We start from the raw sequence: 55,924 nt of genomic DNA, 5'->3' as shown, positions 1-55,924 counted from the left end.
CGTAACCGTGTGTGATCCGCGAGAAGAATACCGCGGTTCTTGGAGTGTGCCAGGTGCGACGATTGTCTCCGATATGCCCGACGACGTCGTTGTGGAGTTTCGTCCCGACCGCCGCAGTTGCGTCGTGGCGCTTACCCACGATCCCAAATTGGACGATCTTGCGTTGCTGGAAGCGGTGAAGTCTGAGGCCTTCTACGTGGGCGCCATTGGCAGCCGTCGCAACAACGAAGCTCGGCGGCGCCGCTTCATCGAACACTTCGGGGAGACCGAAGAATCTCTGGCAGGACTGCGTGGGCCGATTGGAATCTACATCGGCAGCAAGACACCTCCCGAGATCGCTGTGAGCGTGATGGCAGAGATTCTGGCGTTCAAGAACGGAGTGAAGCTTGCTCAGGACATGGACATAGCAAGCGCGAAGAACGGGCTGGCGCGCGAAAAAGGTCAAGATCGTATTGTCACGCGAATTGATCACGCGTTGCGAAATGCTCGCGGTGAACGTTTTCTTTCAAACTAGTTGATCCCTTGAAGCAGGGGGAGCGCGTCAACGAGGCCTAATCCGTTATTGAGTTGCTTACTGCCAACGTTGTCGGCATCGGCGCGATGGTTCGGGTAAGTGCGCTCGCGCTCGATGATTAGGAAGACGAGCGCCAAGAAGAAAAAGCAATTTGCAGTACCCACCCACAAAAGAACGAGGAGAGAGCTTCATGAGACCGAAGGCGATGGCCACAGCCGCACTGCTGGCCAGTATGGGGAGCGCAGTCGCGCAGTCTAGCGTCACGCTATACGGCGTGGTGGATATGAACATCGAATACGCCAATCATGTCGGCAGCATACCGACCGCAACGAATGGCTTTAACCCGGGTCCGTCGAACAATGTCGTCCGCATGAATTCGGGCGGTTGGGCTGGCTCGCGCTGGGGTCTGCGCGGCACCGAGGACCTTGGTGGGGGTCTTAAAAGTTTGTTTGTACTGGAGAACGGCTTTAACCTCGATACCGGCACTCTGCAGCAGAGCGGCCGCCTATTTGGTCGTCAGGCTTTTGTCGGGCTGTCGAAAGATGGTATCGGTCAGATCACCTTTGGTCGACAGTACACCTCGCTGTTCGATGCGCTTGCGAATTTCTCTCCTACCGCATTCGCTACGCAGTACGAGCCGGTGGTGCTGGAGACGGGCGCCAACTTCCGTGAGGACAATGCGATCAAATATAAAGGGCAGTTCGGCCCGGTGACGGCAACGGCGCACTGGTCATTCGGTACCGGCTTGGCGCTACCGGCTTCAGTCGGAATCTTGACTCCAATCGGTGGCAATGGAGAAGTTTCGGGAGCATTTCGCCGCGACTCCGCTTATGGCGCTGCCATTGCGTATTCGAGCGGTCCCGTAGGCGTAACTGTCGCCTATGACCAGTGGAACCCGACCATCGGCGCGAGCAGTGGCACGATGAAGAAGGCGGCGCTTGGGGCCAGCTACTCGTTCAGTGAAACCGCGAGGGTCATGGGCGGTTATCGCTGGGGACAGAATAAGAACGCGTCTGGTGAGCTTATCCAGCGTGACAATTTCTATTGGATCGGCGCAACTTATCAGGTAACACCCGCCATCGGCCTGGCGCTTGAGTACAACTATGACGACATGAAGAATCTGTATGGGATCAATGCGCCCAACCCGTGGCAAATTTCGCTTCTAGCAAACTATGCATTGTCCAAACGCACGGACCTGTACTTGTCCACGGCCTACGCAAAGAATGCAGGGCTGATGCTTGAGTCTCTTGGCACCTTTTATGCGAACACGCTAGCCCTTGGCAACAGCTACGCTCTGGCCAATGGCCAAAGTAACATGCTGGGCGTCGCCATCGGCGTTCGCCACAAGTTCTGAGCATGGAGGGTCCGACGCAACAGGGCTGGACTCCGCTGTTTGGCCGACACTGCTGCGTCGAGCTTCCTTTTGGCTATGCCGGTGTAGGTGCCGGCGTAGTTTTTCTTTGGCTCTTCGCCGATCTTCGTGATCGCTTAGAAACAAAAATGGCCAACACGCCCACCACTGCTATCTTGGAGTTAGGACACAACAAGAATCAGGAAGATGGAGGTTGGCCCCACGCAATTGCATGGCCCAGCTCGACTGCTGGGAAGGCTATCGCATAGGCGGTAGCTGGGAGGAGTCCCGGCGGTCTTGCATCATCCGGCTAGAACCCAAAGGACGTCGGAGGCGCTGCTGCGATACTGGGCAACTTGTATTCCTACCGCGATTCGATGCGCTGAAAGGTTGTCGGGGGTGCAAAATCTGGTTGGGGGGAGGGCTGGCAGGAGCGCCGGCCACTCGGGGGCTTTGTTCCGATGACGCGGGACGAGGCCCGCACCGTTCGATATGCACTAGGAAAATCCGTACGACGAAGAGATCGGCAGAGTTAGGCGCCCTCGAGAAGGCGCCGTCGGATGTAGGCAGTTCCCTCCATTAGCCGACGGGCCGTTCGGGTGAAATGCACTTCGCGGACGGCCCACTCGTCGTTTGCAGATCGTTCGACGTGCGCGTAGATACCCAGCACCCCGCTCGGATGACCGATTCGGATGCGCGCCGGGCCGACGTGGCTGGCACGCACTTCGGCGGGGATCGATCCCGCGATCTGCGCCGCCACGGACAGGCAGACGGAACCTCCACCCGGAAATGCTTTATGCATGACCCCGCCTTTGAGCACCATGCGGGCGACCAGGTCGACCTCCGATGCGTTGACGATGCGGTCACCCGCGACGTTTCGATAATCCTGCGCAGGGCCGACGAGGATTTGATATGGCGTGATCGTGGTTTCTAAGCCACAATGCTCGGCAGCCCAAGCCCGAACCTCTTCGGCAGCCTCATAGACTCGGGGGCCTAGCTGACCGGGCAGTTCCGTACCGGTGGCCCCTAGGTCCGCGGCTCGGATGAACACGCAGACCGTACCGACGTCAACGATGGAAACATCAATCTCCCTGTCAAGCTTTGAGACATACACTTTGTCAATCGAGTTCCCGGTGGGGAGCAGCTTGCCAGTCGCGCCTCCGCTAGTGTCCGAGTAGTCTAGCGAGACTTCTGCTCCGGTTCCTGGTACGCCATCCACCTCGCAGTCGCCTTCCACCTTGGGTTCGCCGCCAGCGCAATTGATATTCATGCGCAAGATCTTCCCGGTGTTGGTGTTGTGCACGCGTACAGTTGTGACCGGTTCTTGCACGGCAATCAGCGACTCCTGCAATGCATAGACACCGGTGGCGGAAGAAATGTTGCCGCAGACGATCTCGTAGTTCACGGTTGGCTCGTCGATGCCGATTTGCACAAAAGTGTAGTCAATGTCAGCGTCTGGCCGCGTTGGGGGACCAATGATGGCGCATTTACTTGTAAGGATATCGGCTCCGCCAAGCCCATCAATTTGACGTACGTCAGGACTGCCGAAAAGCGCGAGTAGAAACTTTCGGCGCATCTCTGGATCTTGGGGCAAATGCCGCTGTGCAAGGAAGACGGCTTTGCTCGTGCCGCCCCGCATGAGCGTGACGGGCACGCGAACTTGTTCTTTCATACTCGGCATCTATGTGGTTGGTTCGTTCCACGGAGTATGTTCGTCTTCGCATGCATCGTCACTTCATTTTGACTGCTGTCCCTTTAGAATCGCTAAAGGATTTTTCATTGTTTATCTACACTAAACAATGAAAAATAGAACTCCAATGACTCCGCCGCGCCGGATGGTCAAAGTTGACCCTGCAGTGGCGATCGCCACCTGAATTGGAGACTTCTTTGAAGATCAGCAAACGAACGGAACCCCATTTCCGCGAGATCCCTGGCGGCATGGTTCTCGTTGCCACCGGCGTTGGGGGCAATCCGCCTCAGTTCCCGCCAATCGTATTCGTGCATGGTGAGGAGCAAGCAGAAGAGTTTGAGCTCGGCCCGATCGGACGTCTGTACAGCTATACCGTCGTTCACCCCGGTAAGGACAAGACACCTTACGGCCTCGCGATGGTTGATTTCGAGCCTGACGTGCGTGCATTCGGGCGGCTGCTATTTGACGGTCAGCCTCCCGCAATCGGAAGCACCTTGCGCATCGTGCCTTTTGCGCTAACAGACGGCACTCCCGATTACGCTTTCCAAGAATGAAACCATGAATCAACCACTGATCACCGGCGTCGGCATCACCAATTTTGGTCGATTCCCGGAGTTGACCGAAGAAGCGCTGGCGCAATCCGCAATTCTTGACGCTCTGACCGATGCCGGCATAACCATTTCCGACGTCCAAGCATTCTACTGTGGCAACGCTCTTGGAGCATCCTTGCCGGGGCAGCGTACCCTGCGTGAGCTCCACACAGAGGGTGGGGCAGTCTACAACGTGGACAATGCTTGCTCGAGCGGCGCCACCGCATTGAACCTTGCGCTGCAGGCGCTTAAGGTAGGTCAATACGACACTGTGGTGGTGTTCGGCATGGATCAACTGAGTAGCCTCGGTGGCGGACCACTGCAGCTTAGCCAGCACGACTGGAATAACAAGCGCGGCATGATCATGCCCGCTCTTTATGCCATGCGGGCGAAGCGGTACCTGTACGAACACGGTTTGGAAACCGAGACACTCGCGGATATCTCCGTCAAGAACCGTAAGCATGGCGTTCTGAATCCGATTGCCAAGTTCGCGGAGCTTGCTACGCGCGAGGAAATCCTCGCATCTCGCGCGGTCGCTGAGCCGCTCACGCTGCTGCAATGCTGTCCCGCTGTAGTTGATGGGGCAGCCGCTGTTGTATTGACCACCAAGCCCTCTTGCGGTGTGGCGAAACCTGTCCGGGTCCTCGCGTCGGTCGTGCAGTCCGGCCTTTTCGAAACGGAGCCGGTCGACATGACGGAGGCAGAGATTACTGCTCGCGCCGCGAAGCTCGCCTATGAACAAGCTGGCATTGGGCCTGGTGACCTAAGTCTGCTGGAGGTTCACGACGCGTTCACCATTTCTGAATTACTGTACTACGAGGCGTTGGGTCTGTGCGACCGCGGCGGGGCGGCCAGCCTGTTGGCAAGTGGCGCTACAGCGTTGGGCGGACGGGTGCCCGTGAATCCGAGTGGTGGCCTTCTAGCGAAAGGGCATCCGCCCGGCGCAACCGGTGTTGCGCAAATCGTCGAGGTATGTGAGCAACTCCAGAACCGAGCAGGTGCACGCCAGGTGCGAGGTGCGCGGTTCGGCCTCACGCAAGTCACCGGGGGCGGAATCTGGGGCGTGGATCACGCAGCTTGCTCCATCCACATTCTCTCACTCTGACCACAAGCACATGAATCAGATCACCACTTCCGCTACAGGGGCGCCGGCCACACTGGACGGTCTTGTTGCTATTGTCACTGGCGGTGCAAAGGGCATTGGATTTGGCATTGCGCGCACGTTGGCTCAAGCTGGTTGCCGCATCGCGCTATGGGATCTTGACGAGGTGGCACTGCAGCAGGCCAAGCAGGCACTTGTTGGCGAAGGCGCAGAAGTTGACACGTTCTCGGTCGATGTGAGCTCCTTCGAGCAGGTGGAAGCCGCTGTCGCGCAGATTGCTGCAGCCCACGGACGCGTTGACATCCTTGTGAACAATGCCGGAATCGGCGGCGATAGGCTCGTGTCCAAAATGGATTTGGATTTTTGGAAGCGGGTTATCCAGGTGAACCTCGACTCACAGTTCATCTGCGCGAAGGCAGTCTTGGCGCACATGGCTGAGAACAAATTTGGTCGCATCATCAACATCAGCTCACGTGCATGGCTGGGCAACCGCGGGCAAGCCGCATATTCGGCTTCCAAGGGAGCCGTCGTCAGCCTGACGCGTTCTCTTGCGCTGGAGTATGCGCGCAAAGGCATTACCGTGAACGCGGTGGCGCCTGGCATCGTCGATACACCTTTGTTCGCATCATTAACAGAGGAAGTTAAGCAAAGCCTGCAAAAGTCGGTACCGATGGAGCGCATCGGCAGGCCGGCGGATATTGGCCAGGCCGTCCGATTCTTTGCGGAACCAGGCTCGAGCTACGTGACCGGCCAACTTTTGTACGTATGTGGCGGCCGAAGCCTCAGTAGCCCGTCCGTCTAGCGATCTGATGTAATTCCGAGAACTCCCAAACGCTACTTAAGCATCACATGCTCGCAAATACATTTAGCGGATTGAAAGTGGTCGACTTCACGCAAGTGATGGCGGGTCCTACCTGCACACTTTGCTTGGCGGATCTTGGGGCCGAGGTGGTGAAGGTCGAAACTCCTTCGGGAGACCTCGCTCGCGCACTCTCTCCGTGGGTCAACGGCGAAGGAGTTCCATTCCTGGCCCTGAATCGCAACAAGCGCAGCATTGTTCTCGATCTTAAGCAACCGGAACATCTGGAAGCAGCCCGGCAACTCGTCGCAGAGGCAGATGTGCTGGTGGAGAGCTTCCGTCCGGGTGTGATGGCGCGATTCGGGCTTGACTACGCCACGGTGGCAGAGAGGAATCCGAAACTGGTCTATTGCTCGGTGTCAGCCTATGGACAGCTTGGATCCACCCGGGATTTGCCTGGTGTGGACGGTGTGTTGCAGGCGGTGAGTGGGCTCATGAGCGTCACGGGATCGCAGGGCGGAGAGCCCTGCAAGGTCCAAGTGCCGGTTGTCGATCTCGTCACGGGGTATCTAGCCACTATCTCGGTCCTTGCTGCCCTTGCGGAGCGGCAGAAAAATGGACGGGGGCAGCATGTAGAAGCGAGCATGTTCGCGAGCGCCATCGCGTTGCAGCACACGACCTTTGCTACCTACTTCGCGGACGGCAAAGTGCCAGGCCCACAGGGAAATGCCGCACCATACTCCACGCCAAACGAAGCGTTGCGCTGTTCCGACGGATGGATCATGGTCGCGGCATACCACCCCGCGCGCTGGGAGGCTTTTTGTGGGGCGATCGGGGTCCCGGAGCTAGCCAATGATCCGCGATTCTGCGATAACAAGAGTCGCCTGCAGCATCGTGAGGCGCTGCTGGGTGCGCTGGAATCGCACATGCGTGCTCATCCTCGAGCATTCTGGCTCGAGCAGTTCGCCGCCGTGGACATCATCTGCGGACCAATCAATGATTACGCCGAAGTGGTCCAGTCGACAGCCTTCGTCGAAGGGGAGCTTGCTGAGTCCATGCAGCATCCCGTAGCAGGGGCGCTGACAATGCCGCGCAACATGATCGGCGCCGTCGGGGAGCGGCCCCATGCGCGTCGTCCTGCGCCAACCATCGGGCAGCACACGCGCGAAGTCCTTACCGAGATGGGCTTTCCCAGTGACAGCATCGAGGCTGTAGTCGCATCCATTCCCCAAAGAAACTAAATTGTATCCATGTCGATTACGTTGAGTATCCATGACGGCGTTGCGCTCGTCACTCTGAACCGGCCCGATGCGATGAACTCGATCGACCCCGAGTCGAACGAGAAATTGCTCGAGGCGTGGGATGAGGTCTCGCGGAACGAAGCTATCCGAGTCCTTGTCGTGACGGGCGCAGGAGATCGGTCGTTTTGCACCGGCGCTGACCTAAAGAAGACGATGCCCCCCGCGGAAAGTGCGGCGAGCCTGCTCTACGGGGGCGGCACAAGGGGCTTGAATTTCGGGTCACTCCAGACCCAGAAGCCAGTCATCGCAGCTGTCAATGGCTATGCACTGGGCGGCGGACTTGAGCTGGCCCTGGTGGCGGATATCCGAATCTGTTCGGACAATGCGCAGTTTGGCTTGCCGGAGGTACGGGTGGGGAGCATACCAGGCGCTGGCGGCACACAACGTCTAGTTCGCGCGGTTGGTCAGTCGGACGCGATGTGGATGCTTCTGACTGGCGAACGGATCGATGCCGCCGAGGCACTGAGGATCGGCCTGGTCAGCAAAGTTGTGCCTCTCGCTGCTTTGCGGGACACCGCCCTCGCACTTGCAGGAAACATGGCGGCGAATGCTCCGCTGGCAATGACGGCGGTCAAGGGATTGGCCATGAGCGGGCGGGAGCTTTCGCTAGCTGCTGGATTGGAGCTGGAGCGGCAGGCGTTTGGCTTGTTAAGGGATACAGAAGACCGATTGGAAGGCCGGCGCGCGTTTGCGGAGAAGCGCGCACCTGTTTTCCGTGGGCGCTGATAGGTGAGCTGAGGCACGAGCTTCGGCAGAAGATGAATCATGAAAGGCGGTGACAGACCGCCTACTTACTGCAGGTCCCCGGCAACGTCATCGCAACGTAGCCAGAACATAAAACGGAGACAATAGTAGAGCCATGAAACGAAGACAAGTCCTCACAACCCTTGGCATTGGGGCCATCAGCGGTAGCCGATTGGTCCGGGCCCAAGTTTTTGGATCTTCTGACCGCACCGTCCGGATCATTCTGGGATTTCCTGCAGGCGGCGCGACCGATGCTATTGCGAGAATCGTGGCCCCGCACCTGGAAAAGCCACTTAACGCAAAAGTGATTGTCGAGAACAAGCCAGGCGCCGGCGCACGTATCGCAAATACCTACGTGAAGGCGGCAAAGCCGGACGGCAATACGTTGCTTCTCACTTCGTCTTCGTTGATGGCAGTCTATCCGCACGCCTATATGAACCTGGGCTACGATCCGTTGCTAGATTTTGTGCCGGTGACGTCTGTCGTGAATATGGAGTTCGGCTACGTTGCAAGCACCGCCGCTGCCCCCAAGGTAACGACGCTGCGCGAGTATGTCCAATGGGTGAAAGCGAACCCACTAAACGGAAACTATGGGGCGGTAGGAACGGGTTCTATCCCGCATTTTCTCGGGTTTCTCCTTGCGCGAGCCGGTGGTATCCAACTGAATCACGTTCCGTTTAACGGAGGTGCGCCTCATCTGCAGGCGCTCAACGGCGGACAGATTCCTTTCGGTATTGACGTCCTTGCGGGGATTGTTCCCCATCTGTCGACAGGCAGACTTAGGCTTTTGGCAACGAGCGGCACTGAACGTAGTGTGCCAGGTGTTCCGACCGCGTCTGAGGCAGGATTCCCCGATTTGGCTACTGAGGATTACACAGGACTGTTCTATCCAGCGGCCACTCCGAACAAATTTGTACAACATGTGCAGGGCGCGGTGAAGAGCGCGCTGCAGCAGCCTAGTGTGCAGGAGAGCTTTCGACTGCTGACATTTAAGCCCAGTGGCGCAGACTCAGCCCAGTTTACGCAGCGGGTCAACTCTGACTTTTACAAGTGGCGGAAGGTCGTCGCGGACTCGGGCTTCAAACCGCTCGACTGAGTCCGTCTCTTCATACGAAGTCTTGTCAGTAGCCAACTTGGAGAAGAAGAGCTTGAGACAACCTTTTAGATCACGTTTCTTTCGCCTGGCGACATTCATCTCTATCACTTACTCCCTTGTGTCGCCGGCCCTCGCACAGCAGGGGCCTGCTGCTCCCGCAAGGATACTCGTGGGCTTTTCACCAGGTGGCACGCTGGACGTCGTTGCGCGAGCGCTGGCCGAATACCTGCACGAACCGCTTAACCGCACTGTCGTTGTAGAGAACAAACCTGGGGCAGGCGGGCGCATTGCGGTAGAAGCGTTGCGTGCAGCGCCGGCGGACGGAAGCGTGGCGATGTTATGTCCGGACTTCCTGACATCTATCTATCCGTCCGTGTTCAGGAAGCTAAATTACGTACCGGAGAAGGACATCCGCCCGGTGTCGACCGCTGCCGAGTTTCCAATGGCTCTGGCTGCGCCAGCTTCCTCGCCAGCTAAAACGTTCGCAGAATACGCTGCGTGGGTGCGTGCGCATCCGGAGAAGGCGAATTTCGGCCACGCCGCCCCCGGAGGCCCAACTCACTTCCTAGGCTTGCAAATTGGCAAGATCATTGGGACGCTTCTTGAAGACGTCCCATTTCAAGGTGCCGCACCGATGATTACCAACCTAATTGGTGGGAATGTCGCCGCGGGAAGTTCAACTGTGGGGGATTTCGCGCAGTATCACAATGCGGGGAAGCTGCGCGTCCTGGCTATCACATCTGCGCAACGCTCGTCGCTCCTACCTGACGTGCCAACATTTACCGAACTTGGCCTGAAGGATCTCGCCGCGGTGGGGACGCTGGCCATATGCCTGCCGCCTCAAACACCTGCAGTCACCGTGGCTCAGTGGAGCGCTGCGGTTCGAAAGGCAGTCGGTGACGAGAAGTTCGCGAGCAAAATCCGCACGCTTGGCTTCGTTGCCGTCGGCGGCTCCCCGACCGAAGCGCTTGCCAGGTTCAATGCTTTGCGCAGCTTCTGGGAACCTATCATTAGAGCCTCGGGATTCAAGGCTGACTAGGCTGCATAAAGGCGCGGCCGGCCCTCAGCTGCGAGCCAGCCTATGTACCATTGGCGATGGTCCGGGTCTCGATGTATTGATAGCGGGCGATCCGCCTGAGCGATGGCGATGGATTTGGCGTGACCCGAGACATCTTCTGACGGTTCAGGCGGATTTTCAGTACCTTGAGGGCGGCAATCGGCGCTATATGAAGGTTGACGTCAGGACAGATCTGCCAAGGCATCACGCGAGAATTTCCTTTGACCCTGGCTCGCCCGGCGACTTTTCGCTATGTACTTGTGCGGGCCTGCCCCTCGAGCAATCGCTAGCGTACCAAACGGATCCACTCGCGAAACAGCCGCACGGGAGCGGCGTCCGCCCTCAGCGGATCACAGACCAAGTAGTAGCCGCGCTCCGTTCGAGCGACGTGATCCACGGCGATGACTAGGCGTCCGATGCGGATATCGTCATCAATGTAGGCCCGCTGGGCGATCGCGACACCCAATCCGTCTGCGGCGGCCTGGTAGCAGAGCGCCGCATTGGCCAACGTCATTCCCCGGGAGCGAGGCAGGCCGCCCAGGTCGGCAGAGGCGAACCACAAATCCCAGGCCTCAGGTCGTAGCATTGAGTGCAGCAGCGTGGCCTGCAGCAGGTTTTGCGGCGTCTGCAACTGTGCGGCAAGGCTGGGCGCGCAAACTGGAACGAATTCATCGTCGAACAGATGATCCAGCTCGACATCTGTCCATTCGCCCACGCCATGCCGTATGACGCAGTCAGCGCCCTCGAGCCGGATGTCGTCGGCCCTGGCGATCGTCGCGATCTCGAGGTCCATGTCGGGATGCTGCGCGTGGAAGCCGCCTAACCGAGGCATCAGCCAGCGGATGGCAAGGGTGGGGGTCACCTTCAGCCGCAGACGCTTGTCGAGTCGACGATCGGCCGCATCATCGAGCGCATCGTTGAGTTTATCGAAGGCATCGGAGACGCGCCGGGCGAGTTGCACGCCTGCCGCGGTGAGCTCGATCTCGCGCCCGGATTTCTGAAACAGCTGCAACCCCAGCCCGCACTCCAACTGCTTGATCTGCTGGCTGACGGCTCCCGGCGTCACGTGCAGCGCCTCAGCGGCGCGCGAAACGCCCTTGGCGCGGCATACCGCATCGAATACCCGCAACGGGCCAAGGAGCGCACGGAGTTTCTGCATAAGGCTGGAGTATGCCGGGGTTGGTGCTGTAAGGCAACGATGTCAGCCCTGTACGCAGTTCGCGTAGCGCACGCTACGCGGCGATCTGGGCCTCCCTGCCGTCGCAGGGTGCGACTCGCGGCACCAACTGTGCGATACGGTCCAGCATCCGGCCAGCGTGGGCGTCATGGGCAGACGAATCCTGTGGATCGGCTGCCGGGTCGGCTAGGTCGCTCCAGCTCGCACGTCGTATCCGCTTCGCACTCCATTTACGCCCGACACCGCGCACGAGAGCGGTCGTGCGAGCTGCTGCCACGGCATCCAAAATCAGGGCGAAACTGAGGGATGGCCGGGATTCGAAAATATCTGAAGCTTAAGATATTCACGAATCCCGGCCGACCCTCTATTCACCTGCACCATGTCGATTGAAATCGAGCGCGCGCAAGCGATTACCTGGATCCGCATCCAGTTGGCCCAGCATGGGCTGAGCCTGGCTGACTTGCAGGCCGCCGGCTGCTTTGCCGAGCCGCCGCCGACCCCAACGCCTAGTGTGGTGCGCTACCGCAACGCGCACGGGCAGGGCTGGGACGGGCGCGGCGCCATGCCGGACTGGCTGCAGCGGGCGGTCAACGCTGGGCAGACCGTGGAACATTTCCGGGTACCCATCGCGGCAGTCACGGGGCGCGCCGGGAAGGGGATTTCCGATCTGAAATAGAACGGTTAGCGAGCAGTGCAGTATGCGCCACTGCCCAGTGGGTGAGGATTGGTACGCGTTCGTACGCGGTCCGCTATAATGGGAGCCGTCATCTTCAAACTGCAAACGAGCTGTTTCCCGTGAAGAAACCCGACCTGCAAGCCAAGCTAGCCTACTGCGCCAAGACGCGCCGTTCCAACTATGCTGCAAGCCTGCGTCTTGAGGGCTACGACGTCACGCCAGCTGAGTCAAAGCGCAAGCTGCCTTCGCGTGAAGCTGTGCTGCAGACCTATCGCAAACCAGCCTGAGCTTGGACAAGTACGGCACCGGCCAGGATCCGTACTGCTACCCGGAGACGCACATACTGCGTAACCGGCTGGGCATCCAGGACGATGCGCTGCTTGCGCAAGCCGAGCGTGATCTCTCCGAGATCGCCGCCAGCCAGATCGATTTTTCGCTTCCCCCCTACGATCTGGCCTACCTGAAGCATATCCACCACACGCTGTTTCTCGATGTCTACGACTGGGCGGGCGATCTTCGCACCATAGACATCTCGAAGGGAAGCACACGTTTTTGCAACGTCAGCCGCATCGAGCCGGAGGCCGACAAGATCTTCCGCGCCATGGCGCAGCAAGCATGGTTCGAGGATTGGGAACGCCCTCAACTGGTCTGCGCTATGGCTGAGCATTTCGGTGACCTCAACATGATCCACCCCTTCAGGGAAGGGAACGGGCGCGCCCAGCGCATCCTGTTCGAGCACATCATCGTCAATGTCGGCTTCGAAATCAGTTGGTGGGCCGTCGAAGCGTCCGAGTGGATCGACGCTAATGTTGCGGCGGTCGTGTGCGACTATCGCCCGCTGGAAGCGGTGTTCGAACGGTGCATCGGACAGCGGATTGGCGATTGATTGGGGCTTGCCGCTCCCTCGCTGAAGGCGAAGACGGGTAAGACCGGCGCGAGCCATAGGGCGAAGGGGGCACTGCACGGATACCGCGCCAAATCGGGATAATCGAATGGAAGGGACTTCCCCGTCCCGAGGCTGCGGCGGAAGCCGCAAGTCGGCATCGAGGTGCGTGATGGCGTGTCGAAACGCCATCAAGACCACAGGAGGGGAAGTCCATGTCCATGGTTACCGCGGGGATCAATCTGGCCAATACCGTGTTTGCCGTTCATGGGGTCGATGCGGCAGGCAAACCACTTCTCGTCAAGTCGAGGGTTGCCCGTGATCAGTTGGCCGTACTCATTGCCGAGTTACCACCATGCCTGATTGGCATGGAGGGCCGTCCAGATTGGCCAGCAGGGGCGTTTCCCTCTTTGACCTTGGCCCCTTCAGCATCGAACAGCTTCGCTGTGGCGTGGCAAATGCCGGGACTGGCGCCGGCCAAGAGAGCGTGAAAAGTTGGTAAGCTTCGTTAAGGTTGGTGGCGCCGCTCAGGTCAGTCGGAGGGCATGCGAGGAGAGGTCATGACATTCAAGGCTCAGTGGTACCGAGACAAGTTCGCGAAAAAGCGCGACAAGGGCTTCTGCGGCTACCCGGTGGCAACGGTTGCCTTCTACGGGCCCGACGACACGAGTGCGACGAAGGTCTCTGTTGGTATCGTCGCACACGAAGGTGCTGACGCCGACCCGCTTGAGCGGTGGTTTTGCAAAACAACAGATGCGAGAACCGATCCAGAAGTTACCGAAGCAATCGTTCGATTCATCGACCAGCATGGTGCCAAATCGGTGGTGGCCTTCGATCGCATCATCGGGTGTCCGCATGAGGAAGGCATTGACTACCCGGAACGCGAGAAATGTCCGCAGTGTTCGTTCTGGGCCAACCGTGATCGATGGAGCGGCGAGATCATCAAGTAGACGTCAAGGCCAGCCCTTCTGTCGCGCCGAATGCAGGACATCTTCTGGACGAGAAGGGTGCCTTGGCGGGCACCTTCGAGGTTTTACTCGGAGGCGTCTCCGAAGACCCACTTCTCAAGCCTTCGGTCAGCATAGCCAATGCGAAGGGTTTTTCATTCGTACTACGTAGGCGTGCTGGCCTACTATGCGGCGAAGACGTCCGGGTCGAGTTTGGGAATAGCCGCGAAAGCTGGCTTCGCAAAGAAATAGCCTTGCATCAAGCTGACGCCGTACGCGATGAAGAAGTCACGTTCCCCTTTGGTTTCGATACCTTCAGCCACCACCCGAATACCGAGGTCATCACATATCGATAGAACGCCTCGCACGATGCGCTGGCGCACCGTATCGGTATCGATGCCACGCAGCAGAGCCATATCGAGCTTGACGATATCAGGCTGAAAATCTACAAGCAGGGCGAGCCCGGAGTATCCAGCGCCGAAATCATCAATTGCAGTCAGGAAACCAAACTCCTTGTACGCCTTGAAAATCTCGACGAGATGCATACGGTCACTGACATGCTCACCCTCGACCGTCTCGAATATGATTCGCTCAAGAGGAAACCCATTCTTCTGTGCGGCCTCCAGTGTGGTCCGTATGCAGACCTCCGGACGGTAGACGGCGTTCGGCAGGAAATTGATGGACAGAAATGCATCCAGACCGAGTGCGGCCGCGTTGGCGATAGCAACCTGACGGCAATGCTGGTCAAATCGATATCTGTTTCCGTCATCGATTTGCGACAGGACGGAATAGGCGGATTCACCCTTTGCACCGCGCACGAGCGCTTCGCATGCAAATACCGACTCGGTGCTAATGTCGACGATTGGCTGGAAAGCAAAGCCAATTTCGAGAGGCAACGGCGTGTCATTGCCGCATCCTGCGCATTGCTGCGCCTGTCCAGCCAGTTTTTCTTGGCTATGAATCCTAAAAGAGCCCATCTTTCCGGCGTTCCAATGTTGTAGTTGTTCGGGGCGATTGTTCTGCTTTCTGGCCGCCACCAGGCTATAAGTCTGCCTGCGCTCTACTGTCTTCGCAGACCTCACAATCGACAACCACGCCAGCATCGTCGATGTGGCCGATACGCACGCAGTTTCGCCCAGCGCCCTTCGCTTCATAGAGGGCGCGGTCGGCGACAGCCAATAGGGACTCGAGTGTCGTGATCGCATGACCGAGAGACGCCACGCCAAGACTGACCGTAGCCTGCAACGGGCCGGCTCGCGTGTCGATGGACGCGCTCTCGACGGCAACCCGTACGCGCTCGGCCACTGCAGCCGCTTCGTTGGACGTCGTGGATGGCAGTAGCAGAATAAATTCTTCCCCGCCAAGCCTCGCGACGATATCAGATGAACGCAGAATCCCCTTCGCTTCCGCGGCAATCCGTTTCAAGACCTCGTCACCGGCCTGGTGCCCTGCCGTGTCGTTGATACCTTTGAACTGGTCGGCGTCCAGCATGACGACTGAAAGCGAGCGGCTATGCCGTCTGGCACGTGCGATTTCGACTTCGGCAGCCTCGAAAAAATGGGCTCGGTTAGATGCCCCAGTCAAATGGTCGGTGGTAAGCAAACGCGTGAGGTTGTCGCTAGTCACTTTGCGTTCCGTGACGTCCCGAAACACAACCGAATAGCCAGAAAAATCACCCTCATCCTCGCGGAGTACAGAAACAAGAATTTGCCCCCAGTACCGCCGGCCGCCCTTCGTCTCGCACCAGCACTCCTCAATGTGCCAGCCTTCATCACGGGTCAGGGCGATGTGTTCTGGCGAGCGATGTGCATCAACCTCGTCGCGCGCGTAGAAATACTCGAGCGTGCGGCCGAGGATATCCGTCTCGGTAAAACCTGTCAGTTGCTCGACCGACGGGTTCCAGCTTTCGATACGGCCATTAGCGTCCAGTGTGAAGAATGCGAAATCATTGACATTTGTGTAGATTCCAGCGAGCCACGACTCAGTTTGCTTTGCCTGCCGCTCGGCAGCGACCTGCCGGGAGATGTCCGTTAGAACCGTCATCAACTGGTTTGCGTTCACCTTGATGATGGAACAGGCCAGAACAACCGCTCCGTCCTTGGTTGGCGTGACAAAGACACGGTGGTTCTCGCATACCGGGCCGCGCTCCGCCTCGAAGCTGGACACGAGATTCCGGAGTTCGGGGGCTACGGACGCCAGGCTGTCGAAAATATTCTCGATTCCGCCATTCCTGACCAGCGGCATCAGAAGCTGAGCTGCAAGTGGGTTCATCATGTCTACGAGCCCGGATTTGTCGCTGCGAACAATACCGACCGGCGAAAGATACATGAATGACAGCAGGGCTTCGTACTCGGTCTCTAGCGCGTCTTCAGCGATGCCAAGTGTGGTCACGTTGACACCTTTCGGTCGACGAGAATAAAGCGACTTCCGTTGTCCGGTGCTTTAAGCAATCGAAGCCGGACGGGCGTCGGGCGCATCCGCAACGTGAGTACGTAAGGAATTATTACATCGAGTTGCGGCTCATCCTCGAATCGCTGCGCCACCATGAAATTATTCATGCAAGGGGCGACTTCCGCGAAAAAGTGCCGCTCCAACACGCTCTTCGGCTTCAATCCCGCGCTCGTCGATTCGACGTCGTTGTAAACGGTGACGATGGCATCTGGTCCGAAGCCAATGATGCCGAAAGGAAAGGCGTTTAGGGTATCCGCGTCAACGGCGCTAAGTGTCTCAAGTGACACATTTTCGAAATTCTGACACACGACTAGTCCCTCAAGGTATTTGCGATGCGGGGGGCAACCTTCGGAGGCAGACTAAACCCCCCGAGGTGACAGACACACAGACAGGGGCCTCGGAAATTCTACCCTCGCCGCGTCAACGACGTAGATGATACAGCGGACTCTAGCGAGTCCGCTTGCTGGGCGAAATCCAGAAGGTAGTGATGCGAAGATACAGATTGTGGAACTGCAGCGGCCCTCGTCCAGAGATCGATATCCCGTGCCCAGTTTGGGTTTCACTGCAGTCAGATACACGAACCCTTCTAGAGCGGCGTTGGCGAGATCGCCGCAATTTCAGATTGAGTCGTTCCTAAGCTTGTTGTCGCAGGAGCGCCCAGATTCTTGGTGACAGTTTTTTGAAATGGCACGTAGAGGCTTACCCCACCGAGCCGCATAGCCCGACGGAGGGAAGCGGTATCCACTGGCGAGTTAGACGCATCTCGTTATACAGAAGTCATGAGTCCTCCCGCAGCGCCTGAATCATGAACGCGGCATCCATTGTTCGCTGGAGGCCGATCCAGATCGTTTTGGCGCCGGGCTCGCCATCACTCTTGCGCCCAAGGAATCCGCCCAGAGAAGCCACCAAGCGGATCATCTGATTGAGCGTAACCGGAGTCTTTGGACGGGCCTTTTTCGCGAGCACATATGTCCCTCGTATCTCGTCAGCGTCGAAGAACAGCGATGCGTCCAACTCAGGGCAGGTTCTGCCCAACCGCATCAGCCTGGCAATGCGCCATGCCACAACCATGTACAGCACCAAGGCCCGCTCCACACGCTCCATTTGCGATAGCTGCAGCGCCTCGACCTTGCATCCGGTCTTCAGGACGTGGAAGAACATCTCGATCTCCCATCGGGCTCGATACCAATCAATTAATTCGACAATGGCGTCCGTGTTCTGCGCCTCGCGATTGGTCAGGAGTCGCCACACCACAGGTGTGACGCCCGCCGGCGCACCGGTCTCGTGGGCCACCACACAAGTAACCGAGCCTGCCTGACCCGGCAGCTTCACACGTTGTGCGCGTAGTTCCTGCTTAACCTCGCGCGCCTTCTGGCCTGCGCGCCCCGGCAGGATGAAGGTGATTTCCCCAAGCGCCTGGCTGGCGTCGACGTTGTCCCACAGCTTCCCTGCCTCGGCAAGGTTGCGGTTGTATTGGGAACGGATCAGCCAGTCAGCGGGCTGACCGAGTTCACATGCGCGGGCCATCAGCGCCGCGATGTCGCCTTCCCGATCCGTCACATAGACCAGGCGTGTCTGAGGTAGCAGCGCCGCTTGCTCCGCAACCCGTTCGTACCCTTCGATCCACCGTATGCTTTCCTTGATGCCGCCACGCTGTCCGTTAGCGTCCCGAGGCTCCCGAGCCCACATCCATGCATCGATCACGCCCAGCGGCTCCCGATCCGGCGTGACGGCGTACGTCGGATGCAGATACATTCCCCTCTGCGCTTCGAAGCTCAGCGGCCCTAGTCCCTCCACCTCCTGGCCGTTGAAGTTCAATTCGGTTGTGTCAGCGATGCACAACACCACCGGGAATTGGCCAGCCCTGGCAGCGGTGCGCTCCCAATGTGGCTGCATCACATCCGTCCATTCGATCTCCTCGTTACCGAGGAATCGATACGCCGCCATGGTCTCCGACCATCCATCGCAAGCGCCCGGAATGCTAGCCGTCGGGTTGGCTGCAAACCGCTTGAGCAGTTCCTTCGCCCGCCGGTCCCGCCTGGGATCGCCTAGATTCAGCCCTTCAAATTCTTCGTCCACCCACGCCCCCGACTCGTTGTCCATTCGCACTGCCGGGTAGCCAGACGCGGTTACCCGCGCCCGGCCCCCTAAGAACCGTGCATGCTTCTTTCGACGCACACGGCTCAAGCCTCTACGAAGGCACCTTTCGGTACCCGGTCTCACAACTGTAGTTCTGGCGTACTACCGAGTTCTACGGCAATCGAGATGGTGCAGTTCGAGATTGCTCGCTGAGTCCGATCCGCCTTCGGTTCTTTTCACAATGTGGCGGACATCCCAAGGAGTGCCCTTTGTGATAGGTTCCTGACAGGTAGGACACAGGCGATCTTGCCTGAGCCAGACGCGGTAGAGCTTCGCACGGCCTCTTGACGAGTTCAGCGTTTTCTTGCCCCACCGGGACTCGAAGTACTGTTCCCATTTGGGGTCGTGCGGATTCGCGTTGGCTTTGATCTTGACATGCCGCTGTATTGGCGTGTCCGACTCTTGCAGCAGGGTAAGCTCCCGTTCCGTTCCATCCTCTTGTTTTTCTGTGGCGGTAAATGCCCAGTTCCGGGTGCCTCGGGTCTTGAAGTATTTCTCTTTGACCCATCTGGCTCCTTTATTGGGGTGTCTTCTCACCGCCCATCGCCATAGCATTGACCAGACATTGGCATCAACCCGAGCGAAGGTTTCCTTGGCGACTACATGGCTGTGGTAATTCGCCCATCCACGCAATACCGGATTGAGCAGCCTTATCAGGTTTGCCTGTTTAGCCGTCTTGTTGGCCCTGATGACTTCACGGATTTTGTCAAGATGAGCCTTGACGTTCGCTTTCGACGGCTTGACCAACAGCTTGCCGTTGTACTTGCGAAGGTTCCATCCGAGGAAGTCGAACCCATCCGTGATATGCGTTATTTTGGTTTTTTCCGGCGATAGGACAAGCCCACGCTCCGCCAGGAATTCGACCACGGCAGGCATGACTTCGCTCTCCAGCCATTCTTTCGAGAAGCCAGTGATGATGAAGTCGTCCGCGTAACGCACCATGTTCATTTTTAAGCCTGCCCGCCTTGCCTGCGGAAACTTCTCCGCTAGCCTTGCTTCGAGACCGTCCAACGTCATGTTGGCTAAGACAGGGCTGATAATTCCCCCTTGCGGGGCACCTGCCTCAGTTGGGAAGAGTTCGTTTTGATACACGAATCCCGCCTTGAGCCACTTCTTTAGGACCGCCTTATCCGTAGGGACATGGGCGAGCATCCAGTCGTGACTGATTTTGTCGAAACAGCCTTGAATGTCGGCCTCTAGCACCCATTGTGCATTTGCCTTTTTCGCGAGCGAGACGAAACACTGTCCCCCGGCATCCGCGGTTGAGCGCTCCGGCCTGAACCCATAGGAGTTCAGATCGGCGGTGGTTTCCGCGATCGGTTCCAATGCCAGCAAATGTAGCGCTTGCATGGCGCGGCACTTCATCACGGGTATGCCCAGCGGCCTCGTCTTGCCGTTTTTCTTCGGAATTAACACCCTCCGAAGCGGAAGGGGCGAGTAGCCCCGCCTCTTCAACGACGCCATCGCGTTGGTCTTTGCCTCCGGTGTTTTCCACGTTACCTTGTCCACACCGGGGGTATTCCTGCCTTGATTTTCAGTCACCCGCTTGACGGCTAATGCCTTGCCGCTGAACGAGTGGGTCAGTAGCCATTGCAAGGCTTTCGCCTTGTTATGGCGACCTTCCTGTGTCGCCTTCACTATACGCGTTTGCAGCCCTCTTACATGCCGTTGGACCTCGGCCCAATTGATGCCGTCCCACGTCATGCCAGAAGGCGCACGCGCCTGTGTTGCAGCACTCATTTGCTTTCCTCCCGTTAAGATGGTTCTGGAAACTCTCTGGTGAGGAGAGACCATGAGGAAGTCTGCCCGCTTTCGCGTGAGGTGATGTTGCAACCTCTATCCGTCCCATTACAGGTCGGCGTTCGCTTTTTCCTCGTTCCTGTGCCCGCACCGCCATGGGCAGACTTTGCAGCCTGCTGTCCCCGAAGGGAGCGATACGGGGTTTCCACGTTCCGCTTGCAAAAGTACGTCGGGTTAGGTGCCTGCTATTGACCGGGAGGCATATGGGTCACGAGAGCGCATTTTCGAAACCCTGTTCCCACCTCCATTACCGTTTTGGTTCAAGCGTAGAAGCCACTTCCGCTTGTTTCTCGTCACGATCTTTATCGCAGATTCAAATGTTTTCACCCTACCGACTATCTGGCACTTCACCGGCGCGTGGCTGCCAGAAGGGTATGCCTCTCGCGATTGATACCCCGCACCTTACGATGCTTCGTTACGTTGTCAGAGCCGCTCTTTATTCAGGCTCCTAGATTCAACCGGTGACACGGTTGGTTCCCTCCGTTGCCGCGGGAACAACTTCTGCAAGCGACCTCGTGTCGCAACGAAAAGTCGAGAGTAAACGCGAGTCCGCGCATGTTTACAACCCCCTGCGTCTGAATTCCGTCAGTTCTCGACTGCATGTAGTCGAGGGGGGCATCACTTCCGCATAGCGAGATGGGTTTAACTCTCGGCGTTCGTAAATCACACTCACACGGTTTAATCGGTGCTTGCAATACTACTTTGACAAGTACTGATCCTGGGATTTGATGAATTTATCAAATTCGTCTGAGTTATATATTTCGAGGCAGCCATAGAAAGCCATTTTTTTATCAGTGTATTTGCTGATCGCGGGCGTATTTTGATACGCATCAAGCATATATTTTTTGGTTGCCGCGTAGGGGTCATCTATAACTGCGAGATTGTCCTCGTTTTGCATGATCAAATGTTGACCATTGCCCATCGTCGAGTAGGCGGCTATAGCAATGTCTATATCAGACTTGATTTCGGAATCTTCTTTGAACTGACCGGATATGCAACTGGCTAATCCATAGTCTTTGAGTATTATTCTTGCAGTGCTGGTGTCAAATTGCGCCGATAAGGCGCTTCCTGAAATTAGTAGTGCAGATAATATAATCAGTCGTGAGTGAATTATCATTCATGAGTCCTTCCGCAGCGCCTAAATCAGGAAGGCAAAATATGTTGTTCGCTGCATGCCGATCCAGATCGTTTTGGCGCAGGGTTCGCCATCACTCTTGCGCCCAATGAATCCGCCCGGAGAGGCCACCAGGCGAATCCTCTGATTGAGCGTAACTGGTGTCTTTGGACGAGCTTTTTTCGCGAGCACGTATGCACCTCGTCCTAGACGTCGTCCTACTTGTCGCCGCCCGTGGGCGAAAGTCACGATGCCTTCCTCGGCAACTCGACAACTCGGCAGCCATCAACCTGATCGTGCATGACAGCGTGCACGCCCACCGCGGCTCGATTTCCGCCGAGCATGGGCTGGGCCAACTCAAGCGCGAGGAAAACCGCCGCTACAAGAGCGGCGTGGAGCTGGCGATGATGCGGGCGATCAAGCAGGCGCTGGATCCGCAGGGCTTGATGAATCCGGGCAAGGTGATCTGACAGGAAACGCCCGCCGGTGGCTTAGCGCGCCGCCGGAATTTCCACGACCTGCCAGCCCTCGTTGCGGTCCGCCAGGAATCGCATCACGGAATCGACGGTAACGGTCCTGATGCGGTCGGAGAAGCGCAGTTCAGTGGGATGATCGTCAAAGGCCACGTTGGCCTTGAACACGCGGCCACCCAGGCGCTTGAAGGTACCGATCTTCATCTCGGACGGCTGGTAGCCGGCCAGCTTGAGCCAGGCCTGCGCCTGCTCGCGGTTGACGATCTTGGCGTCCCTGGCTTCCACGGCTGCCAGCGTTTCCAGCACCCAGGTGTTGGAGTTCTGGTACTGCGTGGAGAATGGGTACGATACCAGGCTGTAGTTGACGTCGTGAACCGAGCGCAGGGCTGCGCCATCCTGCAGGCGCGGCAGCAGGCGATCGGCGATCTGCCTGGGAGGGACGATCAGGACGGCATCGTACGAGAACATGTCGTCCAGGAAGAAATTGCCGACGCCCTCGTACCACAGATCCGACTGCGCGGTGCCACAGCTATTGAGCAAATGGGCAATGCGCCAGCGCGCGTCCGCCGGGTTGCGGTAGATGATGCCGACGTGGCTGTATTTCAGCCCATAGCTGGACAGGTCCTGCCCCACCCGTCCCACCAGCGCCACGTTGTCCTGGCGCCGTTCCATCTCCGCCGTCACCTTTTGCGCCGTGGCCATGGCCTGGCGCAGCGTCTGCGTGCTGAGCGGCGTGTCTTCACAGCTCTGCCCCGCCGACGCGAGCAGCGGAACCAGCAGCAAGGCGAGCAAGGCGCCGGTGCGGCCCATCCGGTTCAAGATCATGGCGCGCCCCTTCACGGTTTCGCGGCCGTGGGAACCCGCTCGCGATAAAGCAACGCCTCACCGATCGTATTGGGAATAAAGGCGAGCACCTTGCCTGACACCACCAGCACGGTGCCGGTCGAATCGGCCACGGCGTTCACGGTGGCGCCGACCGAGACGCCCAGCTTCTCGAACGCGCTCTTGGCGACCTTGACCGAGGCCTTGCCCGCGGTGCTGACCGAGTCGAGGATCACCTCGACGGTATCCTTCCCGCCCTGCGCAATGCCGGACACGACAAAGGCGCTGCCCATGCCCGCCAGCAAGGAACCCTCCACCGGGCCCGCGCCACCGGTGCTGCCGGCCACACTGACGACAGGCGCGGCCAGGATCGACACCGTGCCAACGGAGACCTGCTCCGACCCGCCCATATTCCTGGACTGCGCACTGGCCGGCGCTACACAGAGCGACGCGCCAACGATAACCAGCAATGCAGAGATCGTTCGCACCGAAACCTTGCCTTCATAGAAGCTCATTGTTCTTTTTTCTCGAAAATGTGATCTTCTATTGTAAAGGCAAAGCCTTCGCGGGCAGTGGTGCCTGCCTGGCGCCGGACGAGCGCCCTGGAGTTCGCGGCGGTCCTGGGCGATCGCGCCCGCGATATTCCCCGAAACAGGCGGGCAGCCTGTCAACCGCCCTTCAACTCCGCCACGTGCTGGTCCTTCAGCTTGACGTAATTGGCCGCCGTATAACGGAAGAAGCCAAGCTCCTTCTCCGTCAGCGCCCTCGCCTCTTTCGCCGGGCTGCCGACATAGAGATGCCCGCTCTTGAGCACCTTGCCAGGAGGCACCAGGCTGCCGGCGCCGAGGATCACTTCATCCTCGATCACCGCGCCGTCCATCACGATGGTGCCCATGCCGATCAGGATGCGGCTGCCTACCGTGCAGCCATGCAGCAGCGCCTTGTGGCCGATCGTCACGTCGTCGCCGATGGTGAGCGCAAAGCCATCGGGATTGAACGGCCCGGCATGCGTGATGTGCAGCACGCTGCCGTCCTGCACGCTGGTGCGCGCGCCGATGCGAATGCGGTGCATGTCGCCACGAATGGTCACCAGCGGCCAGACTGAGCTGTCCGCGCCGATCTCTACGTCGCCGATCACGACGGCACTGGGGTCGACGAACGCGCGGTCGCCGAGTTGGGGGGCCTTGCCCTGGAAGCTGCGAATGGTCACGATGAAAGCCTGGATACGGAAAGTCGCCAATCAAGCGCGCGCTGCGGCGCCCGGTTGGCGCCGGGTCAGCGTGGAGCGCGCCGGTGCGAGCATTCTAATCCGCTGGCTGGCTGCCATGCAGCGCAGCGCCGCGTGATTCGCGTGGGCAAGGTGTCAATCAAGCAGCCTGAAGAGTCGCTTGCTTGTTCATGTCTGTGTTCTCCAGATTCGCTGCGGCAGCCGCCCGGTGCACGTGCGGCGCGCTCACTCTCAAATGGCCTCGGCCACTCCCGCCTGCAACGCCTTCTCCATGATCGAAGGCGGCTGCGCCCCAGCGATGACGGCATTGCCGATCCGGATCGTGGGCACGGAGCGGACCCCCTCGCGCTGCGCCTTCGCCTGCGCCGCCACGATCTGCGCTTCGCCGTCGGTGCCAGACAGGTGATTGCGCACGGCTTGCGCATCGAAGCCGGCGGATACAGCCAGCGGCACGAGTACATCGATCAGGCCGATGTGCTCGCCGCGGGAGAAGTACGCAGCAAAGATCGCATCGAACAACGCCTCCGCCATGGCTGCGTCGCCGGTCTGTTGGGCGAATGCCATCAGCCGGTGCGCAAGCCGGGTATTGGGCGTGACCGTGATCAGGTCATAGTTGAAATCCAGCCCGGCGCGCCGGCCCATCATCGCCACCTCTGCGTCCATGGCCTGCGAACGGGCCCAGTTGCCGAACTTCGCCGTGCGGTAGGCCTTGCGGTCGGCGCCTTCCACCGGCATGTCCGGGTTGAGTTCGTAGGGCACATAGGAAATCGCGGGGGCGACCTCGGTCGACATGCGCCCGATGGCGGCCTTCAGGTTGCGATGGCCAATCCAGCACCACGGGCAAATGAAGTCATAGGTGATCTGGGTGTCGACGGGTTTCATGACGGCTCCTTGCGTGAGTGATGCAGCCAGCGTAGACGGCGGCCCGCATCAGCGGAATGGCATGCCAGCGCAAACCTGCGTTGCCGGCGGCGCAACGCCAGGTTCGCGTGGGCGACGGCGCCACTAGGGCACAGGGCTGCGCCGCGAAGAAGTGGCGCAGCCGGCATGCGCGCCGCCGATCAGGGTAAGTACTCCCCTTTTCCGCTCTTGGCCGTTCCACGCAGCTGACCTACAATTTATCACACGATCACTAATCGATCGATCAATAGCAGAGGCAACCATGACCATCCGCAAGCTCGCGCACTTCTCGATCCGCACCACGGACCTCGAGCAATCCTGCGCCTTCTACGAACGCATTCTCGGCTTCAGGCAAGGCTATCGCCCCCCTTTCGATTTCCCCGGCGCCTGGCTGTACATGGGCGGGGACGAAAGTGAATTCGGCACGGTCCACATCATCGGCGCCGACCCCGGCAACCCCGGCGGGCTGTCCGCCTACCTCGGCGAGCGCGCCCCCTCGGCGGCGGGCACCGGCACCCTCGACCACATTGCGTTCCTGGCCACCGGCGTGGCGCAGATGTGGGCGAAGCTGGAAGCCGAGGGCATTCCGTGGCGCGACCGCACCGTCCCCAGCCTGGGCCTGCACCAGGTGTTCATCGAGGACCCTTCCGGCGTCACCATCGAGCTGAACTACCCCGCCGCCGAGGTGGCGGGCCTTGAAATCCCGGGCAACGGCGCGCGCGCGATCCACCCCGAAGTGGCAGGAGACTGACTATGACAACCCTATCGACACGGCCGAAGGCCATCATCGTGGGCGGCTCGCTGGGCGGGCTGTTCGCGGCCAACCTGCTCGCCCGCGCCGGGTGGGAAGTGGAGGTATGCGAGCGCGTTCCCGAAGCCCTTGCCGGGCGCGGCGCGGGCATCGTCACGCATCCGGAATTGTTCGAGGCCCTGGCCGCCGCCGGGGTCGATGTGGACGACTCCATCGGCGTGCAGGTGAAGTCCCGGCTGACGCTGGGCCAGGACGGCAGCGTGCTGTCGCAGCGTGAGCTGCCGCAAACGCTGACGGCATGGGGCAAGATGTACCACGTGCTGCGCTCCGCCTTCACCGGGGGCACCTACCGCACGGGCGCCAATGTGGTGTCGGTGCGCAGCGAGCCCGGCCGCGCCGTGGTAATGCTGGACGACGGCTCGATCCATCACGCGGATCTTGTCATCGCCGCGGACGGCTTGCGCTCCGCGCTGCGCGAGGACCTGTTGCCCGAGGCCAGACTCCAGTACGCAGGGTACATCGCCTGGCGCGGCCTGGTAGACGAAACGAGCCTGAGCGAAGCCACGCGCGACATGCTGTTCGAGAAGTTCGCCTTCTGCCTGCCCCCGCGCGAGCAGATCCTCGGCTACCCGGTGGCGGGCCAGGGCAACAGCACCCGGGTTGGGGAGCGCCGCTACAACTTCGTGTGGTACCGCGCCACCAGCGAAGACGTGGACCTGCCCGACCTGCTGACCGACGTCAGCGGCAAGCGCTGGTCCGGCGGCATCCCGCCGGGGCTGATCCGCCCTGACGTGCTTGCCGGCATGGAGGAAGCCGCGCTGGCCAACCTGGCGCCCCAGTTCGGCGAGGTCGTGACCAAGGCCGCGCAGCCACTGTTCCAGCCCATCTTCGACCTCGAGGTGCCGCGCATGGCCTTCGGCCGCGTGGCGCTGCTCGGCGACGCCGCCTTCGTGGCGCGCCCGCACTGCGGCATGGGTGTGACCAAGGCCGCGGGCGACGCCATCTCGCTGGTCAAGGCCCTGAAAGCGCATGACAGCGTCAGTGCCGCACTGGAAGGCTACAGCGCCGAGCGCGTGCAGGTGGGCGCGGCCATCGTCCAGCATGCGCGCCACCTCGGCGCCTATATGCAGGCGCAGCTCAAGAACGAGACCGACCGCAAGATGGCCGAGCGCTATCGCACGCCGGAAGCCGTGATGCGCGAGACGGCGGTATCGACGCGCTTCTGAGCGCGCCGCCGCCCTCCCGCCAGACCAACCGCCCCCAACGGAGACAACCTTGGAACACACCGCCCCCACCTTTGCCGCAGCCGCCCGCGAAAGCGCCGCGCTCGCTGCGCCCCCACCGAATCCCCTGCTCGCCGATCCGGCATTCCAGTCCCTGGTACGCGCGCGGCGCAGGTTCGCGTGGGCGCTGACCGCCATCATGCTGGCGGTGTACTTCGGCTACATCCTCACGCTCGCCTTCCGGCCCGCGTTGCTGGGCCGCCAGCTGACCCTGGGCCAGCCCATGAGCGTGGGCATTCCCGTGGGCTTCGGCATGTTCGCGCTGACCTTCCTGCTGGTTGCGGTGTACGTGTATCGCACCAACACCGTGTACGACCAGCGGATCGGCGAAATCAAGCAAGGGGCAGCAAAATGAAGCAAGCCAACCTTCGCGCCATCGGCGCGGCCCTGTTGCTCACCGCCTTGCCAGCCTTTGCGGCGTCGAGCTCGGTGGGCCAGGGCATGAACGTCATCGCCATCGCCATGTTCCTGATGTTCGTCGCCGCCACGCTCGTGGTCACGCGCTGGGCTGCCAGGAGCAACCACAGCGTGGCCGACCACTATGCAGCCGGCGGCAAGATCACCGCCCTGCAGAACGGCTGGGCCATTGCCGGCGACTACATGTCGGCGGCCTCGCTGCTGGGCATCTCCGCGCTGGTCTTCACCAGCGGCTACGACGGCCTGATCTACTCCATCGGCTTTCTCGCCAGCTGGCCGATCATCCTGTTCCTGATCGCCGAGCCACTGCGCAACCTGGGCCGCTTCACGCTGGCGGACGTGGTCTCATACCGCCTGCAGCAGCGCCCCATCCGCGCGTTCTCCGCGTCCAGTTCCATCGTCATCGTGCTGCTGTACCTGGTGTCGCAGATGGTGGGGGCCGGCAAGCTGGTGGAGCTGCTGTTCGGCTTCAGCTACACGGCGGCGGTCGTGCTGGTCGGCGTGCTGATGGTGGTCTATGTGTTCTTCGGCGGCATGCTGGCCACCACCTGGATCCAGATCATCAAGGCAGTGCTGCTGCTGGCGGGCGCCGCCTTCATGGCGTTCATGGTGATGAGCCGCTTCGGCTTCAGCATGAATGCGCTGTTCGCACAGGCCATCGAGGCCCACGGCAAGCATGCGGCCATCATGCGCCCAGGCGGTCTGGTCTCCGATCCCGTCTCCGCGGTATCGCTCGGCCTGGCGCTGATCTTCGGCACCGCAGGCCTGCCGCATATCCTGATGCGCTTCTTCACCGTCGGCGACGTCAAGGCGGCACGCAAGAGCATCCTGTATGCCACCGGCATCGTCGGCATCGGCTACGCGCTGATCATCATCATCGGCTTCGGCACCATCGCGCTGGTCGCCAGCGATCCGGCCTACCACACGCCTGCCGGCGCGGTGATCGGCGGCGTCAACATGGTGGCCGTGCACCTGGCCCATGCCGTCGGCGGCAACCTCTTCCTCGGCTTCATCTGCGCGGTGGCGTTCTCGACCATCCTGGCCGTGGTGGCGGGGCTGACGCTGGCAGGTTCCTCTGCCATCTCGCACGACCTCTATGCCAAGGTCCTGCGCCAGGGCAACGCCACCGACAAGGAGGAGATGCGCGTCTCCCGGATGACCACGCTCGTGCTGGGCGTACTGTCCATCCTGCTGGGCATCCTGTTCGAGAAGCAGACCATTGCCTTTATCGTCAGCCTGACCTTTTCGATCGCCGCCAGCTCGAATTTCCCGGTGCTGCTGCTGTCGATCTACTGGCGCGGACTGACCACGCGGGGCGCTGTGGTGGGCGGCTCTCTTGGCTTGCTGAGCGCGGTGGTGCTGACGGTGCTGAGCCCGACCGTGTGGGTGCAGGTGCTTGGCCATGCGAGCGCCATCTACCCCTACGAGTATCCGGCGCTGTTCTCCATGCTGGTGGCCTTTGCAGGCATTTACGTGTTCTCGGTCACCGACCGGTCCGCGCGCGGTGCGCGCGAACGCGGCGCCTTCAACAATCAGCTGGTCGATTGCGAGCTGGGGCTGATCAAGCCGCAGTAGGTCCCGTGTCCTGTGCTGCCGGCCCCACGCCGGCAGCCCGGCCGTGCCTCACAATTTATCACCCGATTGGTACAATGCCGCAAACGCTCCGCACGGGACGTGCCTGTCACAGGTGAACGAATGAAACGAGACGCAACGCCGCCGGAGACCCCTGCCGCGGCCAAGACCGCAAAACGGCTGCTCCCCGAAGAGCGGGAGCAGCAGATCGTGCAGAAGGCCATCGAGCACTTCACGCGCAACGGATTCTCCGGCAGCACGCGCGATCTCGCCAAGCAGATTGGCGTCACCCAGCCCTTGCTGTACCGCTACTTCTCCAGCAAGGAGGCGCTGATCGACCGGGTCTACAGCGAAGTGTTCCAATGGCGGCCCGACTGGGAACGCCAGATCGCCGATCGCGCCACGCCGCTGACCGAACGGCTGTATGCGTTCTACCTCGACTATGCGTCCGTGATCCTGCGCGAGGAATGGATCCGAGTCTTCATCTTTGCCGGCCTCACGCGCGAAGGCATCAACAACAAGTACCTCAACAAGCTGCGCAGCAAGGTCTTCCTGCCCGTGCTGGCCGAGGTGCGCGCCGCGTACGGCATCCCCGAGCCGCGCAATGCGGCCGAGCTGGAAGCCGAGGTCGAGATGATCTGGGGCCTGCACGCGGCCATCTTCTATCTCGGCGTGCGCAAATGGGTCTATGGCCTCAAGGTGCCCTCGGACATCGATGCCGTGATCCGCCGCAAGGTAGACATGTTTCTCCACGGCGCGCCTGCCGTCATGCGTTCCCTGCGCGCGCCCGACACGCCCGGCAACTGAGCCCCTGCAGGGATAGGCGACACCCTTACCGCTGGAGTCTTACCTATGGACAAGCTGCTGGCATTGAAGCTGTTCGTCGAGACCGTCGACGCCAAAGGGTTCTCCTCCGCCGCGCGGCGGGTCAACCTGGCCACGTCATCGGTGACCCGCATGATGGACAGCCTGGAGGAGGAGCTGGGCACCGTGCTGCTGAACCGGTCGACACGGCAGGTAACGGTGTCCGAGGCCGGCGCGGCCTACTACCAGCGAGCGCGCAAGATCCTCGACGCGGTGGCGGAAGCCGATGCGCTGATCGCCGACCGTGGCGATACGCCGGTGGGCCAGCTTCGCGTGTCGCTACCGGTGGCGTTCGGGCGCCGCTGCATCGCGCCGTTCCTCGGCGGCCTGATCGCGCAGTATCCGAAGCTGGAACTGGAGGTCACGCTGACCGACGAGATTGTCGACCTGCTCGGCGAACGCATCGATCTATCGATCCGCCTGGGCAGCGCCGCGTCGCTCGATGAAGTGGTGGCGCGTCAGATCGGCACGTTCCGGCGCAGGGTGGTGGCAAGTCCTGGCTATCTGCAGCAGCGCGGCATCCCCACCGCGCCGGCGGAACTGGCCGGGCATGCGTGCCTGCGCTTCACGTATGGCGCGGGCACGCAAATGTGGACCTTGCTGCGCGGCACCGAGGAAGTCCAGGTGCCCGTTCCGGGCACCTTCAAGAGCAACAACGCCGAAGTGCTGCGCGAACTGGCGCTGGCCGACGGCGGCATCGCCCTGCTGCCCGACTGGCTGGTCGACGACGATATCCAGAGCGGGCGCCTGACCGCCATCCTGGACGACTGGACCGTCAACCCCAACCGCGCCAGCTCGGCCATCACCGCGCTCTACCTGCCCAACCAGCGCGGCTCGCGGCGCATCGCCGCCTTCCTTGACTTTCTCTCGCGGATTCCCGGGCCCACCGGCCGGAACGAAGCGGGCGGCTGACGCCTCCTCCCCCCTCCCCCTTGCCGCCAGCGCAACGCAACGTTGCGCGGTGGCCCGATTCTCCGGCGACGGGTTAGCACCTAACCTTGAGGTCATCTCTTTCCGAGACAGCCAGCGCGGCGCGAAGGCAAGCCTGCTGCCGCCGACCGACCCATCGCACTTGACGGAGAACCACCGTGACCCACCATCTCTTCACCCCCGTTCGCCTCGGCAACCATACCTTGCCGCATCGCATTGCCATGGCGCCATTGACGCGCTCGCGCGCCGGCCAGCCCGGCAACGTGCCCACCGCCATGAATGTCGAGTACTACCGGCAGCGTGCCGGCGCGGCGCTGATCGTCACCGAAGCCACGCAGATCTCGCAGCAGGGGCAGGGCTACGCCTGGACACCGGGCATCCATAGCGAGGCGCAGATCCAGGGATGGCAGGCGGTCAGCGACGCCGTGCATGGGCAAGGCGGCATCATCTTCATGCAACTGTGGCACGTCGGCCGCGTCTCGCACCCGGTGTTCCAGCCCGGCGGCGCGCTGCCCGTGGCGCCCAGCGCCCTGCCCGTCCCCGGCAAGACCTTCATTATCGACGCGCAGGGCAACGGCGCCTGGGGCGACGTGCCGGTGCCACAGGCGCTGACCCTGGCCGGCATCCACGACATCGTGTCCGACTACCGGCACGCGGCCCGCAACGCCATGGCCGCGGGCATGGATGGCGTGGAGATCCACGCCGGCAACGGCTACCTGCTTGACCAGTTCATCAACTCCAACAGCAACCAGCGCGACGACGCCTACGGCGGCAGCATCGAGAACCGGGCACGGCTGCTGCTGGAGGTGGTGGACGCGATCGCGGCGGAGGTAGGGCCCGCGCGCGTTGCCGTGCGGCTGACGCCCGTGGGGCGCTTCATGGGCATGGGAGATGCATCGCCTGAAGAGACCTTCGGCTACATCGTGCGCCAGCTCGACACCCGGGGCCTGGCCTACCTGCACCTGGTTGAGCCGGCCATGGTCGGCACCGTCAAGGAAGAGCACGCAGATCCCCGCTGGGACGCGATCATCCAGCAACTGCGCGCGGCCTTCCGCGGCGTGCTGATGCTGGCGGGCGGCTACGGCCGCGACAGCGCCGAACACGCGCTCGCCAGCGGCCGCGCCGACATCATCGCCTTCGGCCGCCCGTTCATCGCCAATCCCGATCTGCCCGCCCGGCTGCGCGGCGGCCTGCCCTTGAACGCGCCAGATGCCACGTCATTCTTCGGCGGCGGTGCCGGAGGCTACACCGATTATCCGGCCGCGGCGTGAATGGGGGTGGCCGGCAGGCGATCGGCGTGCTCGGCCGGGTCGAGCGCCGCCCCCCTCTCATACTTTGGTTTGGGCGCCACAGACCACTCGTCTGATTGTTGCCGGTCGACACGGCTCCTACCATGCGAGTTGAGCCGCGCCTTCCCGCCGCTGCCAAAGGTCCCGATGCATGCAATGCGCGCCGCGGGCCTCTATCGATACAAGGATTCCCGCAATGAACCGGCATCGACTCCCGGCAGGCCAGGCATGAAACGCCGGCCCATCTTTCTCGCGGCAGCAGGGGCGGCGGCTGTTGCCCTGCTGGCTGCCGCCGGCATCATGTGGGAGCCGGCCATCGCGCCGGTCGCCGCGCCCGCGCCTGCTTCCTTCGACCGGGCGCTGACACTGGAGGGCGCCCGCGTGGTGGCGCTCGGCGACTGCGCGGTATGCCATACGGCCAAGGGCGGCCAGCCCTTCGCCGGCGGCCTGCCGCTGGTCACGCCGTTCGGCACCATCTACTCGACCAACATCACGCCCGATGCGCAAACCGGCATCGGCAACTGGTCGCTGGACGCCTTCACGCGCGCCATGCGGCGCGGCATCGCGCGCGACGGCCACCAGCTCTATCCGGCGTTTCCGTACATCCACTTCACCAGGATGTCGGACCGCGAGATCGAGGCGGCCTATGCCTACCTGATGCGGCGCGAGCCCGTAACTGCCACGCCGCCCGCCAATGCACTGATCTTCCCGCTCAACTTCCGGCCCCTGGTCGCCTTCTGGAACGTGCTGTTCCTGCGACCCGGCGAAGCGCAACGCGATCCCGCGCAGGATGAAGCCTGGAACCGCGGCCGCCTGCTGGTGGACGGACTTGGCCACTGCGCCGCCTGCCACTCGCCGCTCAATGCGATCGGCGGGGAAAAACCGGGCCGCGCCTTCGATGGCGGCGTGGTGGACAACTGGGAAGCGCCGCCGCTGAACCGCCTGGCGAGCGGTCCCGTGCCTTGGACCAAGGCGCAGCTAAGCACATACCTGCGCACCGGCATCTCCGCGGCGCATGGCGCGGCAGCCGGGCCGATGCTGCCAGTCACGCTCGAACTGGCCACCGTGCCAGAGGCGGACGTCGATGCCATTGCGAGCTATCTGATGTCGCTGCAAAAGCCGGCACCCGCGCCCGCCGTGGTGCCGGTCTCGGCGGCCGTGGCCGACCAGTCCGCCATCGCGCGCGGCGCGACGCTCTTCACCGGAGCGTGCGCCGCCTGCCATGGGCCTGGTTCGCCAATGCAGAGCGTGGGTGGCCGCCCCAGCCTCGCCACCAGTTCCGCGGTCAACGCGAGCACGCCGCGCAACACCATCCAGATGATGCTGCAAGGCGTGGCATGGAACGGCGAGGACGCGATGCACTACATGCCAGCGTTCGCACAGGGCTTCGACGACCAGCAGCTTGCCGACCTGGCGGCCTACCTGCGCGCCACCTACACCCGGCAGCCGCCGTGGACCGGCGTGCAGGACACCATCGCTAAACTCAGGAAAGAGGACGAATCGAGATGATCAAGCTTACCGTCAACGGCGCCAGTCACGCGCTGGACATCGATCCGTCCACGCCGCTGCTCTATGCCCTGCGCGGCGAGCTGCACCTGCACGGCGCCAAGTTCGGCTGCGGCCTGGGCCAGTGCGGCGCCTGCACCGTCATCGTCGGCGACCGCCCGGTGTTTTCGTGCCTGATGCCGGTGGCAGCGGTCGGTGCCCGGCCGGTGCGCACCATCGAGAGCCTGGGCACCGCCGACAAGCCGGGGCCCTTGCAGAAGGCGTTCATCGACCACCAGGCGGCGCAATGCGGCTACTGCATCGCTGGCATGATCATGCGCGCGCAGGCCCTGCTGGAGGTCAACGCGCATCCCACCGAGGCCGAGCTGCGCGCGCACATGGAACCCAACCTGTGCCGGTGCGGCACCCATATGCGCATCCTGGCGGCCATCCGCGCCGTGGCCGGCATGCCCGGCGCCGTGCGCCCGGGCGGGGTCAAGGCCGAGGGCAGCAAGGAGGGGGCGCAATGAGCGGCCATGACGACCACATCGACCTGGGCCGCCGCGCCATCCTGGTCTCGGGCTCGCTGGTGGTGGGCTTCACGCTGCTGCCGGGCCGCAAGGCCATGGCGCAGTTGGTGCTGGCCGACGAGGGTGCCGCCGTGCAGGTCGCGCGGCAGTACGGCGCATTGGCGGGCAGCCTGAAGACCAATCCCTATCTCGACGCCTGGATCAGGATCGCCCCCGACAACCAGGTCACGGTGTACACCGGCAAGGTCGAGCTGGGCACTGGTGTGCGCACCGCGCTGCTGCAGGTGGCAGCGGAAGAACTGCAGATGGCGCCCGCGCTGATCACCTTCCTGAGCGCCGATACCGGCCGTTCGCCGGACGAAGGGCTGACCGCCGGCAGCCACACCATGGCCGACAGCGGCAGCGCCCTGCTCAACGCGGCGGCCCAGGTGCGCGGGCTGCTGACCGACGCCGCCGCGCGACAGCTGCGTGTCGATGCCGCGTCGCTGTCGGTCGGCAATGCGCGCATCACGGCCCCCGACGGGCGCTCGCTGTCGTTCGGCGAACTGCTGCCCGCGGTGAACCTGCACCGCGCGGCAACACCGGCCTCGCCGCTGCGCGACCCCAAGTCGTTCTCCGTGATCGGCACGCCGATGCCTCGGCTGGACATTCCCGGCAAGGTCACCGGCAAGCCGAGCTATGTCCAGGACCTGGCCATGCCGGGCATGGTGCATGCGCGCGTGGTGTTGCCGCCTGCCTATGACGCTGCCCTGCTGTCGGTCGATGAGACCGCGGTCAAGTCCATGCCCGGCGTGATTGCCGTCGTGCGCGACGGCAACCTGCTCGCCGTGGTGGCCACGGGGGAATGGCAGGCAGTACTGGCTCAGCGCGCGCTCGGCGCCGCCTGCCGCTGGAGCAAGGGGCGTGCGCTGCCCCGCCCCGCCGACGTGATCGCGCAGCTCAAGCCGCTTTGCACGCAGCACATCGAGATCGCCAACACGCGGGGCGCTGTGCCGGCAGGCACCAGGACGCTGGCCGCCAGCTATTCCAAGCACTACCTGATGCACGGGTCGATCGGCCCCTCGTGCGCCGTCGCGCAGATGCAGGACAGCGTGCTGACCGTATGGACCCACTCCCAGGGCGTCTACCCGCTGCGCGACGGCCTGGCCGAGATGCTGTCGATGCCCAAGGACAAGCTGCGCTGCATCCACGTGGAAGGCTCGGGCTGCTACGGGCACAACGGCGCCGACGACGCCGCTGCGCACGCCGCCTATCTGGCCCGCGCGCTGCCGGGAAAGCCAGTGCGCGTGCAATGGATGCGTGACCAGGAAAACCTGTGGGACCACTTCACGCCAGCCATGGTCACCGAGGTCAAGGCCTCGCTCGATGCCGGTGGCCATATCGTCGACTGGGACTACGCGCTGTGGAGCAGCTCGCATAACGAGCGCGTGGTCAACGCGGGCCGGCTGCTGCCCGCCACCCAGCTGGCCAAGCCCTTCGTCCCCGCGCCCTCGGTCCCGATGCTGCAGCCCGAGGGCGGCGGCGACCGCAACGCGATTCCGCTCTACAAGCTCCCGGCCTCGCACATCGTCAACCACTTCTCGCCGACCATGCCGCTGCGCACCTCGGCGATGCGCTCGCTGGGCGCGCACATGAACGTCTTCTCGATCGAGAGCTTCATGGACGAACTGGCCGCCGCGGCCAACACCGATCCCGTGGCGTTCCGGCTGCGGCATCTGGAAGACCCGCGCGCGCGCGACGTGATCCAGCTTGCCGCCGCCAGGTTCGGCTGGCCCCGGCGCGGCCGCAAGCCCGGCCACGGCGTCGGCTTCGCGTTCGCCAGGTACAAGAACCTGATGGGCTATATGGCGATCGCGCTGGAGATCTCCGTGGTACGCGACACGGGACTGGTGCGCCTGGAGCATGCGGAGGTGGCCGTCGATTGCGGGCAGATCGTCAATCCGGATGGCGTGCGCAACCAGATCGAGGGCGGCGTCCTGCAGGCAGCGAGCTGGACCCTGTACGAGCAGCTGCGCTTTGACACCGGCGGCATCGGCAGCTTCGACTGGAGCGCCTATCCGATCATGCGCTTCTCCGCCGTACCAACCACCGTCAACGTGCACCTGATCGACCGCCCCGGCACGCCGTTCCTCGGCGTGGCCGAAGCCGCAATGGGGCCCACCGCGGGCGCCATCGGCAACGCCCTGTTCGATGCCACCGGCAAGCGCCTGCGCGACATGCCGCTGGGCGGCGAGCGGCTGCGCAGGGAAATCGCGCCGTAGCGCGCAGCTTGCCATGACCCGGGCACTGACCGGCGCCCGCCCCCTGAACCTCTCAACCCCATGACCATCATGCCCACCATGCCCACATCCAGACCTTACCGCGCCATCGTGATCGGCGGCTCGCTCGGCGGGCTCTTTACCGCCATCTGCCTGCGCGCCATCGGCTGGGATGTCGATGTCTTCGAGCGCTCGCCGCTGCAGCTCGACAGCCGCGGCGGCGGGCTCGTGCTGCAGCCCGGCGTGCTCGACGCGCTGGCCTTCGCCGGGGTCGCACACCCGCCAGAGTTCGGCGTGCCGTCAAACGACCGCATCTTCCTGGACCGCGAGGGTGTGGTTCGCCGCATCGACATGCCGCAAACGCAAATCGCCTGGAACGGACTCTATGCCCTGATGAAAGGCGCGCTTGATCCGCGCATGATCCATGCCGGCGAGGAACTGGTCACGCTGGCCCGCGAGGCCGATCGTGTGACGGCCCGCTTTGCCTCGGGCCGCACCGAGCACGCGGATCTGCTGGTCGGCGCCGACGGACCGCTGTCCACGGTGCGGCAGCAACTGCTGCCCGGCGATGCGCCCGCCTATGCCGGCTATGTCGCCTGGCGCGGCGTGCTGCCCGAGGCAGCGCTGAGCATGCAGGCCAGGTCGCTGCTGGTCGATGCCTTCGCCTTCCAGGACGGGCCGGGACACCAGATGCTGACCTACCTGATTCCCGGCGAGGACGGATCGGCCCGGCGCAACGAGCGGCGCCTGAACTGGGTCTGGTACCGCGCGCTGCCCGCGGGAGAACCGTTGGCGGCCGTGCTGCTGGACCGCCATGGCCGCCAGCACACGCATTCGCTGCCCCCGGGCGCGGTCAAGGATGCCGATGCCCAGGCGCTGCGGCTTGCCGCGGCGGACAGCCTCGCGCCCGTGTTCGCGGCACTGGTCGCATCGACCCCCGATCCCTTCCTGCAGCTGATCCAGGATTACGCGGCGCCGCGCATGCGCTTTGGCCGCGCGGTGCTGCTAGGCGATGCCGCCTTCGTGGCGCGTCCGCATACCGGCGCGGGCGCGGGCAAAGCGGCAGCCAATGCCGTGGCCCTGGCGCGCGCGCTGCAGGCCGGCGGGGAGCGCATCGACGACGCACTCGCGGCGTGGGATCGAAGCCAGTGGGCCGAGGACAAGCGCCTGGCCCAGTGGGGCATCTCGCTCGGCCGGCGCATCATGGGTGTGATGCAGCCTGACTGAGCGGCACGGCAGCGCGCTTGCACAGGTAGTAGATGCCGTCTCGGCGGGTGAGGTACGTGCTGGCTCCCGGTCGGTCTGTGTCAGGTACACACGCGGGGGCAGCAGTGAAAAGGTGAGCAGTGAAACGGGGAGCACAAAAAACAAAACCCCGGAAGACCGCAATCTTCCGGGGTTCCGCCGCCATTACGATGTAGTGGCGGAGACGGAGGGATTCGAACCCTCGATCCAGGTTTTGGCCCGGATGCTCCCTTAGCAGGGGAGTGCCTTCGACCTCTCGGCCACGTCTCCCAAATCTGCCGTTGTGTGAGGGAGGCCACACAACGAAGCGCGTATTCTATCGGTCAGATTTCAATTGGTCAACGGTGATTCGATGACTAATTGAAAAAACTTGCACAGCCCGTTAGAAGCGCAGGCCGCACGCGGCCTGCCTTGCATGGATCACGCCTGATCCAGCTCGAACACCTTATGCAGCGCGCGCACGGCGAGCTCCATGTACTTCTCATCGATCAGCACCGATATCTTGATTTCCGACGTGGAGATCATCTGGATGTTGATGCCTTCCTCGGACAGCGTGCGGAACATCTTGCTGGCGATGCCAACGTGCGAGCGCATGCCCACGCCGACTACCGAGACCTTCGATACCTTCGGGTCGCCCGATACGCTGGCGGCGCCGATATGTGCCTTCACGCCGTCGTTGAGGATGGCGAGCGCGCGCTGGTATTCGCCGCGCGGCACGGTGAAGGTGAAGTCGGTCTTGCCGTCGACGGACTGGTTCTGGATGATCATGTCGACGTCGATGTTGGCGTCGGCTACCGGGCCCAGGATCTGGTATGCGATGCCGGGCTTGTCGGGCACGCCCAGGACGGTGATCTTCGCCTCGTCACGGGCAAAGGCGATGCCGGAGATGACGGCTGCTTCCATTTCAGAATTTTCCTCAAAAGTGATCAGCGTGCCCGAGTGCATTTCTTGCTCGAGGGGCATCAAGGGGTCGGTGAGCGACGACAGCACGCGGGTCTTCACGCGGTACTTGCCGGCGAATTCCACCGAACGGATCTGCAGCACCTTGGAGCCCAGGCTGGCCATTTCCAGCATTTCCTCGAAGGTGATCTGGTCCAGGCGGCGAGCGTCTTCGACCACGCGCGGATCGGTGGTGTAGACCCCGTCCACGTCGGTGTAGATCAGGCATTCCTCAGCCTCGATGGCGGCGGCGATCGCCACTGCCGAGGTGTCGGAACCACCGCGGCCAAGCGTGGTGATGTTGCCGTTGTCGTCGATGCCCTGGAAGCCCGTGACCACCACCACGCGCCCGGCGTCGAGATCGGCCAGGATGCGCTCGTCATCGATGGACTCGATGCGGGCCTTGGTATGGGACGAGTCGGTCTTCACCGGCACTTGCCAGCCGGTGTAGCTGATCGCGTCGACGCCCTCGCCTTGCAGCGCAATCGCGAGCAACGCGGAACTGGCTTGCTCGCCGGTGGCGGCCAGCATATCCAGCTCACGCGGGCTCGGCTGCGCCGAAATTTCCTTGGCAAGGCCAAGCAAGCGATTGGTCTCGCCTGACATGGCCGAAGGCACCACGACTACGCGGTGACCTGCACGATGCCATTTGGCAACGCGCTTGGCGACATTCTTGATGCGTTCCGGAGAACCCATCGAAGTGCCACCGTATTTGTGAACGATGAGAGCCATCTGTTTGTCGACACCAGCGATTGTGCAAACCCTTGAAAATACACGAAGGGAAGCCCCAAGGCAAGGTGTGGGCGGCTCGGACGACGGCCACGGCAAGTGGCGCGCGAGGAATATCGCGGGCAGAAAGCAGCCTGCCGCGGCTTATTCGATGGCCGCGCCGTGCGCGGGCGAACCAACCGGCTCGACCCACTCGACCCATTCGACACGCCAGCGCGGCGCAGCCGGCGCATCTGGCCAGCGCCGGTGCATGCCCAGGCCCGCCGCGAACACGAGCTGATCGCCCGACCACAGCAGCGGCAGCCGCGCGCGCCGCGCCATCGGCACGCCCGCCTCCTGGTAGGCCTGCTTGAGCGCGCGCGCGGGCCCGCCCGGGCGCAGCACGATGCGCTCGCCGCCTTGGCGCGCGGCGAGGCGCAGGGGCCGGCGCAGCGCCGCCTCCGGCAGGCCGAAGGTATCGTCGCGCATAAAGCGCAGCTCGCCATGCCACGCTGGCACGGCCAGGCGTGCCTCGCCCTGCCAGTGCAGCGCCAGGTCTGCAGATTCGATGGCTGGCCCCGCGCGGCGGGCCAGCACGCGCCCCCGAAAGCGATGCAGCATCAGGGTCTCGTGCTGGATGGCAGGCTCGCCGCCTTCATGCTCGATCAGTTGCGCGCGCATGGCGGACAGCCGCGCGGTGGACGGGGCCTGCGTGCCAAGCTCGCGCAGCCACAGCCGCAGCACGGCGTCGGCCTCGGCCGGCGGCAGCGCGCGCAGCCCGGCAAGATCGAGTTCAGCCAGCGTGCTGGCATCGCGCGGCGTGCGCACCAGCCCCGCCATCCATTGCGTAGCGAGCGCATCAAGCAATTCGCTGGCCTGCGCCAGGTGGGCGGCGGCCTGCGCCACGTTGGCGCGCAACGCGGGAAACGCCGCGGCCAGCGCGGGCATGTGCTGCCTCAGCGCGTTGCGGGCGAATCGGGAATCGTCATTGGAAGGATCATCGATCCAGGGGAGCGCATTCACGGCGCAGTACGCATCGATATCGTCGCGGCCGACCTCGAGCCACGGACGCAGCAAGACGATCTGCTGCCTTGCCCCGAGCCTGCGCAGGCGCGGCATGCCGCCAAGCCCGGCCAGCCCGGCACCACGGAACAGGCGCAGCAGCACCGTCTCGACCTGGTCGTCCAGGTGATGGGCAAACAGCAGCAACTCCGCTCCGGCCTCGTCGCACATGGCTTCGAGCGCAGCGTAGCGCGCGCGGCGCGCCGCCGCCTCCAGCCCTTCGCCCTGCCCCTGGCTGACCGAGACACGCTGGCTGTAGAACGGCAGTTGCCAGTCAGCGCACAGCGTCGCGCAGAACACGTCCCACTGGTCCGCCTCGGCCTGCAGGCCATGATGCACATGCAGCGCCACCACGCGCAGCGGCAACGACGACGCCACCACCGCCGCACGCAGCGCGTGCAGCAGCGCGACCGAATCGCGTCCGCCGGAGAGTGCCACCGCCACCGTGCCCGCCCGTGCGCCGTCGCCAGAAACAACAAAGGCCGCACCGGCCTGAAGCGCCTGTGCGACCTTGTCGGTCAAGCCGGCGGACGGGTCAGCCCGGTGCGCCGGTTTCCTTGAACTTGCCATAGGACAGCAGACGCTCGTTGCGACGCGCTTGCAACTCCTTCACGCTCATGCCCTGGAACTGGCGCAGCGAATCCGCCAGCGAACGCTTGAGCATGGCGGCCATGCCCTTGACGTCGCGGTGCGCGCCGCCCAGCGGCTCGCTGACGATCTTGTCGATCAGGCTGAGTGCCTTGAGGCGGTGCGCGGTCAGGCCGAGGGCTTCGGCAGCTTCCGGCGCCTTCTCGGCGGTCTTCCACAGGATGGAAGCGCAGCCTTCCGGCGAGATCACGGCGTAGGTGGCGAACTGCAGCATCTGCACCACGTCGCCCACGGCAATCGCCAGTGCGCCGCCGGAGCCGCCTTCGCCGATGATGGTGGCGATCAGGGGCACCTTGAGGCCGGCCATCACGTAGAGATTGTGGCCAATGGCTTCGGACTGGCCGCGCTCTTCCGCGTCGATGCCGGGGAATGCACCCGGCGTGTCAACGAAGGTGAAGATCGGCAGGCCGAACTTGTCGGCCAACTCCATCAGGCGCTTGGCCTTGCGGTAGCCCTCGGGCTTGGGCATGCCAAAGTTGCGCATCGCGCGCTCTTTGGTGTCACGTCCCTTCTGGTGACCGATCACCATGCACGCCTGCCCGTTGAAGCGGGCCAGGCCGCCCACGATCGAAAGATCGTCGGCAAAGGAGCGGTCGCCGTGCAGTTCGTGGAAATCGGTGAAGATCTCCCGCACATAGTCCAGCGTGTAGGGACGCTGCGGGTGCCGGGCGATCTGTGCCACCTGCCATGGGGTCAGGTTGGCGTAGATGTCCTTGGTAAGCTGCTGGCTCTTGCCGGCCAGCCGCGAAATCTCTTCGGAGATATCGACAGCCGAATCGTCCTGCACAAATCGCAGTTCTTCGATCTTTGCCTCGAGTTCGGCAATCGGCTGCTCAAAATCTAGGAAGGTGGTTTTCATGAGACTCGCGTACCTGTCTGTGAAGGAGCGCATTCTACCGGAATTCGCCCACTAAACCGCAAGTCTGCGGATGCAGTCTTGCGCACTTCCATGCAAATTTTGCTACCTTCCAGCCTAATACGTCACAGGCACGGGATCAAGACTGCGCCACATGTACCAGGTGGCGACGGTGCGCCAGGGCTCCCAGTTGGCCGCCACCTCGCGCGCCTCGCTGCGCGTGACAGGTTCGCCACTGAAATAATTTGCCGAGATGGCGTTGATCAGGCCGACGTCATCGAGCGGCAGCACATTGGGCCGCATCAGGTTGAACATCAGGAACATTTCGGCGGTCCAGCGGCCAATGCCGCGGATCTGCGTCAGTTCAGCGATGACGGCTTCGTCATCCATCTCGGTCCAGCTATTCACATGCACGCGCCCCGCCTTGAAATGCTCGGCAAGGTCGACGATGTATTCCGCCTTGCGGCGCGACAGGCCGCAGGCAGCCAGGTTGTCGTGCCCCGCCTTGAGCATCTGCGCCGGCGTGAGCTTGGGACAAACCGCTACCAGCCGCTCCCACACCGTCTGCGCGGCCTTCACCGAGATCTGCTGGCCCACCACGGAGCGGGCCAGCGTGATGAACGGGTCGCCGCGCGAGATCAGGTGCGCGGGGCCGTAGGTGGGGATCATCTTGCGCAGGATGCGGTCGCGCTTCATCAGGTCGGCGCAGGCCTCGTCCCAATAAGCCGGACGCACGGCATCCACCACCGTCTCGACCGGCAGGGGCAACGCCTCGGCTTCCGGCAGCACCGGCGCCTTGGCCGCGCGCGCGCCGGTCTTGGGGGCGGGCTTGCCGTCCGCCTTGAGCACCGGGCCAGGTGACTTGCCGGCAGCCTTGGCGGCCGCTTTCACAGGCCTGGCAACTTTCGCCGCCGTGCTTGCCTTCAGCGGCTTTGCCGGCAGCTTCGCGGGCGCCAGCGGCTTGGCCGCAGGCTTGGCCTTGGTGGTCGCAGCAGTCTTGGACGGCGCCGCGGGCGTCGCCGTCTTGCGCACGGCAGCGTTCAAGCGCGCCTCCACTCGGTAGCACCACCGGGCTTGTCTTCGAGAACCACGCCGCCCGCCAGCAGTTCGGCGCGGATGCGGTCGGCTTCGGCAAAATTGCGCTCGGTCTTGGCCTGCTTGCGCGCCGCGATCAGCCCCTCGATCTGCTCCGGCTCCAGCCCATCGGCCGGCTTGCCGCCTTGCAGGAACGCATGGGCATCGCGCCCCAGCAGGCCCAGCGTTGCGGCCAGGCCCTTGAGCTGGCGCGCCATCGCGCCAGAGCCGGTGCGATTGACTTCGCCGGCCAGGTCGAACAGCACGGCCATGGCGATCGGCGTATTGAAGTCATCGCCCATTGCATCGACAAAGCGCCGCGCATGCGCCTCTTCCCAGTCCAGCGGCAGGGCATCGGGCTGCACGTCCTTGAGCGCCGTGTACAGGCGCGTCAGCGAGTGACGAGCGTCTTCCAGGTGGACGTTGCTGTAGTGCAGCGGGCTGCGGTAGTGCGCGCGCAGGATGAAGAAGCGCACCACCTCGGCGTCGTACTCCTTGAGCACATCGCGGATGGTGAAGAAGTTGCCGAGCGACTTCGACATCTTCTCGTCGTTGATGCGCACGAAGCCGTTGTGCATCCACAGGTTGACGAACGTCTTGCCGCTGGCGCCCTCGGACTGCGCGATCTCGTTCTCGTGGTGCGGGAACTGCAGGTCGGCGCCACCGCCGTGGATGTCGAAATGCTCGCCCAGCAAGGCACAGCTCATCGCCGAGCACTCGATATGCCAGCCCGGGCGGCCCGAGCCCCACTTGGAATCCCACTTGCTTTCGGCGGGTTCGCTTTCCTTGGCGGACTTCCACAGGACGAAGTCGAGCGGATCGTGCTTGGCTTCGTTGGTGGCCACGCGCTCGCCGGCGCGCAGGTCCTCCAGCGACTTGCCCGACAGGCGGCCGTAGTTGGGAAACTTGCGCACGGCGTAGTTCACGTCACCATCGCTGGCGTGGTAGGCCAGGCCGCGGGCTTCGAGCTTGCTGATGATGTCGAGCATCTGCGGCACGTAGTCGGTGGCGCGCGGCTCATGGTCCGGGCGCTGGATGCCGAGCGCGTCGGCGTCTTCGTGCATGTAGCGGATGAAGCGGTCGGTCAGCGCGCCGATGGTCTCGCCATTCTCCGCGGCACGGCGAATGATCTTGTCATCGATATCAGTGATGTTCTGTACATACGTCACGTCGTAGCCGGCGGTGCGCAGCCAGCGCTGCACCATGTCGAATACCACCATCACGCGCGCATGGCCGACGTGGCAATAGTCGTACACCGTCATGCCGCAGACATACATGCGTACACGGCCGGGTTCGATTGGCACGAAAGGCTGCTTTTCACGCGCGAGCGTGTTGTAGATATTCAGAGGATGCATGAAACGAGGTGAATGGATGAGGGATTGGCGCCATTGTCGCGCCATTCGCGAGACCGGCAACTTGGCGCCTGTGCAAAGCCTGGCGCGACCCATATCTTACCGGAAGCGCCCGAGCGCGGCAGGTCGTCGCCCGCCTTGCACCGCACCACGGACAAGCCGGCTCGGGCCAGGCCAGCGCAGGCCGGCGCGCCGATACCCGGGCCGGCATGGCCGCGCTTTGCTAGAATGCCGCGGAGTATAACGGACCGCCCATACATGAGCCTGTTCCTGCCCACCATAGCAACCGTGTCATCCCAGCCCGCGCGCCAACGCACTGCGGCCGCCTCATTCGCCCTGGCGGCGATCCTGGCAGGCCTCCTTGCCGTAGCGGGGCCTGCGCGCGCGCAGAACGGTCCGCTATCGCTCGCGGTGCCGGCCACTGCGCCAGGCGGCGTGCGCTCGGCCGACCCTGGCATGGCGGACGCCGAGAAGGCGGCAGCGCAGAAGAAATATGGCGAGGCCATCGACCGCTTCGACCGCGTGCTGGCCACCAACCCGCGCAATGCCCAGGCACGCTTCGAGCGGGCATGGGCCCTGGCCCAGGCCGGGCGCGAGGACGAGGCCATCGCGGCGCTGCAATCCATGGCCCAGGACTTCCCTGAGTTGCCCGAGCCGCACAACAACCTGGCGCTGCTGTACGCCAAGCGCGGGGACTTGAAGCGCGCCGAAGCGGAATTGCTGATCGCGATCGATGTCAAACCCGATTTCGCCGTGGGCTACGCCAACCTTGGCGACGTCTACCGCCGCCTGGCCGAGAATGCCTACCGCAACGCACTGCGGCGCAATCCCAAGGATGCGGGCGCTGCTGCCGGCCTCAAGCAATTGCAGCCTGTCGCGGCCGTCCAGCCGCCGGCCGACGGCACCCGAAAGCCAGGCGCTGCAGCTAGCGAGCCGGCTACGGCGCCCAAGCCTTAATTACCTTGCCCAACGGGCCGGGCCGCTACCCTGCCCGGCCCTGTCGTTTCCCCGATCCACGGAGTCAAGCATGATCTTTTCGCGTCGCCTAGTCCTTGCCGGCATCGCCGCCGCCGCGATGGCGCTCTCGCCGCTGGCCGCTCAGGCACAGCAGACGAAAACCGAACGGGTGCAGTTCGTCACCAGCGCCGGCAAGTTCACGCTCGAGGTCTATCCGGACGCCGCGCCCAAGACTGTCGCGAACTTCATGGAGTACGTGAAGAGCGGCTTCTATAGCGGCACCATCTTCCACCGCGTGATCAATGGCTTCATGGTGCAAGGCGGCGGCTTCGACCGCGACATGAAGCAAAAGCCCACGCGCGCGGCGATCCCGCTGGAAGCCCAGAACGGGCTGAAGAACAAGGCCGGCACGGTGGCCATGGCGCGCACCAGTGATCCGAACTCCGCCACCGCCCAGTTCTTCATCAATGTGGTGGATAATTCCAGTCTCGACTATCCGTCGCCGGACGGTAACGGCTATGCCGTGTTCGGCAAGGTGGTGGAAGGCATGGATACCGTCGACAAGATGAAGAACGCGCCCACCACCTCGTACGGCCCGATGCGTAATGTGCCGGCCACGCCGATCGTGATCGAGTCGGCTACTGTCGTCAAATAACCGCCGAACAAACACCGAACAAAGGAACGCAAATGTCCAAGGTAGAACTCCACACCAACCAGGGTGTCATCACCATCGAACTCGACGCTGAAAAGGCACCGAAGTCGGTTGAAAACTTCCTGTCGTATGTGCGCAAGGGTCACTACGACAACACCATTTTTCACCGCGTGATCAAGAATTTCATGATCCAGGGCGGCGGTTTCGAACCCGGCATGAAGCAAAAGGGCACCGATGCCCCGATCGAGAACGAAGCCGGCAACGGCCTGAAGAACGATCGCTACACGGTTGCCATGGCGCGCACCAACGCACCGCACTCGGCCACCGCGCAGTTCTTCATCAACGCGGTCGACAATGACTTCCTGAACTTCACCTCGCCGACCCCGCAAGGCTTCGGCTACGCCGTGTTCGGCAAGGTGACCGACGGCACCGACGTGGTCGAGAAGATCAAGGGCGTGCGTACCGGCAGCGCTGGCTTCCACCAGGACGTGCCGCTCGAAGACGTGGTCATCGAAAAGGCCGTGGTAGTCGAATAAGCCACTGGCCGCCACTGGCCATCACCGGGACACGTTCCACCGGGCCCCGCGGGGTCGCACCATGACGTCAGGCCAGCTTTTCTTTCCAACCGCATGACTGTGACCCCATCCACGCCGGCCGCCGGCGCCCTCGCGGTGCCAGCGCCGGCGTGGTTCATTTCCGACCTGCATCTCACCCCCGGCATGCCGCGCACGCTGGCCTCTTTCGAGCACGCGCTCGAACGCGCGGCGCAAGAGGCGCGCGCCCTGTTCATCCTGGGTGATTTTTTCGAATTCTGGGTTGGCGACGAAGAAGCCGACAGCCCCTTCGCGGCGCGGGTGGCTGCCAGGCTGCGCCAGCTTGCCGAACGCGGCGTCCAGGTCTACCTGATGCACGGCAACCGCGACTTCCTGCTGGGGCAGCGCTTTGCGCGCGCCGCGGGCGCCACCTTGCTGCCCGACCCCACCGTGATCGACTGCGCCGGCCAGCGCGTGGTGCTCAGCCACGGTGACATGCTGTGCACCGACGACGAGCGCTATATGCGGTTTCGCCACTGGACCCGCAAGCGCTGGGTGCAGCGGGTATTCCTTTCGCTGCCGTTGACACTGCGGCTGCGCGTGGCGCGCCGCCTGCGCGCCGATAGCGAAGCGGGCCGCACGCAGGCCCGCCGCGACGCGCCGCCAGACTACGGCGACACCACGCCGCAAGCCGTGGCCGCGCTATTGCGCGCCAGCCAGGCGCCGGCCCTGGTGCACGGCCATACCCACCGCCCCGCCCGGCACGAGAGCCCGGAAGGCGTGCGCTGGGTGCTGACCGACTGGGACCTCGACGGCAAGCGGCCGCGCGCCGCCGTGCTGCAACTCGACGCGGGCGGATTCACCGTGCTGCCGCAAGTAAGCTGACGCCAATAAGCTGACGCCGAATCCCCCTCCACGCTTCATCGACCTTCTGCATCAAACTACTTCATCAGCTTGCGCAGCTCGCTCGCATCGAAGCGGTCGTTCGGCGTGTTCTCGAGATGCTCGCCAAGCCGATCCAGCGCGGCCATCACGGTCTCCAGCCGCTCGTGCTGCTGCGCCGCGTTGTCGATCAGGCTCTTGAGCGCCAGCGAGACCGGGTCGTCCGCGTTCGGCGTGATGCCATAGGCCGAGAACTCCTGCTTGGCGCCCTGCTGCCCGCTGGGTGCGTCCGGCAGGATGATGCGCGCCGGGATGCCGACCGCGGTGGCGCCCGGCGGCACTGGCTTGAGCACCACGGCGTTGGAGCCGATGCGCGCGCCATCGCCGATGGTGTAGCCGCCGAGCACCTTGGCCCCGGCGCTCACCACCACGTTCGCACCTAGCGTGGGATGGCGCTTCACCCCCTTGTAGAGCGATGTCCCGCCCAGGGTCACGCCCTGGTAGATGGTGCAGTCGTCGCCGATCTCGGCGGTCTCGCCCACCACCACGCCCATGCCGTGGTCAATGAACACGCGCCGCCCCACCTTGGCACCAGGGTGGATCTCGATACCGGTGAAAAAGCGGGCCCAGTGCGAGATCCAGCGGCCCAGCCAGTGAAACCCTGCATTCCAGCAGGCGTGCGCGAAGCGATGGAACACCACGGCGTGAAAGCCGGGATAGCAGGTCAGTACCTCCAGACGGCTGCGTGCGGCGGGGTCGCGCCGCATGATGGCGTCGATATCTTCCTTCAGGCGAGTGAACATCTTGGTCGTGTCGTGTTGCCACGCCGTGCGCCGCGCGCCCTGGGCCAGGGCTGGCGCGATCGCCGGCATGGTCATTGGCCGGTGAAAACGGGATCAGGGAGTGTAAGAGATTTGCTGCCCTGCTGCCGTCATGGACATTGGCTGCAATGACGCCGGCCGCCCCGCGGAATGTCGGACATATCGGATCCGAGGGACGGGCAGCGCCTGCCATCAACATCGCTCGGGCACGTGCACCAGGCCCGTCATCAGGCGGCGCGCGCTGGTGGGGGGCAACGACCCACTGGCCGGCGCGAGGTAGTCGAGCACGATCCCGTGCGCCGTGAACGGCAGGCCGTCCTCGAGCGGATGGCCATTGCGGCAAGGCACGCGGGCAACGACGGCCTGGCCCACGTTGCGCAGCCAGATGCGCACCGTGGTGATGCTGTCGCGCGCCGGCACGAAACCGCGCCAGATCGCGAACGGTGCTGCCGCCGCCAGCAGCTCGCCGCCATCGCCGGCCCAGTCGATCCGCGGCTCGCCGATGGCGACCGCGCCGAACAGGCAGTCCACATCGCAATCGGGACGCTGCGAGGGGCCCACCAGCACGACATGGCTGGTGCTGGCGGTGGCGCCACCCATGCCATCGCTCTGCCGGCCATGCGGATCGGGCGAGCCGATCACGCGCAGCAGCACGGCATCGCGCTCGCCCGGATCGGAGGGCAAGTCGTCAGCCAGGAAGAAGACCCCTTTGCTGGTGCCGCCACGCATGTAGTAGGCCGGAATCTCCACCTGCTCACTTCTCCTGTTTGCTTGGCGCCCGTGCGCCTTGGCCTTGCGTGGCTGCCAGCATGTGCTTGGCAATGCCCCGCAGGATATTGACTTCCTCGCGCTCCAGCCCGCTGCGCGCGAGCAGCCGGCGCAAGCGCGGCATCAGCTTCTTCGGGCTGGCCGGATCAAGGAAGCCGATGGCTTCCAGCCCCGACTGCAGGTGGCCAAACATGGCCTCGATCTGCTCGGCCGTGGCCGGTTCGCCAGCATAGCCGATCTCGGCGAGCGGCGTCGCCCTCACCTCCAGCAGTGCCAGGCGCATCTCGTAGGCCACCAGCTGCACGGCCTGTGCAAGGTTGAGCGAGGTGTAGGCGGGATTGGCGGGAATGTGGGTAACTGCCGAGCAGCGGTCGACCACCTCGTTGGGCAGGCCGAAGCGCTCATTGCCGAACACGAAGGCAATGTGGGCGCCGGCGGCTTGCGCGCCTTGCGGGGTGGCTTGCAGGGCTGCAATGCGGGCGCCGGCCTGCGCCACCGCGTCGCGCGGCAGCAAACGGGGCGGCCCGAACTCGCGCTGGCGTGCAGTGAGCGCCACTGCGTAGGCGGTACCGGCCAGCGCGGCCTCGATGTTGTCGACGATCACCGCGCCTGCCAGTACGTCGTCGGCGCCGCTGGCCATGGCGATGGCATCCGGATGCTCGCGCACCGCCGGCTCACGTGGCGAAACCAGCACCAGGCTGCCCGGCACGGCGCCGAAGCCCATGGTCTTCATGGCCCGCGCGACGGCGCCGACATTGCCGGGATGGCTGGTCTCGACCAGCACGAAACGCACCGCGGCAAACGCGGCGGGTGCCATCAGGGCCGCATCGGCCGCAGCCTCCGGAGTGGCAGCGGAAACGCCCTGGCGAGGCGCGCCAGATGGGGGATCAAGGTCCGGGGCCGCCTGGGCGGCGGAGGCTGGGGCGGGGGCGCCGTTGGCGTCGGCGCTCGTCTGGTTCTGCGGGTTCATATACAATTCAGGCTTCATCTTCGGTGCGCCGCTGCGTTTCATGCGGTAGCGACGCGCCCGTTCTTCTACAATCCGTTGTGTTGTCAGCCGCCCCAAAGGGCAGCGCGCCGGCCTTTTGCGCCAGGCCGCGCACCCTTGGCCGGCCTGGAGAGATTCATGCATCCGATGCTAAATATTGCCGTCAAGGCAGCCCGCAAGGCAGGTTCCGTCATCAACCGCGCGTCGATGGACATCGACCGGGTTCAGGTCTCGCGCAAGCAGCACAACGATTTCGTCACCGAAGTCGACCGCGCCGCCGAGGCCGCGATCGTCGAGATCATCCGCACGGCCTATCCGGATCACGCCATTCTAGCGGAAGAGTCCGGCCAGTCCTGGGCCGAGGGCGAAGAACCCACCAGCGAATACGTCTGGGTCATCGACCCGCTCGACGGCACCACCAACTTCATCCATGGCTTTCCCCAGTACGCGGTCTCGATCGCCCAGCTGCACAAGGGCGTGCCGGCACAAGCCGTCGTCTACGACCCGTCGCGTGACGAACTCTTCACAGCCAGCAAGGGCGCCGGCGCGTTCCTGAACAACCGCCGCATCCGCGTGTCGCGCCGTGACAAGCTGGCCGACTGCCTGATCGGCACCGGCTTCCCCTACCGCGACATGGAAGGCCTGGACCAGTACATGGAACTGTTCGCGCTGATGACGCAAAGCTGCGCCGGCCTGCGCCGCCCGGGTGCCGCGGCGCTCGATCTGGCCTACGTGGCCTGCGGCCGCACCGATGGTTTCTTCGAGCAAGGCCTGCACCCGTGGGACATGGCCGCCGGCATGCTGCTGGTGACTGAGGCCGGTGGCCTGGTGGGCAATTACGCCGGCGAGGCGCGCCAGCTCGAACAAGGCGAAGTGCTGGCCGGCAACCCCAAGGCGTTCGCGCAGATGGTGCGCCTGCTGTCCCCGTTCTCGGTGGACAACGCCAAGCCGGCCCGCTAAGGACCCCGGCAACAACGCAGCGCGGCCGCCTGGCCGCGCTCAGCGTGACGGGCGCGGCGCCCCGGCGCCCGGTATCGTCTCGCCGGCCGCCTCTGGCATCGCCTCGGTACCAACACCCTGCCCCCAGCTTCGCACATAGTCCGGCACGCTGGGCTGCACGCCATCAGGCACCGGCCGCTGCCCCTGGAGGCGCAGCGGCAGCACGCCCGCCCATACCGGCAGCGCCATATCGGCCTCGTGATCCTTGGGCCCGCCGCTGCGGATCTTGGTGGCGGCTTCCTCCAGCCCGATGCGCAACACCGTGGTCGCCGCCAGCTCATTGGCATCTCCTGGCCTTGCCTGGCCCGAACGCCCCACCGCAATGCGCTCCAGGAAGGCATCCATCGCCGCCGCCTTCGCTGCGCCAGCCACCACTTCAAAACTGCCGTAGATCACCGCCGAGCGGTAGTTCATCGAATGATGAAACGCGGAGCGCGCCATCACCAGGCCGTCGAGGTGCGTCACGGTCACGCAGACCTGGCTGCCTGTCGCGGCCAGCTTCAGCATGCGGCTGCCATTGGAGCCATGGATGTAAAGATGCTCGCCCTCGCGCCAGCACGCGGTGGGAATGCAGTGGGTGCCGTGATCGTCGGTGAAGGCCAGGTGGCACAGGTAAGCCTCGTCGAGGATCGCATGCAACGTCGCGCGATCGTAGTGGCCGCGATCGGCAACGCGCCGCACGCGGGTACGTTCGCTCGGCGGCATGGGTCTCTGGCTCATGGTGGCTCCTTGTCTTGAGGGGGGGGTTGTGGGTGCCGGGCGGCAATCTCGTTGCGTTACGGCGATGCCGCCAAGATAGGGATTTCGTGGCACCATGGCTAGACCCAGCCAATGCATGGTTTTTAGAACCACAGAAACCACAGAAACCACGGAAGCGACGACATGGACTACGGCCTGCTGATCTCGACCTTCAAGCGCCAGCTCGATGGCCGCAAGCTCACCCAGCAGCGGCTCTTGTACGAGTGCTTGCGCGGCGCCATCCTCGACGGGCGAATCGCCCAGGGCAGCCTGCTGATCGCCACGCGCACGCTGGCGGCGGAGCTCGGCATGGCACGCAACTCCGTGATCTACGCCTACGAGAGCCTGGCAGCGGAAGGCTTCGTGGTGCCGACGCGGCACGGCACCAAGGTGGCGCGCGTGGGCCTGGCGCGGGCCGGCCACAGCGAGGGGGCCGTCAAGCGCGTCGCCGAGTTGTCGCGCCGCGTGCGCGGGCTGCCGCGCGATGCCGACGGCATGCACGACCTGTTGCCCTTCGTGCCCGGCGTGCCCGACCTGGATGGCTTTCCGCTGGCCGCGTGGCGGCGCTGCATCGAACGCGCCTGGCGCCAGCTCGGCCCCCGCCACCTTGGCTACGGCAAGGTCGAGGGGCAGCCCGCGCTGCGCCACGCCATCGCCGAGTACCTGAAGGTCTCGCGCGGGGTGCGCTGCGACATGGACCAGGTCTTCATCACTGACGGCACGCAGACCAGCCTGGACTTGTGCGCGCGCATACTGGCCGATGCCGGCGACACGGCCTGGATCGAGAATCCCGGCTACGACGGTGCGCGGGCCGCCTTCCAGTCGGCCGGCCTCGTGCTCGAGCCCGTGGCGGTGGATGCCGACGGCCTGGCGCCCCGCCCGGAGCAGTGGCGCGACGCGCCGCCCCGGCTGATCTACATCACGCCATCCCATCAGTATCCGCTGGGCTCCATTCTCAGCCTGGAACGGCGCCTCAAGCTCATCGAAGATGCCCGCGCCGCCGGAGCCTGGATTGTCGAGGACGACTACGACAGCGAGTTCCGCCGCGGCGGCGTGCCGCTCTCGGCCGTGCAGGGGCTGAGCGAGGATGCGCCGGTGATCTACCTGGGCACGTTCAGCAAGACCATGTTCCCGGCGCTGCGCCTGGGCTTCATGGTGGTGCCGCGCTACCTGGCCGCGACCATCGCCAGCACGCTTGGCGAAATCACCCGGCGCGGCCATGTGGCCGAGCAGATCGCGCTGGCCGACTTCATCGACAGCGGCCAGTTCGCCCGCCACCTGCGCCGCATGCGCCAGCGCTACGGGCAGCGCCGCGACGCGCTGGAGGCGGCACTGGCGAGGCACCTGCGCGGCAGCGTGACGGTATCGGCCAGCGCTGGCGGCATGCACCTGTCCGCCCGCCTGGAACTACCGCTTGCCGATACCGTGGTCACCCGCGCGGCGCGCGCGCAGGGACTGATCGTGCGGCCGCTGAGCACCTACCGCTTGCCCGGCACGCCGCTGGCGCAGTACAACGGCTTCGTGTTCGGCTACGCCGGCGTGCCGGCCGGCGCCATCGACGGGCTGATCGCGCGGCTGGCACAGGTGATTGACGCGCTGCTGCGAGAGCCGGTGTCGTAGCGCGGCGTTGAACCCGTTCTTGCGAATCGCCCCACTTGCCGCCTACATTACCTCCATGGGAGTGCCGATCTCCCGGTGCTGGCGCGCGTGCAGCGGCGCCGCAAGCTGCAATTTCCGGCGCAGCGCTTTCGTGCGCTGCGCCGCAATCGCGTCCAGGGTGGCGAACATGACGGCATGGTCGACGTGGTGGAGGCACCTGGCCGGCAAACCGCTCGATCCGCTCGCCCCGGAAACCCGCCACGCGATCGCCGTGGTGCCGGTACTGGCCTGGGTGGGATTAGGCGCCGACGGACTTTCCTCTTCGTGCTATGGGCCCGAGGAGGCATTCCTGGCGCTTGGCACCCATACGCCGCTGGCGCTCTTCCTTGCCCTGGCCACCGCCAGCACGGTATTCATCATCGCGGTCGGCTACAACCAGGTCATCGAGTTGTTTCCCACCGGCGGCGGCGGCTACCGCGTGGCCACGGCCTTGCTGGGGCCGCGCCCCGGACTGGTGTCGGGCGCGGCGTTGCTGGTCGATTATGTGCTGACCATCGCGACATCGCTGGCCAGTGGCGTCGACGCGTTCTTCAGCTTGCTGCCGGTAGAAGCCCAAGCCTTCAAGCTGGCCACCGAACTGGTGATCGTGATCATGATGACCGGACTCAATTTCCGCGGCATGAAGGAGTCGATCCTGGTGCTGATGCCCATCTTCCTGGCCTTCGTGGTATTGCATCTCGGGCTGATCGTCTATGGCGTTGCCGCGCACGGCGACCATCTCGGCGCGGTCGTGCCCAACGCCATCGGCGAGGCCTCCGGCATGTCCCAGGCGATGGGTCCGATCGTGGTGGCGGCGCTGCTGATGCGCGCGTTCTCGCTGGGTGGCGGTACCTACACCGGGCTGGAGGCGGTCTCGAACAACGTGAACATGCTGGCCGAGCCGCGAGTGCCAAACGGGAAGTGGACGATGTTCTACATGGCGACCTCGCTAGCCTTCACAGCTGGCGGGATCATCCTGCTGTATATGCTGTGGAACGCGGCGCCGGTGGAAGGCAAGACGCTGAACGCCGTGGTCTTCGACCGCATCATCGACCATCTTGGCTTCGGCTCGGCCTGGTCCCGCCATGCGCTGCTCGCGGCGCTGCTGGCCTCCGAGGCCGGGCTGCTGCTGGTGGGCGCGCAGACCGGCTTCCTGGACGGCCCGGCGGTGCTGTCGAACATGGCGGCGGACTACTGGGTGCCACGGCATTTCCGCGATCTCTCCGCCCGGCTGGTGCGGCAGAACGGCGTCATCGTCATGGGCCTGGCCAGCTTGCTGATCCTGGTGTGGACGCACGGCCAGGTCGCGGTGCTGGTGGTGCTGTACAGCATCAATGTCTTCCTGACCTTCAGCCTGTCCTTGCTTGGCCTGTGCATCTACTGGTGGCGCCATCGCGGCGAGCCGCGCTGGATCGTGCGCTTCGCCCTGTCCCTGCTGGGCTTGTCGGTCACCGCCACGGTCCTGGTGATCACGCTGGTGGAGAAGTTCACCGATGGCGGCTGGCTGACCGTGCTGGTAACCGGCCTGGTGGTCGCGTTGTGCGTCTTCATCAAGCGGCATTACACGACAACGCGTGCCGAGCTGGCCCGGGCGGATGCCCTCTTCGCCGGCAGCCCGCCGCTGGTCGATGCGAGCCGCGTGCGGCCCCTCGACCGCAGCTTGCCCACCGCGATCGTCCTGGTGGGCAAGCACCGCGGCGCCAGCATGCATGCGCTGCTCTGGGTCGAGCGCCTGTTTCCCGGACACTTCAAGAATATGATCTTCCTGGCCGTGGGAGAGGTCGATGCGCAGAGCTACGAGGGCCAGGAAACGCTGTACCGCCTTCAACAGACGATTGGTGAGTCACTGCGCTATTACGTCGCCAATTGCCAGCGCCACGGCCTGGCGGCCGATTCGCGCGCGGCATTCGGCACGAACCCGGTGCTTGAATTCATGAAGCTGGTCGATGCGGTGACGGCCGAGTACCCGAACAGCGTCTGCTTTGCCAGCAAGCTGATCTTCCGGCACGTCAATTTCCTGACAGCCTGGCTGCATAACCAGACGCCCGGCGAGTTGCAGGAGCGGCTACACCTGCAAGGCAAGCAGATGGTGCTGCTGCCGATGAACGTAGCGTGATGGCGCGGCCTACTTGACCAGCGTCACCGGCACGCGCGACATGCGTATCAGCTTGTTGGTCAGCCTGCCCGCCAGCAGCGCGCCAACCGCCGTGCGCCCGGCCGTGCCCATCACGATGGCATCGCAGTCGTTCGCGGCCGCTGCCTGCGCAATGGTCTGCGCCACGTCGCCCACCTTGATCTGCGCCACATAGCTGGCCCCGGCGTCGTCCAGGATGCTGCGTGCATCGCGCAGCGCGGCCTCGCCGCTCGCCTCCTCCAGCTTGCGCAACGCGGTCAGCGAGTGGAAGGCCGAGGCGCGGCCAAATTCCAGCGGCGGCTGGACATTGAGCAGGACCACCTCGGACACACATCGGTCCCGGAACATGAAGGCAGCGTGACGCACTGCATCCAGCGCGTGCGCGGAGCCGTTGACGGGTACCAGAACTCTTAACATGTCGAACCCCTTCCGTTGTTTCGATCCTCGATCGTTTCGCCGCCGGCGTGTATCTGCCGGTCATCACGATTCCATATAAGTTCGAATCCCGCAAAGATGCTGTAAAGAGACGGATGGCCGCGTATTTTTTTTGTAAACGCCTTCCACCTCCTAACTGGCCGCGGCGCGGCGCATGGCGCCTATATCGGCACCTGGGCACGGCACAACCCGCAACGAGGCCGTCTTGGCGGCCTGCCCGGTCCTTCCCGCCCCATCCCCCCATCCTGCATCCTTCCTGCCC

The 55,924-nt window shown here is 63.5% G+C and carries 56 protein-coding genes, 1 tRNA gene and 3 pseudogenes (1 of these 60 cut by a window edge); 33 read left to right on the top strand and 27 right to left on the bottom strand.

The features are described 5' to 3' along the window. Together A9975_RS01105 and A9975_RS01100 are read left to right on the top strand one after the other, a co-directional pair. On the top strand, positions 1 to 514 hold the end of the coding sequence (locus tag A9975_RS01105; RefSeq protein WP_183031009.1) for an XdhC family protein. The gene continues 584 nt to the left of window position 1, outside the view; the window shows 514 of its 1,098 coding nt (coding positions 585-1,098); its start codon lies beyond the left edge, outside the window; its stop codon occupies positions 512 to 514. A gap of 190 nt (positions 515 to 704) precedes the next feature. Beyond that, positions 705 to 1,868 carry a porin gene (locus tag A9975_RS01100; RefSeq protein ID WP_183031008.1) on the top strand — a complete coding sequence of 388 codons (1,164 nt, stop codon included), beginning with the start codon at positions 705 to 707 and terminating at the stop codon, positions 1,866 to 1,868. A 529-nt stretch (positions 1,869 to 2,397) separates the two neighbouring features. On the opposite strand, the gene A9975_RS01095 is transcribed toward A9975_RS01100, so the two are convergent. Then, positions 2,398 to 3,537: a PrpF domain-containing protein gene (locus tag A9975_RS01095; RefSeq protein ID WP_183031007.1), complete on the bottom strand. Its 1,140-nt coding sequence runs from the start codon at positions 3,535 to 3,537 to the stop codon at positions 2,398 to 2,400. 215 nt (positions 3,538 to 3,752) lie between these two features. Between A9975_RS01095 and A9975_RS01090 the strand changes: the two genes are divergently transcribed. The 7 genes from A9975_RS01090 to A9975_RS01060 all read left to right on the top strand — a co-directional run bounded on the left by A9975_RS01090 (position 3,753) and on the right by A9975_RS01060 (position 10,226). Then, on the top strand, positions 3,753 to 4,109 hold the full coding sequence (locus A9975_RS01090; RefSeq protein WP_255502993.1) for a Zn-ribbon domain-containing OB-fold protein: 357 nt from the start codon (positions 3,753 to 3,755) through the stop codon (positions 4,107 to 4,109). 4 nt (positions 4,110 to 4,113) lie between these two features. Beyond that, entirely contained in the window at positions 4,114 to 5,250 is a 1,137-nt protein-coding gene (locus A9975_RS01085) for a thiolase family protein (protein WP_183031006.1), read from the top strand. Between the two features lie 10 nt (positions 5,251 to 5,260). Then, a complete protein-coding gene (locus A9975_RS01080; protein WP_183031005.1) occupies positions 5,261 to 6,049 on the top strand; it encodes an SDR family NAD(P)-dependent oxidoreductase in 789 nt (262 codons plus the stop codon). Between the two features lie 47 nt (positions 6,050 to 6,096). Next, positions 6,097 to 7,287 (top strand): CaiB/BaiF CoA-transferase family protein, encoded by a 1,191-nt coding sequence (locus tag A9975_RS01075; protein ID WP_183031004.1) that lies wholly within the window; start codon positions 6,097 to 6,099, stop codon positions 7,285 to 7,287. 9 nt (positions 7,288 to 7,296) lie between these two features. Further along, complete coding sequence (locus A9975_RS01070; protein WP_183031003.1) at positions 7,297 to 8,073, top strand: enoyl-CoA hydratase/isomerase family protein; 777 nt, start codon at positions 7,297 to 7,299, stop codon at positions 8,071 to 8,073. 133 nt (positions 8,074 to 8,206) lie between these two features. Further along, positions 8,207 to 9,187: a tripartite tricarboxylate transporter substrate-binding protein gene (locus A9975_RS01065; RefSeq protein ID WP_183031002.1), complete on the top strand. Its 981-nt coding sequence runs from the start codon at positions 8,207 to 8,209 to the stop codon at positions 9,185 to 9,187. A gap of 37 nt (positions 9,188 to 9,224) precedes the next feature. Further along, positions 9,225 to 10,226, top strand: a complete 1,002-nt coding sequence (locus A9975_RS01060; protein ID WP_255502992.1) for a Bug family tripartite tricarboxylate transporter substrate binding protein — start codon at positions 9,225 to 9,227, stop codon at positions 10,224 to 10,226. 40 nt (positions 10,227 to 10,266) lie between these two features. On the opposite strand, the gene A9975_RS01055 is transcribed toward A9975_RS01060, so the two are convergent. The 3 genes from A9975_RS01055 to A9975_RS01045 all read right to left on the bottom strand — a co-directional run bounded on the left by A9975_RS01055 (position 10,267) and on the right by A9975_RS01045 (position 11,671). After that, positions 10,267 to 10,449: a hypothetical protein gene (locus tag A9975_RS01055; protein WP_183031001.1), complete on the bottom strand. Its 183-nt coding sequence runs from the start codon at positions 10,447 to 10,449 to the stop codon at positions 10,267 to 10,269. A gap of 81 nt (positions 10,450 to 10,530) precedes the next feature. Beyond that, positions 10,531 to 11,403 carry a LysR substrate-binding domain-containing protein gene (locus A9975_RS01050; RefSeq protein ID WP_183031000.1) on the bottom strand — a complete coding sequence of 291 codons (873 nt, stop codon included), beginning with the start codon at positions 11,401 to 11,403 and terminating at the stop codon, positions 10,531 to 10,533. 73 nt (positions 11,404 to 11,476) lie between these two features. Beyond that, entirely contained in the window at positions 11,477 to 11,671 is a 195-nt protein-coding gene (locus tag A9975_RS01045; protein WP_370563631.1) for an FUSC family protein, read from the bottom strand. A 129-nt stretch (positions 11,672 to 11,800) separates the two neighbouring features. Here A9975_RS01045 and A9975_RS01040 point away from each other — a divergent pair, with 129 nt between their 5' ends. The 5 genes and pseudogenes from A9975_RS01040 (at position 11,801) to A9975_RS01020 (ending at position 13,930) form a co-directional block, all read left to right on the top strand. After that, positions 11,801 to 12,097: an H-NS family nucleoid-associated regulatory protein gene (locus A9975_RS01040; protein WP_183030999.1), complete on the top strand. Its 297-nt coding sequence runs from the start codon at positions 11,801 to 11,803 to the stop codon at positions 12,095 to 12,097. Between the two features lie 119 nt (positions 12,098 to 12,216). Continuing rightward, positions 12,217 to 12,384 carry a YhfG family protein gene (locus tag A9975_RS01035; protein ID WP_183030998.1) on the top strand — a complete coding sequence of 56 codons (168 nt, stop codon included), beginning with the start codon at positions 12,217 to 12,219 and terminating at the stop codon, positions 12,382 to 12,384. A 2-nt stretch (positions 12,385 to 12,386) separates the two neighbouring features. Further along, complete coding sequence (locus A9975_RS01030) at positions 12,387 to 12,983, top strand: Fic family protein (RefSeq protein WP_183030997.1); 597 nt, start codon at positions 12,387 to 12,389, stop codon at positions 12,981 to 12,983. Between the two features lie 212 nt (positions 12,984 to 13,195). Next, positions 13,196 to 13,354, top strand: a pseudogene (locus A9975_RS01025) (IS110 family transposase); the annotation flags it as partial. 186 nt (positions 13,355 to 13,540) lie between these two features. Then, positions 13,541 to 13,930, top strand: coding sequence for a hypothetical protein (locus A9975_RS01020; protein WP_183030996.1), 390 nt, complete (start codon positions 13,541 to 13,543; stop codon positions 13,928 to 13,930). Between the two features lie 182 nt (positions 13,931 to 14,112). On the opposite strand, the gene A9975_RS01015 is transcribed toward A9975_RS01020, so the two are convergent. The 7 genes and pseudogenes from A9975_RS01015 to A9975_RS00985 all read right to left on the bottom strand — a co-directional run. Further along, on the bottom strand, positions 14,113 to 14,904 hold the full coding sequence (locus A9975_RS01015; RefSeq protein WP_183031033.1) for an EAL domain-containing protein: 792 nt from the start codon (positions 14,902 to 14,904) through the stop codon (positions 14,113 to 14,115). A 64-nt stretch (positions 14,905 to 14,968) separates the two neighbouring features. After that, the gene (locus A9975_RS01010) at positions 14,969 to 16,318 is read right to left on the bottom strand and encodes a sensor domain-containing diguanylate cyclase (protein WP_183030995.1); all 1,350 of its coding nucleotides are present in this window, start codon (positions 16,316 to 16,318) and stop codon (positions 14,969 to 14,971) included. After that, on the bottom strand, positions 16,315 to 16,665 hold the full coding sequence (locus A9975_RS01005) for a phosphonate transporter (protein WP_220810583.1): 351 nt from the start codon (positions 16,663 to 16,665) through the stop codon (positions 16,315 to 16,317). Before A9975_RS01005 ends, A9975_RS01010 begins: the two co-directional genes overlap by 4 nt. A 490-nt stretch (positions 16,666 to 17,155) precedes the next feature. Further along, complete coding sequence (locus A9975_RS01000) at positions 17,156 to 18,481, bottom strand: IS4 family transposase (RefSeq protein ID WP_183030993.1); 1,326 nt, start codon at positions 18,479 to 18,481, stop codon at positions 17,156 to 17,158. Positions 18,482 to 18,619: 138 nt separating this feature from the next. Then, the gene (gene ltrA, locus A9975_RS00995; protein WP_183030992.1) at positions 18,620 to 20,257 is read right to left on the bottom strand and encodes a group II intron reverse transcriptase/maturase; all 1,638 of its coding nucleotides are present in this window, start codon (positions 20,255 to 20,257) and stop codon (positions 18,620 to 18,622) included. Between the two features lie 757 nt (positions 20,258 to 21,014). Beyond that, a complete protein-coding gene (locus A9975_RS00990) occupies positions 21,015 to 21,434 on the bottom strand; it encodes a hypothetical protein (protein WP_220810582.1) in 420 nt (139 codons plus the stop codon). 21 nt (positions 21,435 to 21,455) lie between these two features. Beyond that, positions 21,456 to 21,635 (bottom strand): annotated as a pseudogene (locus tag A9975_RS00985) (IS4 family transposase); the annotation flags it as partial. An 18-nt stretch (positions 21,636 to 21,653) separates the two neighbouring features. Between A9975_RS00985 and A9975_RS00980 the strand changes: the two are divergent. Next, positions 21,654 to 21,901 (top strand): annotated as a pseudogene (locus A9975_RS00980) (FAD-linked oxidase C-terminal domain-containing protein); the annotation flags it as partial. Positions 21,902 to 21,922: 21 nt separating this feature from the next. On the opposite strand, the gene A9975_RS00975 reads toward A9975_RS00980, so the two are convergent. The 4 genes from A9975_RS00975 to A9975_RS00960 form a co-directional block, all read right to left on the bottom strand. Next, positions 21,923 to 22,729 (bottom strand): DUF2145 domain-containing protein, encoded by an 807-nt coding sequence (locus tag A9975_RS00975; protein WP_220810581.1) that lies wholly within the window; start codon positions 22,727 to 22,729, stop codon positions 21,923 to 21,925. A gap of 11 nt (positions 22,730 to 22,740) precedes the next feature. Continuing rightward, a complete protein-coding gene (locus tag A9975_RS00970) occupies positions 22,741 to 23,241 on the bottom strand; it encodes a hypothetical protein (RefSeq protein WP_183030991.1) in 501 nt (166 codons plus the stop codon). Positions 23,242 to 23,393: 152 nt separating this feature from the next. Further along, on the bottom strand, positions 23,394 to 23,936 hold the full coding sequence (locus A9975_RS00965; protein WP_183030990.1) for a gamma carbonic anhydrase family protein: 543 nt from the start codon (positions 23,934 to 23,936) through the stop codon (positions 23,394 to 23,396). A gap of 249 nt (positions 23,937 to 24,185) precedes the next feature. Next, positions 24,186 to 24,836: a DsbA family oxidoreductase gene (locus A9975_RS00960; protein WP_183030989.1), complete on the bottom strand. Its 651-nt coding sequence runs from the start codon at positions 24,834 to 24,836 to the stop codon at positions 24,186 to 24,188. 280 nt (positions 24,837 to 25,116) lie between these two features. Here A9975_RS00960 and A9975_RS00955 point away from each other — a divergent pair, with 280 nt between their 5' ends. The 11 genes from A9975_RS00955 to A9975_RS00905 all read left to right on the top strand — a co-directional run bounded on the left by A9975_RS00955 (position 25,117) and on the right by A9975_RS00905 (position 37,460). Beyond that, the gene (locus tag A9975_RS00955) at positions 25,117 to 25,605 is read left to right on the top strand and encodes a VOC family protein (protein ID WP_183030988.1); all 489 of its coding nucleotides are present in this window, start codon (positions 25,117 to 25,119) and stop codon (positions 25,603 to 25,605) included. Positions 25,606 to 25,607: 2 nt separating this feature from the next. Beyond that, entirely contained in the window at positions 25,608 to 26,831 is a 1,224-nt protein-coding gene (locus A9975_RS00950; RefSeq protein WP_183030987.1) for an FAD binding domain-containing protein, read from the top strand. A gap of 49 nt (positions 26,832 to 26,880) precedes the next feature. Beyond that, entirely contained in the window at positions 26,881 to 27,243 is a 363-nt protein-coding gene (locus A9975_RS00945; RefSeq protein WP_183030986.1) for a DUF485 domain-containing protein, read from the top strand. Further along, the gene (gene actP / locus A9975_RS00940; RefSeq protein WP_183030985.1) at positions 27,240 to 28,880 is read left to right on the top strand and encodes a cation/acetate symporter ActP; all 1,641 of its coding nucleotides are present in this window, start codon (positions 27,240 to 27,242) and stop codon (positions 28,878 to 28,880) included. The genes A9975_RS00945 and actP overlap by 4 nt, the downstream gene beginning before the upstream one ends. 207 nt (positions 28,881 to 29,087) lie before the next feature. Further along, positions 29,088 to 29,684 (top strand): TetR/AcrR family transcriptional regulator, encoded by a 597-nt coding sequence (locus A9975_RS00935; protein ID WP_183031030.1) that lies wholly within the window; start codon positions 29,088 to 29,090, stop codon positions 29,682 to 29,684. 45 nt (positions 29,685 to 29,729) lie between these two features. Next, entirely contained in the window at positions 29,730 to 30,653 is a 924-nt protein-coding gene (locus A9975_RS00930) for a LysR family transcriptional regulator (RefSeq protein ID WP_183030984.1), read from the top strand. A 176-nt stretch (positions 30,654 to 30,829) separates the two neighbouring features. Then, complete coding sequence (locus A9975_RS00925) at positions 30,830 to 31,942, top strand: alkene reductase (RefSeq protein ID WP_183030983.1); 1,113 nt, start codon at positions 30,830 to 30,832, stop codon at positions 31,940 to 31,942. Between the two features lie 246 nt (positions 31,943 to 32,188). Then, positions 32,189 to 33,469 carry a cytochrome c gene (locus tag A9975_RS00920; protein ID WP_183030982.1) on the top strand — a complete coding sequence of 427 codons (1,281 nt, stop codon included), beginning with the start codon at positions 32,189 to 32,191 and terminating at the stop codon, positions 33,467 to 33,469. After that, positions 33,466 to 33,975, top strand: a complete 510-nt coding sequence (locus A9975_RS00915) for a (2Fe-2S)-binding protein (RefSeq protein ID WP_183030981.1) — start codon at positions 33,466 to 33,468, stop codon at positions 33,973 to 33,975. Before A9975_RS00920 ends, A9975_RS00915 begins: the two co-directional genes overlap by 4 nt. Further along, complete coding sequence (locus tag A9975_RS00910) at positions 33,972 to 36,236, top strand: molybdopterin cofactor-binding domain-containing protein (protein ID WP_183030980.1); 2,265 nt, start codon at positions 33,972 to 33,974, stop codon at positions 36,234 to 36,236. The genes A9975_RS00915 and A9975_RS00910 overlap by 4 nt, the downstream gene beginning before the upstream one ends. 78 nt (positions 36,237 to 36,314) lie before the next feature. Then, positions 36,315 to 37,460 (top strand): FAD binding domain-containing protein, encoded by a 1,146-nt coding sequence (locus A9975_RS00905; RefSeq protein WP_255502988.1) that lies wholly within the window; start codon positions 36,315 to 36,317, stop codon positions 37,458 to 37,460. 194 nt (positions 37,461 to 37,654) lie between these two features. Here the strand turns inward: A9975_RS00905 and A9975_RS00900 are convergent. The 6 genes from A9975_RS00900 to cysS all read right to left on the bottom strand — a co-directional run bounded on the left by A9975_RS00900 (position 37,655) and on the right by cysS (position 44,120). Further along, positions 37,655 to 37,748, bottom strand: a tRNA-Ser gene (locus A9975_RS00900). Positions 37,749 to 37,898: 150 nt separating this feature from the next. After that, a complete protein-coding gene (locus tag A9975_RS00895) occupies positions 37,899 to 39,149 on the bottom strand; it encodes an aspartate kinase (protein ID WP_183030978.1) in 1,251 nt (416 codons plus the stop codon). A 141-nt stretch (positions 39,150 to 39,290) separates the two neighbouring features. Then, positions 39,291 to 40,757 (bottom strand): tRNA lysidine(34) synthetase TilS, encoded by a 1,467-nt coding sequence (gene tilS / locus A9975_RS00890; protein WP_220810578.1) that lies wholly within the window; start codon positions 40,755 to 40,757, stop codon positions 39,291 to 39,293. Beyond that, positions 40,723 to 41,694, bottom strand: a complete 972-nt coding sequence (locus A9975_RS00885; protein ID WP_183030977.1) for an acetyl-CoA carboxylase carboxyltransferase subunit alpha — start codon at positions 41,692 to 41,694, stop codon at positions 40,723 to 40,725. Before A9975_RS00885 ends, tilS begins: the two co-directional genes overlap by 35 nt. 114 nt (positions 41,695 to 41,808) lie before the next feature. Further along, positions 41,809 to 42,735, bottom strand: a complete 927-nt coding sequence (locus A9975_RS00880; protein WP_220810577.1) for a DNA-3-methyladenine glycosylase — start codon at positions 42,733 to 42,735, stop codon at positions 41,809 to 41,811. Next, positions 42,732 to 44,120 carry a cysteine--tRNA ligase gene (gene cysS, locus A9975_RS00875; protein ID WP_183030975.1) on the bottom strand — a complete coding sequence of 463 codons (1,389 nt, stop codon included), beginning with the start codon at positions 44,118 to 44,120 and terminating at the stop codon, positions 42,732 to 42,734. The genes A9975_RS00880 and cysS overlap by 4 nt, the downstream gene beginning before the upstream one ends. 255 nt (positions 44,121 to 44,375) lie before the next feature. On the opposite strand from cysS, the gene A9975_RS00870 reads away from it, so the two are divergent. The 4 genes from A9975_RS00870 (at position 44,376) to A9975_RS00855 (ending at position 47,144) form a co-directional block, all read left to right on the top strand. Further along, positions 44,376 to 45,074: a tetratricopeptide repeat protein gene (locus A9975_RS00870; protein ID WP_183030974.1), complete on the top strand. Its 699-nt coding sequence runs from the start codon at positions 44,376 to 44,378 to the stop codon at positions 45,072 to 45,074. Positions 45,075 to 45,144: 70 nt separating this feature from the next. Further along, positions 45,145 to 45,729: a peptidylprolyl isomerase gene (locus A9975_RS00865; RefSeq protein WP_006163145.1), complete on the top strand. Its 585-nt coding sequence runs from the start codon at positions 45,145 to 45,147 to the stop codon at positions 45,727 to 45,729. A gap of 32 nt (positions 45,730 to 45,761) precedes the next feature. Then, a complete protein-coding gene (locus A9975_RS00860) occupies positions 45,762 to 46,262 on the top strand; it encodes a peptidylprolyl isomerase (protein ID WP_150983882.1) in 501 nt (166 codons plus the stop codon). A 93-nt stretch (positions 46,263 to 46,355) separates the two neighbouring features. Further along, positions 46,356 to 47,144, top strand: coding sequence for a UDP-2,3-diacylglucosamine diphosphatase (locus A9975_RS00855; protein WP_183030973.1), 789 nt, complete (start codon positions 46,356 to 46,358; stop codon positions 47,142 to 47,144). A 56-nt stretch (positions 47,145 to 47,200) separates the two neighbouring features. Here the strand turns inward: A9975_RS00855 and cysE are convergent, their stop codons facing one another. The 3 genes from cysE to A9975_RS00840 all read right to left on the bottom strand — a co-directional run bounded on the left by cysE (position 47,201) and on the right by A9975_RS00840 (position 49,547). Further along, a complete protein-coding gene (gene cysE, locus A9975_RS00850) occupies positions 47,201 to 47,944 on the bottom strand; it encodes a serine O-acetyltransferase (RefSeq protein WP_006163142.1) in 744 nt (247 codons plus the stop codon). Positions 47,945 to 48,154: 210 nt separating this feature from the next. After that, positions 48,155 to 48,712: a PrpF domain-containing protein gene (locus tag A9975_RS00845; RefSeq protein ID WP_370563612.1), complete on the bottom strand. Its 558-nt coding sequence runs from the start codon at positions 48,710 to 48,712 to the stop codon at positions 48,155 to 48,157. Positions 48,713 to 48,716: 4 nt separating this feature from the next. Beyond that, a complete protein-coding gene (locus A9975_RS00840; protein ID WP_150983959.1) occupies positions 48,717 to 49,547 on the bottom strand; it encodes an RNA methyltransferase in 831 nt (276 codons plus the stop codon). A 309-nt stretch (positions 49,548 to 49,856) separates the two neighbouring features. On the opposite strand from A9975_RS00840, the gene A9975_RS00835 reads away from it, so the two are divergent. Then, positions 49,857 to 50,678 carry an inositol monophosphatase family protein gene (locus A9975_RS00835; RefSeq protein ID WP_150983880.1) on the top strand — a complete coding sequence of 274 codons (822 nt, stop codon included), beginning with the start codon at positions 49,857 to 49,859 and terminating at the stop codon, positions 50,676 to 50,678. A gap of 39 nt (positions 50,679 to 50,717) precedes the next feature. Here the strand turns inward: A9975_RS00835 and A9975_RS00830 are convergent, their stop codons facing one another. Then, positions 50,718 to 51,437 carry a pyridoxamine 5'-phosphate oxidase family protein gene (locus A9975_RS00830; RefSeq protein ID WP_183030972.1) on the bottom strand — a complete coding sequence of 240 codons (720 nt, stop codon included), beginning with the start codon at positions 51,435 to 51,437 and terminating at the stop codon, positions 50,718 to 50,720. Between the two features lie 162 nt (positions 51,438 to 51,599). Between A9975_RS00830 and A9975_RS00825 the strand changes: the two genes are divergently transcribed. Beyond that, the gene (locus A9975_RS00825) at positions 51,600 to 53,075 is read left to right on the top strand and encodes a PLP-dependent aminotransferase family protein (protein ID WP_183030971.1); all 1,476 of its coding nucleotides are present in this window, start codon (positions 51,600 to 51,602) and stop codon (positions 53,073 to 53,075) included. 42 nt (positions 53,076 to 53,117) lie between these two features. Here the strand turns inward: A9975_RS00825 and A9975_RS37860 are convergent, their stop codons facing one another. Then, positions 53,118 to 53,243 (bottom strand): hypothetical protein, encoded by a 126-nt coding sequence (locus A9975_RS37860; RefSeq protein WP_255502985.1) that lies wholly within the window; start codon positions 53,241 to 53,243, stop codon positions 53,118 to 53,120. Here A9975_RS37860 and A9975_RS00820 point away from each other — a divergent pair. Then, on the top strand, positions 53,242 to 55,209 hold the full coding sequence (locus A9975_RS00820; RefSeq protein WP_183030970.1) for an APC family permease: 1,968 nt from the start codon (positions 53,242 to 53,244) through the stop codon (positions 55,207 to 55,209). The two genes, A9975_RS37860 and A9975_RS00820, sit on opposite strands and share 2 nt — an antisense overlap. Before the next feature lie 9 nt (positions 55,210 to 55,218). Here A9975_RS00820 and A9975_RS00815 read toward each other — a convergent pair whose 3' ends face one another. Next, positions 55,219 to 55,644, bottom strand: coding sequence for a universal stress protein (locus A9975_RS00815; protein ID WP_183030969.1), 426 nt, complete (start codon positions 55,642 to 55,644; stop codon positions 55,219 to 55,221). Positions 55,645 to 55,924 lie beyond the last annotated feature (280 nt).

Source organism: Cupriavidus sp. UME77, assembly GCF_014170355.1.
GTDB classification, from domain to species: Bacteria; Pseudomonadota; Gammaproteobacteria; order Burkholderiales; family Burkholderiaceae; genus Cupriavidus; species Cupriavidus basilensis.
Note: the sequence above shows the minus strand (reverse complement) of the source record. Positions and strands in the feature narration are given on the sequence as shown.

Excerpts from the sequence above, each read along its gene's own strand:
- A9975_RS01100 (WP_183031008.1), top strand. The coding sequence starts at position 705 with ATGAGACCGAAGGCGATGGCCACAGCCGCACTGCTGGCCAGTATGGGG.
- A9975_RS01095 (WP_183031007.1), bottom strand. The coding sequence starts at position 3,537 with ATGAAAGAACAAGTTCGCGTGCCCGTCACGCTCATGCGGGGCGGCACG.
- A9975_RS01085 (WP_183031006.1), top strand. The coding sequence starts at position 4,114 with ATGAATCAACCACTGATCACCGGCGTCGGCATCACCAATTTTGGTCGA.
- A9975_RS01080 (WP_183031005.1), top strand. The coding sequence starts at position 5,261 with ATGAATCAGATCACCACTTCCGCTACAGGGGCGCCGGCCACACTGGAC.
- A9975_RS01075 (WP_183031004.1), top strand. The coding sequence starts at position 6,097 with ATGCTCGCAAATACATTTAGCGGATTGAAAGTGGTCGACTTCACGCAA.
- A9975_RS01070 (WP_183031003.1), top strand. The coding sequence starts at position 7,297 with ATGTCGATTACGTTGAGTATCCATGACGGCGTTGCGCTCGTCACTCTG.
- A9975_RS01065 (WP_183031002.1), top strand. The coding sequence starts at position 8,207 with ATGAAACGAAGACAAGTCCTCACAACCCTTGGCATTGGGGCCATCAGC.
- A9975_RS01055 (WP_183031001.1), bottom strand. The coding sequence starts at position 10,449 with ATGCCTTGGCAGATCTGTCCTGACGTCAACCTTCATATAGCGCCGATT.
- A9975_RS01050 (WP_183031000.1), bottom strand. The coding sequence starts at position 11,403 with ATGCAGAAACTCCGTGCGCTCCTTGGCCCGTTGCGGGTATTCGATGCG.
- A9975_RS01040 (WP_183030999.1), top strand. The coding sequence starts at position 11,801 with ATGTCGATTGAAATCGAGCGCGCGCAAGCGATTACCTGGATCCGCATC.
- A9975_RS01020 (WP_183030996.1), top strand. The coding sequence starts at position 13,541 with ATGACATTCAAGGCTCAGTGGTACCGAGACAAGTTCGCGAAAAAGCGC.
- A9975_RS01015 (WP_183031033.1), bottom strand. The coding sequence starts at position 14,904 with ATGGGCTCTTTTAGGATTCATAGCCAAGAAAAACTGGCTGGACAGGCG.
- A9975_RS01000 (WP_183030993.1), bottom strand. The coding sequence starts at position 18,481 with ATGGACAACGAGTCGGGGGCGTGGGTGGACGAAGAATTTGAAGGGCTG.
- ltrA (WP_183030992.1), bottom strand. The coding sequence starts at position 20,257 with ATGAGTGCTGCAACACAGGCGCGTGCGCCTTCTGGCATGACGTGGGAC.
- A9975_RS00990 (WP_220810582.1), bottom strand. The coding sequence starts at position 21,434 with ATGATAATTCACTCACGACTGATTATATTATCTGCACTACTAATTTCA.
- A9975_RS00975 (WP_220810581.1), bottom strand. The coding sequence starts at position 22,729 with ATGATCTTGAACCGGATGGGCCGCACCGGCGCCTTGCTCGCCTTGCTG.
- A9975_RS00970 (WP_183030991.1), bottom strand. The coding sequence starts at position 23,241 with ATGAGCTTCTATGAAGGCAAGGTTTCGGTGCGAACGATCTCTGCATTG.
- A9975_RS00960 (WP_183030989.1), bottom strand. The coding sequence starts at position 24,836 with ATGAAACCCGTCGACACCCAGATCACCTATGACTTCATTTGCCCGTGG.
- A9975_RS00955 (WP_183030988.1), top strand. The coding sequence starts at position 25,117 with ATGACCATCCGCAAGCTCGCGCACTTCTCGATCCGCACCACGGACCTC.
- A9975_RS00950 (WP_183030987.1), top strand. The coding sequence starts at position 25,608 with ATGACAACCCTATCGACACGGCCGAAGGCCATCATCGTGGGCGGCTCG.
- actP (WP_183030985.1), top strand. The coding sequence starts at position 27,240 with ATGAAGCAAGCCAACCTTCGCGCCATCGGCGCGGCCCTGTTGCTCACC.
- A9975_RS00930 (WP_183030984.1), top strand. The coding sequence starts at position 29,730 with ATGGACAAGCTGCTGGCATTGAAGCTGTTCGTCGAGACCGTCGACGCC.
- A9975_RS00920 (WP_183030982.1), top strand. The coding sequence starts at position 32,189 with ATGAAACGCCGGCCCATCTTTCTCGCGGCAGCAGGGGCGGCGGCTGTT.
- A9975_RS00915 (WP_183030981.1), top strand. The coding sequence starts at position 33,466 with ATGATCAAGCTTACCGTCAACGGCGCCAGTCACGCGCTGGACATCGAT.
- A9975_RS00910 (WP_183030980.1), top strand. The coding sequence starts at position 33,972 with ATGAGCGGCCATGACGACCACATCGACCTGGGCCGCCGCGCCATCCTG.
- A9975_RS00905 (WP_255502988.1), top strand. The coding sequence starts at position 36,315 with ATGCCCACATCCAGACCTTACCGCGCCATCGTGATCGGCGGCTCGCTC.
- A9975_RS00895 (WP_183030978.1), bottom strand. The coding sequence starts at position 39,149 with ATGGCTCTCATCGTTCACAAATACGGTGGCACTTCGATGGGTTCTCCG.
- tilS (WP_220810578.1), bottom strand. The coding sequence starts at position 40,757 with ATGGCAAGTTCAAGGAAACCGGCGCACCGGGCTGACCCGTCCGCCGGC.
- A9975_RS00885 (WP_183030977.1), bottom strand. The coding sequence starts at position 41,694 with ATGAAAACCACCTTCCTAGATTTTGAGCAGCCGATTGCCGAACTCGAG.
- cysS (WP_183030975.1), bottom strand. The coding sequence starts at position 44,120 with ATGCATCCTCTGAATATCTACAACACGCTCGCGCGTGAAAAGCAGCCT.
- A9975_RS00870 (WP_183030974.1), top strand. The coding sequence starts at position 44,376 with ATGAGCCTGTTCCTGCCCACCATAGCAACCGTGTCATCCCAGCCCGCG.
- A9975_RS00865 (WP_006163145.1), top strand. The coding sequence starts at position 45,145 with ATGATCTTTTCGCGTCGCCTAGTCCTTGCCGGCATCGCCGCCGCCGCG.
- A9975_RS00860 (WP_150983882.1), top strand. The coding sequence starts at position 45,762 with ATGTCCAAGGTAGAACTCCACACCAACCAGGGTGTCATCACCATCGAA.
- A9975_RS00855 (WP_183030973.1), top strand. The coding sequence starts at position 46,356 with ATGACTGTGACCCCATCCACGCCGGCCGCCGGCGCCCTCGCGGTGCCA.
- cysE (WP_006163142.1), bottom strand. The coding sequence starts at position 47,944 with ATGTTCACTCGCCTGAAGGAAGATATCGACGCCATCATGCGGCGCGAC.
- A9975_RS00840 (WP_150983959.1), bottom strand. The coding sequence starts at position 49,547 with ATGGCACCCGCCGCGTTTGCCGCGGTGCGTTTCGTGCTGGTCGAGACC.
- A9975_RS00835 (WP_150983880.1), top strand. The coding sequence starts at position 49,857 with ATGCATCCGATGCTAAATATTGCCGTCAAGGCAGCCCGCAAGGCAGGT.
- A9975_RS00830 (WP_183030972.1), bottom strand. The coding sequence starts at position 51,437 with ATGAGCCAGAGACCCATGCCGCCGAGCGAACGTACCCGCGTGCGGCGC.
- A9975_RS00825 (WP_183030971.1), top strand. The coding sequence starts at position 51,600 with ATGGACTACGGCCTGCTGATCTCGACCTTCAAGCGCCAGCTCGATGGC.
- A9975_RS00820 (WP_183030970.1), top strand. The coding sequence starts at position 53,242 with ATGACGGCATGGTCGACGTGGTGGAGGCACCTGGCCGGCAAACCGCTC.
- A9975_RS37860 (WP_255502985.1), bottom strand. The coding sequence starts at position 53,243 with ATGTTCGCCACCCTGGACGCGATTGCGGCGCAGCGCACGAAAGCGCTG.
- A9975_RS00815 (WP_183030969.1), bottom strand. The coding sequence starts at position 55,644 with ATGTTAAGAGTTCTGGTACCCGTCAACGGCTCCGCGCACGCGCTGGAT.